The sequence below is a fragment of the Enterobacter sp. 241F3 genome, from assembly GCF_034106785.1.
GTDB classification, from domain to species: domain Bacteria; phylum Pseudomonadota; class Gammaproteobacteria; order Enterobacterales; family Enterobacteriaceae; genus Enterobacter; species Enterobacter vonholyi.
In genome coordinates, this window is sequence record NZ_JAWNDD010000003.1 from 286,365 (window position 1) to 344,035 (window position 57,671).

44 protein-coding genes (2 of these 44 cut by a window edge) are annotated in these 57,671 nt (G+C 58.1%); 32 read left to right on the top strand and 12 right to left on the bottom strand.

Going from position 1 to position 57,671, the window contains the following annotated elements:
* From tssE to UR504_RS11860, 12 genes are all read left to right on the top strand, one after another.
* Window positions 1-446 carry the 3' portion of a type VI secretion system baseplate subunit TssE gene (gene tssE / locus UR504_RS11805; protein ID WP_302235303.1) on the top strand. Its footprint begins 118 nt before the window's first position, so only the last 446 of its 564 coding nucleotides appear in the window; the start codon falls outside the window, past its left edge; its stop codon occupies window positions 444-446.
* Window positions 447-448: 2 nt separating this feature from the next.
* The gene (gene tssF, locus UR504_RS11810; protein ID WP_302235304.1) at window positions 449-2,320 is read left to right on the top strand and encodes a type VI secretion system baseplate subunit TssF; all 1,872 of its coding nucleotides are present in this window, start codon (window positions 449-451) and stop codon (window positions 2,318-2,320) included.
* Window positions 2,317-3,360 (top strand): type VI secretion system baseplate subunit TssG, encoded by a 1,044-nt coding sequence (gene tssG / locus UR504_RS11815; protein WP_302235305.1) that lies wholly within the window; start codon window positions 2,317-2,319, stop codon window positions 3,358-3,360. Before tssF ends, tssG begins: the two co-directional genes overlap by 4 nt.
* A 38-nt stretch (window positions 3,361-3,398) precedes the next feature.
* Window positions 3,399-6,014 carry a type VI secretion system ATPase TssH gene (gene tssH / locus UR504_RS11820; RefSeq protein WP_302235306.1) on the top strand — a complete coding sequence of 872 codons (2,616 nt, stop codon included), beginning with the start codon at window positions 3,399-3,401 and terminating at the stop codon, window positions 6,012-6,014.
* Between the two features lie 24 nt (window positions 6,015-6,038).
* Window positions 6,039-7,457, top strand: a complete 1,419-nt coding sequence (locus UR504_RS11825; protein WP_115875510.1) for a serine/threonine protein kinase — start codon at window positions 6,039-6,041, stop codon at window positions 7,455-7,457.
* Window positions 7,458-7,522: 65 nt separating this feature from the next.
* Window positions 7,523-10,228, top strand: a complete 2,706-nt coding sequence (gene tssI, locus UR504_RS11830) for a type VI secretion system tip protein TssI/VgrG (RefSeq protein ID WP_302235307.1) — start codon at window positions 7,523-7,525, stop codon at window positions 10,226-10,228.
* An 11-nt stretch (window positions 10,229-10,239) separates the two neighbouring features.
* Entirely contained in the window at window positions 10,240-10,815 is a 576-nt protein-coding gene (locus tag UR504_RS11835; RefSeq protein ID WP_302235308.1) for a hypothetical protein, read from the top strand.
* Window positions 10,816-10,818: 3 nt separating this feature from the next.
* Window positions 10,819-11,895 (top strand): hypothetical protein, encoded by a 1,077-nt coding sequence (locus UR504_RS11840; RefSeq protein WP_302235309.1) that lies wholly within the window; start codon window positions 10,819-10,821, stop codon window positions 11,893-11,895.
* A 75-nt stretch (window positions 11,896-11,970) separates the two neighbouring features.
* On the top strand, window positions 11,971-12,411 hold the full coding sequence (locus tag UR504_RS11845) for a DcrB-related protein (protein WP_302235310.1): 441 nt from the start codon (window positions 11,971-11,973) through the stop codon (window positions 12,409-12,411).
* Window positions 12,412-12,414: 3 nt separating this feature from the next.
* Complete coding sequence (locus tag UR504_RS11850) at window positions 12,415-16,839, top strand: RHS repeat-associated core domain-containing protein (RefSeq protein ID WP_302235311.1); 4,425 nt, start codon at window positions 12,415-12,417, stop codon at window positions 16,837-16,839.
* Between the two features lie 8 nt (window positions 16,840-16,847).
* A complete protein-coding gene (locus tag UR504_RS11855) occupies window positions 16,848-17,411 on the top strand; it encodes a hypothetical protein (RefSeq protein ID WP_302235312.1) in 564 nt (187 codons plus the stop codon).
* Between the two features lie 113 nt (window positions 17,412-17,524).
* Complete coding sequence (locus UR504_RS11860) at window positions 17,525-17,950, top strand: tetratricopeptide repeat protein (protein ID WP_045405000.1); 426 nt, start codon at window positions 17,525-17,527, stop codon at window positions 17,948-17,950.
* A 61-nt stretch (window positions 17,951-18,011) separates the two neighbouring features.
* Here UR504_RS11860 and ychF read toward each other — a convergent pair whose 3' ends face one another.
* Complete coding sequence (ychF, locus tag UR504_RS11865) at window positions 18,012-19,106, bottom strand: redox-regulated ATPase YchF (protein ID WP_003856650.1); 1,095 nt, start codon at window positions 19,104-19,106, stop codon at window positions 18,012-18,014.
* Between the two features lie 126 nt (window positions 19,107-19,232).
* Entirely contained in the window at window positions 19,233-19,817 is a 585-nt protein-coding gene (gene pth / locus UR504_RS11870; RefSeq protein ID WP_023336005.1) for an aminoacyl-tRNA hydrolase, read from the bottom strand.
* Between the two features lie 274 nt (window positions 19,818-20,091).
* Between pth and ychH the strand changes: the two genes are divergently transcribed.
* Both ychH and UR504_RS11880 read left to right on the top strand, forming a co-directional pair.
* Window positions 20,092-20,367: a stress-induced protein YchH gene (gene ychH / locus UR504_RS11875; protein ID WP_111965910.1), complete on the top strand. Its 276-nt coding sequence runs from the start codon at window positions 20,092-20,094 to the stop codon at window positions 20,365-20,367.
* A 121-nt stretch (window positions 20,368-20,488) separates the two neighbouring features.
* Entirely contained in the window at window positions 20,489-21,547 is a 1,059-nt protein-coding gene (locus UR504_RS11880; RefSeq protein ID WP_115875495.1) for a MerR family transcriptional regulator, read from the top strand.
* On the opposite strand, the gene dauA is transcribed toward UR504_RS11880, so the two are convergent.
* From dauA to lolB, 4 genes are all read right to left on the bottom strand, one after another.
* Window positions 21,533-23,212, bottom strand: a complete 1,680-nt coding sequence (dauA, locus tag UR504_RS11885) for a C4-dicarboxylic acid transporter DauA (RefSeq protein ID WP_115875494.1) — start codon at window positions 23,210-23,212, stop codon at window positions 21,533-21,535. The genes UR504_RS11880 and dauA overlap by 15 nt on opposite strands.
* A gap of 124 nt (window positions 23,213-23,336) precedes the next feature.
* A complete protein-coding gene (gene prs / locus UR504_RS11890) occupies window positions 23,337-24,284 on the bottom strand; it encodes a ribose-phosphate diphosphokinase (protein ID WP_003856663.1) in 948 nt (315 codons plus the stop codon).
* 125 nt (window positions 24,285-24,409) lie between these two features.
* Window positions 24,410-25,279, bottom strand: a complete 870-nt coding sequence (gene ispE / locus UR504_RS11895) for a 4-(cytidine 5'-diphospho)-2-C-methyl-D-erythritol kinase (RefSeq protein WP_111965913.1) — start codon at window positions 25,277-25,279, stop codon at window positions 24,410-24,412.
* Window positions 25,276-25,887 (bottom strand): lipoprotein insertase outer membrane protein LolB, encoded by a 612-nt coding sequence (gene lolB / locus UR504_RS11900; protein ID WP_047651182.1) that lies wholly within the window; start codon window positions 25,885-25,887, stop codon window positions 25,276-25,278. The genes ispE and lolB overlap by 4 nt, the downstream gene beginning before the upstream one ends.
* Window positions 25,888-26,088: 201 nt before the next feature.
* Here lolB and hemA point away from each other — a divergent pair, with 201 nt between their 5' ends.
* The 6 genes from hemA to kdsA are packed head-to-tail and all read left to right on the top strand — an operon-like array spanning window position 26,089 to window position 31,392.
* On the top strand, window positions 26,089-27,345 hold the full coding sequence (hemA, locus tag UR504_RS11905) for a glutamyl-tRNA reductase (protein ID WP_024907067.1): 1,257 nt from the start codon (window positions 26,089-26,091) through the stop codon (window positions 27,343-27,345).
* 41 nt (window positions 27,346-27,386) lie between these two features.
* On the top strand, window positions 27,387-28,469 hold the full coding sequence (prfA, locus tag UR504_RS11910) for a peptide chain release factor 1 (RefSeq protein ID WP_021240360.1): 1,083 nt from the start codon (window positions 27,387-27,389) through the stop codon (window positions 28,467-28,469).
* A complete protein-coding gene (prmC, locus tag UR504_RS11915; RefSeq protein ID WP_302235313.1) occupies window positions 28,469-29,299 on the top strand; it encodes a peptide chain release factor N(5)-glutamine methyltransferase in 831 nt (276 codons plus the stop codon). The genes prfA and prmC overlap by 1 nt, the downstream gene beginning before the upstream one ends.
* A complete protein-coding gene (sirB2, locus tag UR504_RS11920) occupies window positions 29,296-29,688 on the top strand; it encodes an invasion regulator SirB2 (protein ID WP_111965916.1) in 393 nt (130 codons plus the stop codon). Before prmC ends, sirB2 begins: the two co-directional genes overlap by 4 nt.
* A 3-nt stretch (window positions 29,689-29,691) precedes the next feature.
* Window positions 29,692-30,501: an invasion regulator SirB1 gene (gene sirB1 / locus UR504_RS11925; protein ID WP_024907069.1), complete on the top strand. Its 810-nt coding sequence runs from the start codon at window positions 29,692-29,694 to the stop codon at window positions 30,499-30,501.
* 36 nt (window positions 30,502-30,537) lie between these two features.
* Window positions 30,538-31,392, top strand: coding sequence for a 3-deoxy-8-phosphooctulonate synthase (gene kdsA, locus UR504_RS11930; protein ID WP_115875490.1), 855 nt, complete (start codon window positions 30,538-30,540; stop codon window positions 31,390-31,392).
* Between the two features lie 86 nt (window positions 31,393-31,478).
* On the opposite strand, the gene chaA is transcribed toward kdsA, so the two are convergent.
* Window positions 31,479-32,579 carry a sodium-potassium/proton antiporter ChaA gene (chaA, locus tag UR504_RS11935; protein WP_302235314.1) on the bottom strand — a complete coding sequence of 367 codons (1,101 nt, stop codon included), beginning with the start codon at window positions 32,577-32,579 and terminating at the stop codon, window positions 31,479-31,481.
* 270 nt (window positions 32,580-32,849) lie between these two features.
* Here chaA and chaB point away from each other — a divergent pair, with 270 nt between their 5' ends.
* Together chaB and UR504_RS11945 are read left to right on the top strand one after the other, a co-directional pair.
* A complete protein-coding gene (gene chaB, locus UR504_RS11940; protein ID WP_045908986.1) occupies window positions 32,850-33,080 on the top strand; it encodes a putative cation transport regulator ChaB in 231 nt (76 codons plus the stop codon).
* Window positions 33,081-33,257: 177 nt separating this feature from the next.
* A complete protein-coding gene (locus UR504_RS11945; RefSeq protein WP_061097960.1) occupies window positions 33,258-33,953 on the top strand; it encodes a gamma-glutamylcyclotransferase in 696 nt (231 codons plus the stop codon).
* Between the two features lie 30 nt (window positions 33,954-33,983).
* Here UR504_RS11945 and UR504_RS11950 read toward each other — a convergent pair whose 3' ends face one another.
* From UR504_RS11950 to UR504_RS11960, 3 genes are all read right to left on the bottom strand, one after another.
* Window positions 33,984-34,223 (bottom strand): DUF1883 domain-containing protein, encoded by a 240-nt coding sequence (locus tag UR504_RS11950; RefSeq protein WP_111965917.1) that lies wholly within the window; start codon window positions 34,221-34,223, stop codon window positions 33,984-33,986.
* Between the two features lie 211 nt (window positions 34,224-34,434).
* Window positions 34,435-36,219, bottom strand: coding sequence for a methyl-accepting chemotaxis protein (locus UR504_RS11955; RefSeq protein WP_271368189.1), 1,785 nt, complete (start codon window positions 36,217-36,219; stop codon window positions 34,435-34,437).
* Window positions 36,220-36,325: 106 nt separating this feature from the next.
* Entirely contained in the window at window positions 36,326-36,679 is a 354-nt protein-coding gene (locus UR504_RS11960; RefSeq protein WP_008499522.1) for a DsrE/DsrF/TusD sulfur relay family protein, read from the bottom strand.
* A 72-nt stretch (window positions 36,680-36,751) separates the two neighbouring features.
* Between UR504_RS11960 and nasR the strand changes: the two genes are divergently transcribed.
* The 7 genes from nasR to UR504_RS11995 all read left to right on the top strand — a co-directional run bounded on the left by nasR (window position 36,752) and on the right by UR504_RS11995 (window position 49,076).
* Window positions 36,752-37,936: a nitrate regulatory protein NasR gene (nasR, locus tag UR504_RS11965; protein WP_133294620.1), complete on the top strand. Its 1,185-nt coding sequence runs from the start codon at window positions 36,752-36,754 to the stop codon at window positions 37,934-37,936.
* A 237-nt stretch (window positions 37,937-38,173) separates the two neighbouring features.
* Window positions 38,174-39,421, top strand: coding sequence for a CmpA/NrtA family ABC transporter substrate-binding protein (locus UR504_RS11970; protein ID WP_302235315.1), 1,248 nt, complete (start codon window positions 38,174-38,176; stop codon window positions 39,419-39,421).
* A 2-nt stretch (window positions 39,422-39,423) separates the two neighbouring features.
* Window positions 39,424-40,302 (top strand): nitrate ABC transporter permease, encoded by an 879-nt coding sequence (gene ntrB / locus UR504_RS11975; protein WP_271368184.1) that lies wholly within the window; start codon window positions 39,424-39,426, stop codon window positions 40,300-40,302.
* 9 nt (window positions 40,303-40,311) lie between these two features.
* Window positions 40,312-41,100, top strand: coding sequence for an ABC transporter ATP-binding protein (locus tag UR504_RS11980; RefSeq protein ID WP_033145769.1), 789 nt, complete (start codon window positions 40,312-40,314; stop codon window positions 41,098-41,100).
* A gap of 13 nt (window positions 41,101-41,113) precedes the next feature.
* A complete protein-coding gene (nirB, locus tag UR504_RS11985; RefSeq protein ID WP_302235316.1) occupies window positions 41,114-45,100 on the top strand; it encodes a nitrite reductase large subunit NirB in 3,987 nt (1,328 codons plus the stop codon).
* The gene (locus UR504_RS11990; protein ID WP_302235317.1) at window positions 45,097-47,622 is read left to right on the top strand and encodes a nitrate reductase; all 2,526 of its coding nucleotides are present in this window, start codon (window positions 45,097-45,099) and stop codon (window positions 47,620-47,622) included. The genes nirB and UR504_RS11990 overlap by 4 nt, the downstream gene beginning before the upstream one ends.
* A gap of 47 nt (window positions 47,623-47,669) precedes the next feature.
* Window positions 47,670-49,076 carry a YchO/YchP family invasin gene (locus tag UR504_RS11995; RefSeq protein ID WP_302235318.1) on the top strand — a complete coding sequence of 469 codons (1,407 nt, stop codon included), beginning with the start codon at window positions 47,670-47,672 and terminating at the stop codon, window positions 49,074-49,076.
* A 3-nt stretch (window positions 49,077-49,079) separates the two neighbouring features.
* Here the strand turns inward: UR504_RS11995 and narL are convergent, their stop codons facing one another.
* Both narL and narX read right to left on the bottom strand, forming a co-directional pair.
* Window positions 49,080-49,730, bottom strand: a complete 651-nt coding sequence (gene narL, locus UR504_RS12000) for a two-component system response regulator NarL (RefSeq protein WP_008499531.1) — start codon at window positions 49,728-49,730, stop codon at window positions 49,080-49,082.
* Window positions 49,723-51,519: a nitrate/nitrite two-component system sensor histidine kinase NarX gene (gene narX, locus UR504_RS12005; RefSeq protein ID WP_111965926.1), complete on the bottom strand. Its 1,797-nt coding sequence runs from the start codon at window positions 51,517-51,519 to the stop codon at window positions 49,723-49,725. The genes narL and narX overlap by 8 nt, the downstream gene beginning before the upstream one ends.
* 309 nt (window positions 51,520-51,828) lie before the next feature.
* On the opposite strand from narX, the gene UR504_RS12010 reads away from it, so the two are divergent.
* The 3 genes from UR504_RS12010 to narH form a co-directional block, all read left to right on the top strand.
* Window positions 51,829-53,226, top strand: coding sequence for a NarK family nitrate/nitrite MFS transporter (locus UR504_RS12010; RefSeq protein ID WP_302235319.1), 1,398 nt, complete (start codon window positions 51,829-51,831; stop codon window positions 53,224-53,226).
* A gap of 380 nt (window positions 53,227-53,606) precedes the next feature.
* Window positions 53,607-57,350: a nitrate reductase subunit alpha gene (locus tag UR504_RS12015; protein ID WP_302235320.1), complete on the top strand. Its 3,744-nt coding sequence runs from the start codon at window positions 53,607-53,609 to the stop codon at window positions 57,348-57,350.
* Window positions 57,347-57,671: the beginning of a nitrate reductase subunit beta gene (gene narH / locus UR504_RS12020; protein WP_115875464.1), read on the top strand. The gene runs 1,211 nt beyond the window's last position; only the first 325 of its 1,536 coding nucleotides appear in the window; it begins with the start codon at window positions 57,347-57,349; the stop codon falls past the right edge of the window. Before UR504_RS12015 ends, narH begins: the two co-directional genes overlap by 4 nt.

Consider the following 57,671-nt stretch of genomic DNA (forward strand, 5'->3'; position numbering starts at 1 on the left):
ATGACGACCCGGAAAAAAAGCGCGAGTCGGCCAACAGCAATCTGATCACCCACGCCGCCCTGCGCCGCAACGTCCTGCGCGATCTGCAGTGGCTGTTTAACACCATCAACCACGATGCCTCCGGCGATTTGAGCGCCTTGCCGCACGTGAACCGCTCGGTGGTCAACTTCGGCGTCGCGCCGCTGGCCGGGAAAAGAATGTCGGACATCGAATGGCACGATATTCAGCGCAAGCTCACCGAGGCCATCATTAATTTTGAGCCGCGCATTTTGCCGCAGGGGCTGCAGGTTCGCTGCGTGTCGGATACCTCCTCGCTGGATCTGCACAACGTGCTCTCCATCGAGATCAAAGGGCGTTTATGGTGCGTGCCGTACCCGCTGGAGTTTCTGTTTCGTACCGATGTCGATCTGGAAAACGGCCATTTTGAACTGAATGATGCGGGGTAATCATGGAAAGTAAACTGCTCGAATATTACAACCGCGAGCTGGCCTATCTGCGCGAAATGGGGGCCGAGTTTGCCGAACGCTACCCAAAAGTCGCCGGACGGCTGGGCATGCGCGGCATCGAGGTGGCGGACCCGTATACCGAACGTCTGATGGAGGGCTTCGCCTTCCTGACTTCCCGCGTGCAGATGAAAATGGACGCGGAGTTTCCGCGCTTCTCCCAGCGTCTGCTGGAGATGATCGCGCCTAACTATCTCGCGCCCACGCCGTCGATGGCGATTGCGGAGATTGAGCCCGACAGCAGCCGGGGCGACCTGAGCAAAGGCTTTATTGTCCCGCGTGGCACCATGATGGACAGCCTGGCGCTGAAAAAAACCGGCGTGACCTGCAGCTATACCACGGCGCACGAGGTCAACCTGCTGCCGCTGAAAATCGACAAGGTCGAGCTGGGCGGCGTCCCCGCCGATCTGCCGCTGGCGCAGCTGGGGCTGAGCCAGCGGCAGATCGGCAGCGCCCTGCGGATCCGCATTGCCTGCGACGGCCCGCAAAACCTCGGGCACCTGGATTTCGACCGCCTGGAATTTTTCCTCGGCGGTCCGGATATTGAAGCGCTGAAGCTGCTGGAGCTGGTGATGGAGCACCACGCCGGGATCGTCTGTCAGACGGTCAGCCCGCAGCCGCAGCGGCAGCTGCTGGCGTCAGATGCGCTGCGCCAGGAGGGCTTTGATCCTGACCAGGCGCTGCTGCCGGACGATCTGCGCAACTTTGACGGCTATCGCCTGCTTCAGGAGTACTTTGCGTTTCCGGCCCGCTTCCGCTTCATCAGCCTGAGCGGTCTGAGCACGCTGATCCAGCGCTGTGAAGGCGAAAAAGCCTTCGACATCTTCATTCTGCTGGATAAGTCGGATGAACAGCTGGAGCGCGTGGTCGATGCCAGCCATCTGGCGCTGCACTGTACGCCGGTCATCAACCTGTTTCCAAAGGTCGCGGCGCGTCAGAAGCTGAATGAAGGCCAGCATGAATACCATCTGGTGGTCGATAACATTCGTCCGCTGGATTATGAAATTTACGCGGTCAAAAAAATCTATGGCAGCGCCGACGGCCAGCGCGATGACCAGACGTTTCGTCCATTCTGGAGCACCTGGAGCGGCGATGCGGGCAACTACGGGGCCTATTTTTCGCTGCGACGCGAGCAGCGCGTGCTGTCCGAGCACGCCCTGCGCTACGGCACCCGTACCGGCTATATCGGCTCGGAGGTGTTTGTTTCGCTGGTGGATGAACAGCATGCCCCCTGGCAGGATAACCTGCGCTATATCTCTGCCGAGGTGCTCTGCACCAGCCGCGACCTGCCGCTAATGCTGCAGCAGGAGCTCGGGCAGTTCATTGTGGCGGACTCCATGCCGGTGAAATCCCTCACCCTGCGTAAAGGACCGACGCCGCCGCGCCCGGCGCTGGCGGAAGGGTTCAGCACCTGGCGGCTTATCAGTCAGCTGCAGATGAACTACCTCAGCCTGATGGACAGCGAAAACGAAGAGGGGGCGGCCGCGCTGCGCCAGCTGTTAGGGCTTTATGCCAACCTGGCCGAAACGCCCGTTGCGCGTCAGGTGGAGGGCGTTCGCCACTGCGTGCTGGAGCCGGTTCACCGCCGCGTGCCTGAACCCGGTCCGGTCGTGTTCGCCCGCGGGATCGGCATTACGCTGACGGTGGATGAGCGAGCCTTTTCCGGCGCCAGCCCGTGGCTCTTCGGCAGCGTGATGGAGCGCCTCTTTGCCCGTCTGGTCTCTATCAACAGCTTCACCGAGTTCACCCTGAAAAGTCAGCAGCGCGGCGAGATTGGCTACTGGGCGCCGCGCATGGGTAAAAGGGCGCTGATATGAGTGACGCTGCCACTGCACCGCTGCGCGTGCATCGCCTGACCAGGCTGCCGGACGCGTTCTGGCACGGCGTCCGTGAGACGCCCTGGCGCTACGATCTGTTTCAGCTTTTAAGGCGCATTGATGCCCAGGGCGGCGAGCGCTACCCGCTGGGACGCGCGCCGCTGCCGAAATTTGAACCGCTGCGCATCGGCCAGCAGCCGTCGATGAGCTTTGCGCCGTCGACGCTGGCCCACGTACGTCAGCGGGAAGAGAGCGGGCTGCACGAGGTGTCTATCCTCAGCTTCGGCCTGTTTGGCCCGAACGGCCCGCTGCCGGTCCATATGACCGAGTACGCCCGCGAGCGTATTTATCATCATCAGGACACCAGCCTCAGCGCGTTTGCCGATCTGTTCCATCACCGTCTTGCGCTGCTGTTTTACCGCGCCTGGGCGGATGCGCAGCCTACCGTCTCCCTGGATCGCGCTGATAACAAGCGCTTTGAGGGCTATCTGGCGTCGCTGATTGGCATGGGCCAGCCGGGGCAGATGAACAAAGGCAGCCTGAGCTCGCATGCCCGCTTTACCCACGCCGGGCACCTGACCCGCCACGGGCGGGATCCCGAGGGGCTGGAGAAGATCCTGCGCAGCTATTTTAAGGCGCCGGTCAAACTGGTCAGCAACGTGCCGCAGTGGATGCCCCTCTCCACGCGCGAGCAGGCGCAGCTGGGAGCAGGACGCCGCATGCCGCGCATGGGTGAATCGGCCTTTCTCGGCGTCGCCGTCCGCGACGTGCAGCATAAGTTTCGCATCGAAATTGGCCCGCTGAGCGCGGAGGAGTACAACCGCTTTCTGCCGGGTGAAGCGTGGGTGACCGAGCTGCGCGACTGGGTGCGTCAGTACGCCGGGGTGGAGTTTGAATGGGAAACGCGGGTGATCCTGCGCGAAGACGCGGTGCAGGGCACCACGCTCGGCAGTCATGGGCGATTAGGTTATAACACCTGGCTGGGCATTCAGCCGCAGCCTGTCCCGCGCGGCGATCTGGTGTATCGCGCAGAGCGGTAATCCTTCCGTATACCGAATCATTGTTAATGGAAACTAACATGTCAGAAATTAGCCGTGCCGTGCTTTTCGGCAAACTGGATACGCTGTTATTTACCTCTCTGGAAAGCGCCACTGCGTTCTGCAAGCTGCGCGGCAACCCCTATGTTGAGCTGGTGCACTGGCTGCATCAGCTGATGCAGCAGCAGGATGGCGATCTGCAGCAGGTCATCCGCCACTTTGCCCTCGACGAACAGCAGCTGACGCGCGATATCGTGGCCGCGCTGGATGTCCTTCCGCGTGGCGCCAGTTCAGTTTCCGATCTCTCCGAGCATATCGACAGCGCCGTGGAGCGCGCCTGGGTCTTCGGCTCGCTGAAGTTTGGCGTCAGCCGCATTCGCGGCGGCCATTTGCTGATCGGCATGCTGAAAACCTGGAACCTGGCCAACGTGCTGAAAAGCATTTCGGCGCAGTTTACCCGCCTTAACGTCGAGGTGCTGATTGAGCAGTTCGATACCATCTGCGCCAACAGCAAAGAGACGCAGCAGGCCGCTGCCGCCGTCGACGCACCGGCGGGTGCGGTACCGGCTGCACAGGGGACGCTGGCCCAGTATGGCCAGGACCTGACCGCCCGCGCCCGGGAAGGGAAGATTGACCCGGTTGTCGGGCGCGATGAGGAGATCCGCCAGATGGTGGATATCCTGATGCGTCGCCGTCAGAACAACCCGCTGCTGACCGGGGAAGCCGGGGTCGGCAAAACCGCCGTTGTTGAAGGGCTGGCGCTGCGCATCGCCGACGGCGACGTCCCGGAGCCGCTGCAAAATATTCAGCTGTGGCTGCTGGATATCGGCATGCTGCAGGCCGGCGCAGGCATGAAAGGCGAGTTTGAAGCCCGTCTGCAGGCGCTCATTAACGAAGTCCAGTCCAGCGCCACGCCGATTATTCTGTTTATCGATGAGATCCACACCCTGATTGGCGCTGGCGGCCAGCAGGGGACCGGCGATGCGGCGAACCTGCTGAAGCCAGCCCTGGCGCGCGGTCAGCTGCGCACCATCGGGGCCACTACCTGGGCAGAATATAAAAAGTACATTGAGAAAGACCCGGCGCTGACCCGTCGTTTCCAGACGGTGCAGGTGCACGAGCCGGATGAAGCGAAAGCTATTCTGATGCTGCGCAGCACCGTGTCGCCGCTGGAGACGCACCATCAGGTCCTGCTGCTCGACGAGGCGGTCAGCGCGGCGGTGAAGCTGTCGCATCGCTACATTCCGGCGCGTCAGCTGCCGGACAAAGCCGTTGCGCTGCTCGACACCGCCTGCGCCCGCGTCGCGGTCAGCCAGAGCGCGCCACCTGCGCAGCTCGAAGACTGCCTGCGCCACCTTGCCGCGCTGGACGTGGAAATTGAGATTGCTGAACGCGAAGCGCGCGTGGGGGCCGGTGACGCCGAGCGCGTGACGACGTTACGCGCAGAACGCGGCGCGTATGAAACAAAACGCGAAGCCCTGGCCCTGCGCTGGGAAGAAGAACGCAGCCTGGTGCAGGAAATTATTCGCCTGCGCGCGGCGCTGTTCGCGGCGGGTGATGAAGATAGCGCCGATCTGCGCAGCCAGCTGGCGGAGCAGCAGCAGGCGCTGAACGCCCTTCAGGGCGATGAACCGCTGCTATTTGCGGCTGTAGATGAAAACGTGGTCGCCGCGGTGGTCTCCGACTGGACCGGGATCCCGCTGGGCCGGATGGTGAAAAACGAGATCGACGCGGTGCTAAACCTCGCCGACACGCTCAACCAGCGCGTTATCGGCCAGCGTCACGGTCTGGATCTCATTGCCCGCCGCGTGAAAACCTCGCGGGCGAAGCTGGACGATCCCAACAAACCGGTGGGCGTCTTTATGCTGTGCGGCCCGTCCGGGGTCGGTAAAACCGAAACCGCGCTGGCGCTCGCGGAATCCCTGTACGGGGGCGAGCAGAACGTTATCACCATCAACATGAGTGAGTTCCAGGAAGCGCACACCGTTTCCACCTTAAAAGGTGCGCCTCCGGGGTACGTAGGGTATGGTGAAGGCGGCGTGTTAACCGAGGCCGTGCGACGCCGTCCTTACAGCGTGGTGCTGCTGGACGAAATTGAAAAAGCGCACCCGGACGTCCACGAGATCTTTTTCCAGGTGTTTGATAAAGGCTGGATGGAAGACGGCGAGGGACGCCACATCGATTTCCGCAATACCATTATTATTCTGACCTCCAACGTCGGCACCGACCTGATTAGCGCCATGTGCGCCGATCCGGAGCTGATGCCGGAGCCTGAGGCGTTAAGCGGCGCGCTGCGCCAGCCGCTGCTGGAGGTCTTCCCTCCGGCGCTGCTGGGCCGCCTGCTGGTAGTGCCTTACTACCCGCTCAGCGACGAGATGCTGGGGCAGATTGTTCGCCTGCAGCTCAAGCGCATTCAGCGTCGTCTGGAAGAGAATCACAGCATAATTTCTGAGTTTGACGACAGCGTGGTGGAACAGATCGTTCAGCGCTGTACCGAGGTGGAGTCCGGGGGACGCATGGTGGACGCTATTCTGACCAACACCCTGCTGCCTCAGATGAGTCAGATCTTACTTACCGCCAGCCGCAGCGACGAGCAGTACCGACGTCTGCACGTCACCTGCGAGCAGGGCGAGTTTCACTGTCAGTTTGCCGCGTAATAATCATCAAGAGAACTGTAAAAGATGACGGATAATGATAACAATCGGACTGTCCCAAACGCGCTCCCGGTCGGGTACCGCTTCAACGAGTTTGAAATCAAAGAGGTGATCGGCGGCGGGGGTTTTGGCATCGTCTATCGCGCGTGGGATCACCAGCTCGAACGCACTATCGCTATCAAAGAATTTATGCCTTCCTCGCTCGCCGTGCGCGGCGACGACATGACCCTGGTGCTGCGCAGCGAGCGTTTTGGCAAAGCGTTTTCCGCAGGCCTGAACAGCTTCATTCAGGAAGCCCGTCTGCTGGCGCGCTTTAACCACCCGAACCTGCTGCACGTCCTGCGCTTCTGGGTGCAAAACGACACGGCCTACATGGGGACGCTGTTTTACAGCGGCACCACGCTTTCGCGCCTGCGCGAACAAAAGCCGGAGCTGATTAACGAAGCCTGGATCCGCCGCACGCTGCCGATGCTGTTTGGCGCGATCAAGACTATCCACAACGAAGGCTACCTGCACCGCGACATCTCTCTGGATAACATTCAGATCCAGGATAACGGCCTGCCGGTGCTGCTTGATTTCGGCTCCGCGCGCCGCACCATCGGTAATCTCTCCGACGAAACGGAAACCATGCTGCGCCCGGGCTTTGCCCCGATTGAGCAGTACACCGACGACAACGAAAGCGAGCAGGGCCCGTGGACGGATATTTACGCCCTCGGCGCCGTGCTGCGAACCCTGATTGTGGGTTCTCCGCCGCCGGTCAGCGTGGTGCGCTCTATTCAGGATACCTGCAAACCGCTGGTGGAAATCATGCCGCAGGGCTATTCCATTCCGCTGCTGCAGGCCATTGACCGTGCGCTGGCGCTGCACATGGAGGATCGTCCGCAGTCAATCGACGAGTTCGCCGCGCTGATAGAGATGCCGGTCGCCGGGATCAACGACGTGCTGACGGCGAAAAAGCCCGGCACGATGCTGGTTCCGGTTCAAGACGAGAAACCGGCTTCGCTGCTCGACTGGCGCCGCTACAAGATCCCGGGCATGGTTGCCGCAGGCGTGCTGGTAGGGGTTATCGCCGGGGCGATGCTGTTCAGCGGCGGTAACGATGCCCCTGAGCAGGCTGCACAGACACCGGGCGAGACGCGTCCAACCGAAACCGTCGCAAACGCGCCAGACGTGAAGCCGGAAACGGCGAAGGTGAGCGAGCAGGCGACGGCACAGCAGACGCCACCGCCTGTCGAGAGCCCGATTGCGTTGGTCTATATCCGCATCCTTGATGGCGAAACGCTAAAAGTGAACGGCGAGCAAAAAGCGCTCCGTCCAGCGACCAACGGTTATGCGTCGCTCAAGCTGCCGGCCGGTGAGGTGAAGATTGAACTGCAGGGCAACGGAAGAACGCGTGGCCAGACGCTGGATATCACCAGGCCGGGCACCTGGCTGGTGAATCCGTAGAATTACGCTCAGTCACAGATGCGAACCTCTTTTCTGAATCGCATAAGCTAGATGGAATAAAGATTATGCTCAACCGAATTACCGTTCAGCTCCCGGTGGAGGGGCTTCTGTTCTGGAAACTGACGGGCCGCGAGGCGATGTCCGAGTCGTTCGCGCTGACGCTGACCGTGCTCGGCACGGACGCGCGCATCGACCGCAGCAAGCTGCTGGGCCAACCGGTCACGGTGACCATCCCGACGCAGAACCTGCTGACGTCCCGCTATGTTAACGGCAAAATTACCCGCGTGGCGGTCAGTGCCGTCGAGCTGACGGGCACCCGCTATGCGGTGTACCAGCTGACGGTGGAGCCGGACCTGTGGCCGATGAAGCGCGACCGTAACCTGCGTATTTTCCAGGGCCAGACGGTGCCGCAGATTGTGAAAACCCTGCTGGGTGAGCATCAGGTCAACGTTGAGGATAAACTCACCGGCAGCTACCGGGTGTGGGACTACTGCGTGCAGTATCAGGAGTCGAGCCTGGACTTCATCAGCCGCCTGATGGAGCTGGAGGGGATTGCCTATCACTTCCGCCATGAGGCGGACAAACACACCCTGGTGCTGACCGATGCCGCCACGCAGCATCAGCCGTTCAGCGGCTATGAGGTTATTCCTTACCACCAGACGCCGTCAGGCGGCAGTACGGATGAAGAGGGCATCAGCCAGTGGGCGCTGGAGGACAGCGTGACGCCGGGGATTTACAGCCTCGACGACTATGACTTCCGCAAGCCGAACGCGTGGCTGTTCCAGGCCCAGCAGAACCCGGCGTCGCCGACGCCGGGCAGCATCGACGTGTACGACTGGCCGGGGCGCTTTGTGGACAAAGGGCACGGGGAGTTTTATGCCCGCATTCGTCAGGAGCGCTGGCAGGTGGAGCATCAGCAGATTCAGGCCACCGCCACGGCGGCGGGTATTGCGCCAGGGCACACCTTCACGTTAACCAACGCGCCGTTCTTCAGCGACAACGGTGAGTATCTGGTGACGGCGGCGGGCTACCACTTCGAGGAGAACCGCTACGCCAGCGGCGAGGGTGAAACTATTCACCGCACCGATTTCACGGTCATCCCGTCGGCGGTGGTCTACCGTCCGGCGCAGGCCACGGCGTGGCCGCGCACCTACGGTCCGCAGACCGCAAAAGTGGTGGGGCCGAAGGGCGAGAGCATCTGGACGGACAAATACGGTCGGGTGAAGGTGAAGTTCCACTGGGACCGCCTGGCGAAGGGCGATGACACCAGCTCCTGCTGGGTGCGCGTGTCGAGCGCGTGGGCGGGCCAGGGCTACGGCGGGGTGCAGATCCCGCGCGTCGGCGACGAGGTGGTGGTGGACTTCATCAACGGCGACCCGGACCGTCCGATCATTACCGGTCGCGTGTACAACGACGCGAGCATGCCGCCGTGGGCGCTACCGGCTGCGGCGACGCAGATGGGCTTTATGAGCCGCACGAAAGACGGTTCCGTGGACAACGCCAACGCCCTGCGGTTTGAGGATAAAGCGGGCGCAGAGCAGGTGTGGATCCAGGCCGAACGCAACATGGACACCAGCGTTAAAAATGATGAAACGCACAGCGTCGGCGGGGCGCGCAGCCATTACGTGAAGAAAAATGAACTGCATCGCGTGGAAGCGAACCAAACCCAGGCCGTGAAAGGCGGAACCGAAATCCTGACGGGGAAAGGCAAGCTGGATGCGGCGGTGGAGCAGTATGTTATCGCTTCCGGGACGAAGCTGCGGCTGGTCTCAGGTGAAAGCGCGATTGAGCTGAATGCTAACGGCAAGATTAACCTGATCGGTAAAGAGTTTAACTTCTTCGTGGAAGGGGATGGGTATATCACCACGGGCGGTAAGCTGCATCTGAATACCTCTGGTACAAAACCGGGCACCACGGCTCCGGGATCGGGGCATAAAGGGGATATTGATGCGGCGGTGCAGGCGTATTTCTCTCCGGATCAAGCTAAAAAATCTGCCGGTGTTGGAGTTGCCGGGGGATCAGGTAAAGCGGTACCTGCGCAAAACAATTCAGCTGCATCAACCGGCACAGACAAAACCAGTGAATATAATTATTCGTTGCAGGACATGGTGGATAAGCAAAAGAATTTAAAGGCTAAACCTCAAAAGTGGACGCGACGCGGCTTTGTTAACGCCTCTGAAGATGATATTAAGAAATATGCAAACCCGGATAATTTCAATACTGGAACTGATAAATATCAGTTCCTGGATCTCTCATCTTCATCAGGTGTTTCTGAAACTGATATGGCTTCCTTCCTGAAAGGGAAAGGCGTACTTGAAGGTCAAGAAAAAACATATCTTGATGCAGCAAAGAAATACAATGTCAGTGAAGTTTACCTCGCCTCGCATTCTGCTCTCGAAACAGGTAATGGAGCGAGTGAACTGGCAAAAGGTGTCGAGGTCAATGGTGTAAAAGTTTATAATATGTACGGTATTGGCGCTTTGGATGGTAATGCCGTTAAAACAGGTTCCAATTACGCATATAAAATGGGATGGACTTCGCCAGAAAAAGCGATAGACGGTGGTGCGAAATGGATTTCCGAAAAGTACATTAATAATGCGGATTATGCCCAAAACAATCTTTATAAGATGCGATGGAACCCAGCTTCGCCAGGGACGCATCAGTATGCAACTGATGTCAACTGGGCTGTAGCCCAAACATCAAACATGAAGAAAATGTTTGATAATTTCCCTGGTGCAAACCTATCATACGATATTCCAAAATTTAAGTAATGGAACAACTTATGAGTAAGAAAATTCTGAGTGTTTTCTGTTCTGTTCTGGTGCTCTGCAGTTTGAACAGTTATGCGGCGACTGCTCCAATCAATAAAGAAGTTGGAAATTCATCACGTACTCTTTTAGCAACTCCCGATTTTTCTGTACAAATAAATAAACAGTCTGTCGCATTGGGCGACAGATGGACTAATGACGTTGCAGGTAAAGTCGAGTTGCCGGTTGAAGGCCGTTTTGTCGGGGAGGTTCCTTTTGATGGAACAAATTATAAATTTTTCCAGCATCAAAAGTCTGGGTTAGAAATATTTAGTTCCAACCTTTGGTGGGATAAGGCCGAGAGAAGTGTTGATGATTATATTGTGTCACAGATTACGCTAACTGCTGCGGATGGCAAAACAGCTCGCGGAATCCATATTGGTTCAACAATAAATGAACTTAATAAAGCTTACGGTAGTGGCCAGGTCGAAAATGATTCTGGGGAACAGTGGGTTTCCTATGAATTGGGTAAGAAATTGCTCTCTTTTGAGGTTAAAGACAATAAGGTTGTAAAAATAACAATGAATTACGAAAATGGTACTTCAGAGTAATTTATGACCCAAAAATATCTGGCAGTCGTATTGTTCACGGCTTTATTGACAGGCGTCGTTGAAACGTCATCGGCACTTGAATTATCGCAATACAATAAGCTCGATACGGTAGGTCGCATCCTTAACGACAGTGAAGTGACAGACAATCTCAGGACGCTGTTGGGAAATCATTACCAGACCTTTATTGATAACTTTGACGTCTTCGGCGAACCGCATACCACCACAGGTGGAGGATTGTTTGTTGAGGGCTGGCTAAAGGATCTCTACCAGGAGAATGCATCAGCGCTGGTTATCAATCCTGGCGGCAAAATCTTCGCGGCCTGGGTGGTTCCGGAGTCGGACGTAATCCATTACCAATCCTCTGATAATAGCCCGGGTATTAATGCTGATATCCAGCAATGGGCCGCCAGGTTCAATACGATGCAGTTTGCAACGAACAGCCAGTCGAGACCTGCGTTTGACGGGGGTTGGGCAGGCGGAGCTGGCGACGACTCGACGTTAACCCTGCGGTTAGCTGAATCAGGCAACCGCATCACCGGGTCTTATTGCTATATATCCCGGAGAGGCAACCGCATAGATTGCCCGGAAAATGATGAGCGTAATCTTAGCGGTACCATCGCTGGCAATCGTGCCAGCGTAGCGTTTAACTCATCGTTTGGCGGCGCAGGCGGACGGGCTGTTCTGGAAATAAAGGGGAGTGAAATGGAATGGCGTCTGGTAACGCCTCCTCAAAAAGGAAATGATTATGCTCCACAGCGCTATACGTTACGTAAAGCCGCTTCGGTTCATCACGCTGAAACCAGAAAACTGGATACCGAAAAGTTCGCTATTTCTTTGATAAACAGGTGCGGTCATTTTGAGAGCGAATGTGACGAGATGGTCTATCTCGGCGTGCGAAAAAGCGATAACAGTACGATCTCCTTAAAGGGAAAAACGTTACGCGACTCCGCAGGTAAAATAATCGGCTCAACGTACAAGAATGGCGAGGTCGCTTATACCGTGACGTACGCCCCCGTGAATCTGGTTGTCAGCAAAGGCAACCATATTTTAGTCGAGCAGTCAGGCCAGTGGCTTAAATAACTATACAGCCAGCCAAAAGGCCAGCATGGATTGGCCTTCTTGTTTCTCTCAATATCAATCATCCCGAGTTCACTTATGAAATACACCCTCCAGGAAGGTTCGTTTTCCCTTTTTCCTGCTGCCTGGCAGGATAACAGCATGAACATTATTCGCGATGACGAAAGCGGGCTGTCCGTGGTGGTCAGCCGCGGCGTGATCCCCGATGGCAGCGACTATGAACAAGAGTTTCACCGCCAGTGGGATGTACTGCGACCTCAGATGGGTGAGATCGCCCAGAGCGAATTTAGGAACGTAAAGGCCGGGCCTGACGGCAACATTAACGGGCTGGAAGTTGAGACCACGTTTGACCGTAACGGGCAGCGCCTGTGGCAAAAACAGCTGGCCGTTCAGACGCCGGGCAAACCGGTATTGATGATTTTTACCCTCTCGGCACTCAGAGCCTTTACCGAAGAGGACGAGGTGCGCTGGAGCACGCTTAAGCAGAGTCTGACGCTAAACGACAACCGGAATGTGTAAGGCATGAGCGATAACAACGCGGCCCGTAAGGGCGACGAGATTATTCACTCCAGCATTTTTGCTGACATCACCAGCATTGTGGCGGAAGGTGCCGCCTATGCGGTGATCGGCGCGGCGGTAGGCGCAGCAGCAACCGTAGCGGCGCCATTGCTGGGGGCCGGGGCAGCAGCTGCAGGCGTGGCAGCAATTGGATCCAGCTGTCTGTTAAGCGGCATCATTGGCGGCGTGCTGGCGAACGTCGCGGGGATCACCGACGATATCAGCAACGCCGCTGAGGGGTTAGGTAATGCGCTTTTCCCGCCGTCGCCTGCGGGTAAAATCACGACCGGTTCCAGTAACGTTCTCACCAACGCAATCCCCGCCGCACGCGCGGCGGGCACGCTGACGCCCGCAGATACTCCTTCACCTGAGCCGCAGTCGCCGGGCAGCTTTGCCGATTACGCGGGTATGCTGCTTTCTGCCGCCGGACAGTTTGGCAGCGAAATGTGGCAGCCGAGTGTCGCCTCTGCCGCTGCCGGAACCTCGCCGCTGGAAGAAGACAAGGTGGCGTGCGAAAAGCACTCCGGGCCGCAGTATCTGGCGGAAGGCTCTAAAAGCGTCTTCATCAACGGGCAGCCCGCGGTGCGTGCGAAAGATCGCACCACCTGCGAAGGTACCGTGTCCGACGATGTTTCCCCGAACGTAATCATCGGCGGGGATACGCTCACGGTTCGCGATATCAAAAGCGGTAAAACGCCGGGTCTGGCGCTGGGGATGATTGCGCTCTCCCTGCTGCGCGGGCGTCCGGGCAAGATCCTGAAAAACATGCCCTGCGCGCTGGCCGCGGCCGGCGGCGGGATGCTGGCCGATATGGCGGTCAACGCCGTGTTCGGCTCCTCGCACCCGGTTCACGCCGCTACCGGCGTGAAGGTGCTGAACGACGACGATGAGCTCGACTTCTCGCTGCCGGGGCGCTTCCCGCTTCGCTGGCAGCGCAGCTACAACAGCCTGACCACCCGCGAAGGGCTGTTTGGTCTGGGCTGGGCAACCACCTTTGACAGCTACCTGACGCTGGAAGAAAACAACGCCACCTGGTTTGACGAAACCGGGCGCGAGCTGAGCTTCGAGCTGCCGCCGGTCGACCGGGCATTTTACAGTATCAGCGAAGGCATTATTATCCGCCGCAACGAGAGCGGCGACGTGGCGATTGCCGACGATGACGGCGCGGTGTGGCGTCTGTATAAACCAACCCGGGCGAACCCCTCCATCCTGCGTCTGGCCTCCCTCAGCGACGAATACGGCAACGCGCTGCTGACGGAGTGGGACGAGCACGGCAGGCTGACTGGTATTCACGACGAGCCGCGGGCAATCGACGTCACCCTGCGCTATGACGATGAACGTTTCCCGCAGCGCGTGACCGCAGCCAGCCATTTCGACGGCAACCAGACCTGGCCGCTGATGCAGTGGGGCTACGACGCGCGCGGCCAGCTGGCGAGCGCGACGGATGCCTCAGGCGTGGTGACGCGTGAATACCGCTACAACGACCACGGCCTGATGGTCTGGCACCGGATGCCGGGCGGTCTGGAGAGCGAATACCGGTGGCAAAAATTCGACCACTGGCGCGTGGTGGAAAACCGTACCAGCACCGGCGACGGGTGCCGCTTTAGCTACGATTTAGCCGCCGGGCTGACGACCGTCGAGCACTACGATGGTCAGACGCGCCGTCACTACTGGAACGCGCAGAATCTTATTGTCCGCTACGTTGACGAGCGCGGTGAAAACTGGCGCTACGAGTGGGACGAAAACGAGCTTCTCACGCGTCGCATCGATCCGCTCGGCAACGCCGTCACCTTTGTCTACGACGAGATGGGCAACCGGGTGCAGGAGACCGATGCCGACGGCAACACCCGCACCACCACCTGGCTGGAGCACCGCGCGCTTCCTGCGGCCATTATTGAAGCCGACGGCAGCGCCACCCGGTTCTGGTACGACGAACATCACGGGCTCAAGCGCGTGGTAGACCCGATGGGGCAGACGACGCAGCTGCGCCGGGACGAGTTCGGTCAGGTCGTTGAAGAGGTCGATGCCGCCGGAAACAGCCGCTACCAGGAGTACAACGAGGCCGGGCAGATCGTACGTTCGACCGACTGTTCCGGGCGTATTACCCGCTATCGCTATCATCCGCTGGGCTGGCTGGAGGCTGAGACTGGCGCCGACGGTGAAGAGACGCGCTACCGCTACGACGCCGCAGGGCGTCCGGTGCAGCTCGATCGCCCGGAAGGCTGGACGGAATCGCTCAAATGGAACGAACGCGGTCTGCCGGTGAAGCATGCGGGCGCCGACGGGAAAGAAAGTGAGTTCAGATACGACGAGGCGGGGCGCTTAACCGCCACCCGTAATACGCAGGGTGAAGAAGTGCGACGCCGCTGGGACAGCCGCGGGCGTCTGATTGCCCTGGAAAACGAGAACGGCGAAGCGTATCAGTTCCGCTGGGGGCCAGATTCGCTGCTGCTGGAAGAGGTGGGGCTCGATGGCGTGGCCTCGCAGTATCGCTATGATGCCTGCGGGCGCACGATTGCGCGCACCTTTGCCGCCGGTCATCTGGAGGCCATCACCCACGCCTTCGCCTGGAGCGCGAGCGGCCAGCTGGTCGCCCGCACCACGCCGGAAGGCCAGACCCGCTTTCACTACACGCCGTCCGGGCTATTAAGCCGGATTGGGCTGCATCCTGCACTTGCAGCCGACGTGTGGACCACCGAGGCAGAGCAGGAGCTTGCCTTTGAGTATGACGCGCTCGGTCGCGTGACGCGCGAAGCGGGCGAGCACGGCGAGCTGGCGTGGGAGTATGACGCGCTGGGCAACCGCACCTCCGTCACGCTGCCCGATGGCCGCGAGCTGAAGCAGTTCTACTACGGCAGCGGGCATCTGCTCAGCATTGCGCTCGATAAGCTGTCGGTCTCCGACTTTACCCGCGACGAACTCCACCGGGAGACCAGCCGCACCCAGGGGCTGCTGACCACCCGCAGCGAATACGATCGTCTTGGCCGACTGCATCGCCGGGACGTCTTTACCGGCAATGCCCAGCGTCCGTCGCCGCGCCGCTGGTCCCGCCGCTGGGACTACGACTACCGCAATAACCTGGTGCGCGAAGAGCGGGACGATAACCCGTTCAGCTGGTACCGCTGGCAGTACGACAGCGCCGGGCGCCTGCTCGTTCAGGACGGCACGCTGCCCGGACAGGAGCAGTGGCGCTGGGATGCAGCCGGTAACCCGCTGGAAGGGTCTGCTGAGAAGGTCACGCACAACCGCCTGACGCAGCTAAACGGCATTCGCTGGCGCTATGACATCCACGGCCGCACCGTGGAGAAAGATAACGGCCAGACCCGCTGGTACTACCGCTACGACGGTGAACATCGCCTGACGGAAGTCATCAGCCAGCCGCGGGACCGCAACAAGCCGCAGACGCAGGTCAGCTTCCGCTACGATCCGCTCGGGCGACGCATCAGCAAAACGCGCCGCCAGATGCTGGGCGGGCAGCCAACCGGCAAGCCGGTCACCACCCGGTTTGTCTGGGAAGGGTTCCGTCTGCTGCAGGAGCTGCACGGGGATGTGCCGCTGACCTACGTCTACAGCGACCAGGACAGCTACGACCCTCTGGCGCGTATTGACGGTGTGGAAGCGCCGGAGATTTTCTGGTTCCACTGCCAGCCGAACGGCACGCCGGAGCGTATGACGGATGTCGAAGGGCAGTTGCGCTGGGAAGGGGTCAACAGCGCCTGGGGCAAGCTGCTGCGGGAAAGCGAGACGCAGGTTTCAGGATATTCCCAGAACCTGCGCATGCAGGGGCAATACCTGGACCGTGAGACAGGGCTGCACTACAATCTGTTCCGGTATTACGACCCGGACTGCGGAAGGTTTACGCAGCAGGACCCGATAGGGCTGGCGGGGGGGATAAACCTTTACCAGTATGCGCCGAATGCGCTGGGGTGGGTGGATCCGTGGGGGTTAACTCCTGAAGATCTGATTCGCTACCGCCCACACGATTCTCTTTCTGCTCAAAACGGAGCTAGAAGCTCTGCTATCTCTAGGGCATGGGTACAAGAAAAAGCCTTATTGCAGGATGGTGGGGCTGGCACCAGGAATTGGACAGCGCAAGAGAGAGATTTAATATTGAAGACTCCGAACAAGAGTCTTACCTCCGTGATGTCACGGGCAGGCTATACTGGGCATCATATCAACTCGGTAGAAGGCAATGGTACACTTGGTTCTAAATGGCAAGGTGATCCGAGGAATATTGTTTTCTTGAAAAATCATAACCATCCCGACAAGTTCAATGAGCATGTCCATGGTGATCAAGGACATAGAGGGAATACTAAAAACTCGACGCGCGGGCGCTTAATTGATAGAGAAAGAACACTAAAATCCAGACAACGATGTAAGCAATTATAGGGGGAAATATGAACATAAAAAATGCAGTCCAAGACTTTGTTAGCAAATTCAAAATGAATGATTTAAATATGGGAGAGATAGACTATACAGACGATGAAAATGAAACTTCTTTTCCAGTGAGTTTAAATGGCGAAATTCGTTTTTTTTATAGCCATTTGATTTTAAATGACCACCCAACATTTGATGGTACTTTCTTTATACAGATTGTTGAGCCCCAAGAGCTTAATGAAATGTTATCAGGCTGGCGAGTTCAAAATGACACGACCTGGCGCGATGAATATATAATCTTTGCTGAAAGAAATGGAGATGTTCTTTTTTGTGATACCCAAAATATTACATCTCCTGTTTATGGTAGTATTCAAAAAAGAAATTTCATTATTTCTAATTCGTTAGCCGACTTTTTGGATGCTTTTTGTTCTGCCATTGAGATAGAACAAAGTAAATATGATGGTGATGCTACAGATGATGATTTTAATTTCAGAGAGGACTTTCTGGAAGATATCGATTTAATGCTAAAAAGCAAGCTTAAGGATGTTGAGGCAGAAGCTTTTAAATATTTCTTTTTTGGTTAGTAACAATAAAAACTTACTCTTTTAGAGACCTCCATGCTTCTGAAGGCATTTATTGCTTATATCCCTTTTATATAGGCAAGGAGGTCTCTTTTCGAATGATAATGAATAAATATATGAAAAACGTATGCTATAAATTCGATGAAAAAAGAGTTACATCTCTTGTAGAAAAAGGAAACGAGTTTCACGACAACCAAAAATACGCCGAAGCTTTAGAGCAATACCAAAAAGCCTGGCAAGCTCTTCCTGAGCCAAAGTTTGAATCGGAATTTGCTAACTGGATCGCTGCGTGCATGTACAGCGCTTACTTTGATCTTGAGGATTACGATGAGGCGAAGAAATGGGGAGAGACGACTTTGCGCACACGTGGATCGGATATAGACACCGCACCATCAATCGACCTCGGCATGGTCTGTTACGAGTTGAATCAATTCGATGAAGCATATAAATATTTCAACGATGCTTATAACTACGGCAAAGAGCGTGCGTTTCAGGATAGACCTAAAAAATACCTTGAGTTCTATCTGCGCAAGAAGGCGTAAAATCGGTAATTTATGAAAAAAAATCCACGCCAAAGCGTGGATTTTTTTCATTCAAAACAACTCAAACGTTAAACAAGAAGTTCATCACATCGCCATCTTTAACGATGTAATCTTTCCCTTCTGCACGCATCTTGCCTGCTTCTTTCGCGCCTTGCTCACCCTTGTAGGTGATAAAGTCTTCAAACGCGATAGTCTGCGCACGAATAAAGCCTTTCTCGAAGTCGGTATGGATTTTACCGGCCGCCTGAGGCGCAGTCGCACCCACAGGGATGGTCCAGGCACGCACTTCCTTCACGCCAGCGGTGAAGTAGGTCTGCAGGTTCAGCAGCTCATAGCCTGCGCGGATCACGCGGTTCAGGCCCGGCTCTTCCAGACCCAGCTCGGCCATGAACTCTTCACGGTCGGCATCGTCCAGCTCGGCGATGTCGGATTCAACGGCAGCGCACACGGCAACAACCACAGAACCTTCCGCCGCGGCGATTTCACGCACTTTGTCGAGGTAAGGGTTGTTCTCGAAACCGTCTTCGTTAACGTTGGCGATGTACATGGTTGGCTTCAGTGTCAGGAAGCTCAGGTATTTGATCGCCGCCTTGTCTTCGTCAGTCAGGTTTTTCAGCGCGCGCAGCATGCCGGCGTTTTCCAGCTGTGGCAGGCATTTTTCCAGCGCAGCCAGTTCCGCTTTCGCGTCCTTGTCGCCGCCTTTGGCTTTCTTCTGCACGCGGTGAATCGCGCGTTCGCAGGTGTCGAGGTCAGAGAGCGCCAGCTCGGTGTTGATAACGTCGATGTCGTCAGCCGGATCCACTTTGTTGTTAACGTGGATGATGTTGTCGTTCTCGAAGCAGCGCACAACGTGGCCGATCGCTTCGGTTTCACGGATGTTGGTCAGGAACTGGTTGCCCAGGCCTTCACCTTTGGATGCGCCTTTTACCAGACCCGCGATGTCCACGAATTCCATGGTGGTTGGCAGAATGCGCTGCGGCTTAACGATTTCCGCGAGCTGGTCCAGACGCGGGTCCGGCATTGGCACAACGCCGGTGTTAGGTTCGATGGTACAGAACGGGAAGTTCGCCGCTTCGATACCCGCTTTGGTAAGCGCGTTAAACAGGGTGGATTTGCCCACGTTTGGCAGACCGACGATACCGCATTTGAATCCCATTTCTAAATCACCTTAATATCTTGATAATCAATCCGTTAGTCATAACCGATTGATGAAAAGTAAATAACTACGCCTATTATACACGTAACCCGCATGACGCGCGGTAAAAAAGCCGTATCGGGCGGATTATTGCGCTTTAAAAGCGTGCAAGCGGTTTGTCGCTTTGGTTAAGCCGTCTTTCAGCCAGATTTCAGTGCAGCGCGCCGCTTCGTCTACCGCCTCGTCAATCAGTTTCTGTTCGGAAACCGGGGGCTTACCGAGCACGAAACCGACAACTTTGTTTTTATCGCCCGGATGGCCGATTCCCACGCGCAAACGGTGGAAATTCGGGTTATTGCCCAGCTTGCTGATGATGTCTTTAAGACCGTTGTGGCCGCCGTGGCCGCCGCCAAGCTTGAATTTCGCCACACCAGGGGGGAGATCCAGCTCATCGTGGGCGACCAGAATTTCATCCGGATTGATGCGATAAAACGTTGCCATCGCCGCCACGGCTTTACCGCTCAGGTTCATAAACGTGGTGGGTACCAACAGGCGAACGTCCGCGCCTGCAAGGTTGATACGTGAGGTATACCCGAAGAATTTAGGTTCTTCACGCAGGGGAGCACGTAACCGCTCGGCCAGCAGATCGACGTACCATGCACCGGCATTATGGCGGGTAGCCGCATATTCTGCGCCCGGGTTGGCGAGGCCGACAATCAGTTTAATCGTCACGATTCAATTCCTAATGGGTTCCAGATCTGGCGCGTAGTTTACTGTCTGGCGCGCCGCTTGACAAAATTCTGCGATCGTCGCAGCGAAACACGAATAATTACTTGTTTGAACAATTAGAATTTCAAGCTGTTCAAAGTCTTATTTGTAAACTTTTGTTTGGGAGTTATCTGTAATTGTGATCATTCACGCAACTCATAAAAGGGGCGTTGTCTATACTTTACACACAAGGATTAGGGGCTTTTCCCCTGACAACCCAAAGTTCCGGAGGTGACACATGAAACGCAAAAACGCTTCGTTACTCGGTAACGTGCTGATGGGGTTGGGGCTGTTCGTGATGGTAGGCGGCGTGGGTTATTCCATTTTGAACCAATTGCCGCAGCTTGATCTCCCGCAATACTTCGCCCATGGCGCGATACTGAGCATCTTCCTCGGTGCGGTATTGTGGCTCGCCGGGGCGCGCATGAGCGGACATGAGGAAGTGTGCGATAAATACTGGTGGGTGCGCCACTACGACAAACGCTGTCGTCGCGACCAGCATAAGCACAGCTAGTGCTGCGATAAAGAACACCGAAACGGCTCCCGAGGGAGTCGTTTTTTTTTGCATCAGGGGTTGACCCTCACGTAACGTAAGGCTCCAGAGTGGCGCCACTGGCAAAGAAAAAGGAGCAGTTATGTTGATTCAGGTGGGTGAGCTGGCGAAACGTGCCGGGATCACCGTGCGGACATTGCACCACTATGAGCAAACAGGGTTGTTGCTGCCTTCTGCCAGAAGCGCGGCAGGTTACCGGCTTTACAACCTGGCGGATGTCCAGCGTCTGCACATGATCCAGGCGCTGGCAAAAGCGGGGCTGGAACTTGCTGAAATCAGGGATTTCCTGGAGCAGGAGTCGCTGTCGTTAACTGAGTTACTCGATGCGCAAATCACGCTGCTGGATAAACAGCTGCGCAGCATACATACGCTGCGCGACCGGCTGGTGGAGCTGCGAGCCGGGCTTCTCGACGATGCGACGCCTGATCTGGAATCCTGGCTACAGACTCTGGAGTTAATGAATATGTACGATCGCTGGTTTAGCAAAGAAGAGTTACAGCAGCTGCCGTTTGCGGTGCAGAAGGATGCGCTGGCGGCTATCTGGTCAGGGCTGGTTGCAGAGGCCAACACGCTGCTGGAGCAGCGCATACCCGCTACGGACGCGCGGGCGATGGATCTGGCGACGCGCTGGATGGAACGCCTGGAGCAGGACACGGCGGGCAAGCCGGAGTTTCTCACCCGGCTGAACGAGATGCACAGCGTTGAACCGCAGATGCAGGCGCAGACCGGCATCACGCCGGAGATGACCGATTACATTACGCGGGCGTTTGCCGAGTCGAAGCTGATTATCTGGGAGAAATATCTTTCTGCCGAGGAGATGGCCTTTACCCGGAAGCACTATTTTGACCGTATGATGGAGTGGCCGCCGCTGGTGGCGAAACTGCATCAGGCGCAGCGGGAAAATATCGATCCTGCCTCGGAGGAGGCGCAAAAGCTGGCTGAAAACTGGCTGGCATTGTTCCAGTCTTACGCGGGCACCAGCCCGGAAACTCAGCAAAAGTTTCGCGCTGCCATGCAGCAGGAGCCGCACCTGATGAAAGGAACCTGGATGACGCCTGCCGTGCTTGCATGGCTCCAGCAGGCGATCGGAGTGATGATGCAGAGACGTTTCTCTGCATCAGATAACTCACATATCCGCTAGCGCGGCTTCACGGTTAGGATAGAAGGAGAGTCGGCCAGGGATAGGCTGGACACCCGCACGGGCCATGGTGCGCAGGGGCTGGAATTCCAGATTACTCACCCGCAGCTCGCAGCCTTCCGGCAGACGTGTCACAAAGCGCTGGAAGGCATCCAGACCGCCGGCATCCAGCACCGGTACGGCATCCCATTTCAGCACCACAACCCGTTTGCCCGCGATGCGGGACTCAAGATCGCTGAACAGACCTTCCGCTGCGGCGAAGAACAGCGGGCCAATCACGCGCAGCACCAGCACGTCGTCAGGCACCTCGACGTTAACCGGGGAAAGGCGCGTCATCTGCGCGATACGGCGCATAAACAGCAGGGAAGCCAGCACGATCCCGACGCTGATGGCGATAACCATATCGAACAGCACGGTCAGCGACATGCAGATCAGCATCACGATGATGTCGTCTTTCGGCGCGCGGCGCAGCAGGTTCACGACCTTATGCGCCTCGCTCATGTTCCATGCCACCATCAGCAGCAGGGCGGCCATGGCGGACAGCGGTAGCCAGGAGAGCAGCGGGGCGAGGATCAGCAGGGCAAGGATCACCAGCACGGAGTGGATAACCGCCGAAACAGGTGACGTTGCACCCGCGCGCACGTTGGCCGCAGAGCGGGCGATGGCTGCCGTTGCGGTAATACCGCCAAAGAACGGCGCGACGAGGTTCCCCAAACCCTGACCGACCAGTTCGCTGTTAGCTTTGTGCTTGGTGCCGGTCATGCCGTCCAGAACGACGGCGCAGAGCAGGGATTCAATCGCTCCCAGCATCGCCATCGAGAACGCGGCGGGAAGCAGGGCGCGCAGGGAATCCCAGCTTAGGGTAAAGCTGGAGCCGGGCATGTCCCACGGCAGCACCAGCTGCGGTAGCAGTTGCGGAATGCCGCTACCCTGTGAACCGTCCGCCAGAACATAGTGGAACTGCGAGCCGATAGTCGCGACGTGAACACCGAACATATTGACGATGGCCATCACCGCGCAGCCCAGCAGCAGCGCGGGCAGGTGACCCGGCAGACGGATCCCCAGACGAGGCCAGACGATCAGCGTGCCCAGCGTCACAATCCCGATGGCGGCGTCGCCCAGGTTAGCAGTCGGCAGCGCCATAAACAGCGCCCCCACTTTTTGCAGGTAGTGCTCCGGTACGTGGGGCATCTGCAGGCCGAGGAAATCCTTAATCTGCATGGTTCCGATGGTGATACCAATCCCCGAGGTAAACCCCAGCGTCACGGAAAGGGGAATGTACTCTATCAGGCGACCAAAGCGAGCCAGGCCAAACAGAATCAAAAAGACGCCGGACATCAGGGTGGCGACCAGCAGGCCTGCCAGACCAAACTGCTGCGAAACCGGGTAGAGGATCACCACAAAGGCGGCAGTCGGGCCGGAGACGCTGAAGCGCGAGCCGCCCGTCAGGGCAATGACGATCCCGGCAACGGCCGAGGTGTACAGACCGTACTGCGGCGCAACGCCGCTGCCAATTGCCAGCGCCATCGCCAGCGGGATGGCGATAATGCCGACGGTGATCCCGGCAATCAGGTCACGGACAAAGCGTGACGAGGTGTACTTCTCTTTCCAGCAGGCGTCGATGAGGGCGCGAAAGGGCAGAACATGTGAGGAGGCTACGTTTTTCACAATTATCTATCATCCGTATGCGCATCATCTGTCATATGAATGGCAGGTGAAGGAGGCATTAATCATACAAATAAAACCCGGAGACAAAAAAACCCGCCGCAGCGGGTTTTTCGGCCGTGTTCGATTAGTGTTCGAACATTGCAGAGATGGATTCTTCGTTGCTGATACGACGAATCGCTTCGGCCAGCATCCCGGACAGGGTCAGGGTACGCACGTTTGGCAGTGCCTTGATCTCGTCGCTCAGTGGGATGGTATCGCATACTACAACTTCGTCAATGACGGAGTTGCGCAGGTTGTTTACCGCATTACCGGAGAAGATCGGGTGAGTCGCGTAAGCGAACACGCGTTTGGCACCACGCTCTTTCAGCGCTTCAGCTGCTTTACACAGCGTACCGCCGGTATCGATCATGTCGTCGACCAGCACGCAGTCGCGGCCAGCCACGTCACCGATGATGTGCATCACCTGAGAAACGTTAGCGCGCGGACGACGTTTGTCGATGATCGCCATGTCGGTATCATTCAGCAGCTTAGCGATAGCACGGGCACGTACCACGCCGCCGATGTCCGGAGAAACCACGATTGGGTTATCCAGGTTCAGCTGCAGCATGTCTTCCAGCAGGATTGGGCTGCCGAATACGTTATCAACCGGGACGTCGAAGAAGCCCTGGATCTGCTCAGCGTGCAGGTCAACGGTCAGTACGCGGTCAACGCCGACGCTTGACAGGAAGTCAGCGACAACTTTAGCGGTAATTGGCACACGCGCGGAACGGACGCGACGGTCCTGACGTGCATAGCCGAAGTAAGGGATTACAGCAGTGATACGGCCTGCGGAAGCGCGACGCAGAGCGTCGACCATAACAACCAGTTCCATCAGGTTGTCGTTCGTTGGAGCACAGGTGGACTGGATGATGAAAATATCACCACCGCGTACATTTTCGTTAATTTGTACGCTGACTTCGCCGTCGCTAAAGCGACCTACGGCGGCGTCGCCGAGGGAAGTGTACAGGCGGTTGGCAATACGTTGTGCTAGTTCCGGGGTGGCGTTACCAGCAAAAAGCTTCATATCAGGCACGAGAAGAACCTCAGGCATGCGTCCAGTGGTGGATAGCGTTCGCCGTAAACTGTGCGGGCCAGGCAAAGGCTATCCAGGCGGTGTATTAAAGAGCGCGATGCAACGTCTGGAACAGGGTGACGTTGTCACCGAAACTCAGTCTGCGCCAGAATGGCCTGCTGTAGGGGGGAGGTGTTCATCCCACGTGCTACAAAACCATGCAGCCAAACCGGCGCTTGCTCAAGCACCTGACGAGCGGCGGATTCGGTGTCAAATTCAGCAAAGACACAGGCTCCTGTACCAGTCAGGCGCGACGGCGCGTATTCTAACAGCCAGGAAAGCACCGCATCAACCTCGCGAAAACGTTTTCTTGCGATATCCTCGCAATCGTTGCTGAATTCACAATTTAATAACGTTTCTATTGACCGAACCGGGGTATTCCTTTTCAGGTCAGGATCTTTAAAGATGACCGGGGTCGGAATGCTTACGCCAGGATGGGCAACCAGGTACCATTTTTCCGGCGGTTCTACAGGGGAGAGGATTTCCCCCACGCCTTCGGCAAAAGCCGCATGACCGCGCACAAATACCGGGACATCAGCCCCCAGCGTCAAGCCCAGTGCTGCCAGTTCATCCTTCGACAGCCCGCAGCCCCAGAGATGGTTCAGCGCAACCAGCACGGTTGCAGCGTTGGATGAGCCACCGCCCAGACCACCGCCCATCGGCAGCCGCTTCTCGATACGGATTTCCGCGCCGCTTCCCGCGGGTAGACGGCCCGATTCCGCTGCGGCTTTCATCAGCAGACGCGCGGCGCGCACGATCAGGTTCTCCTCATGCGCCACGCCCTCGACCGGGGTCAGGAGGCAAATCTGCCCGTCCTGGCGCTGTTCAATGGAGATCGTGTCGCCATAGTCAATAAACTGAAACAGCGTCTGCAGCGTGTGATAGCCATCAGCGCGCTGGCCGGTAATGTATAAAAACAGGTTTAGCTTTGCCGGAGAGGGCCAGTGGGTCATCATTTAACGATCCAGTTGTCCATTTTCAGCTTGATGCGCTGGCTTCCCTGAGTCAGTTCCATATTCGATGGCAGCGACGGTTTACTCTTACTGTCATAGGCGCTGTACACCACTTTCCAGGTTTTGCCGTTCTGGGTGTAGTTCACCTGGCTCAGACGGTACTGGTCGTCCAGGGTGTAGTCGGTGGCGTCACCCGGCAGGCCCAGGATCCACTGGCGCAGGCTGTTGAGCGGGATAGGCATCCCGGTCAGCTTGCCAATCATCTCTTCGGCATCGGTCGCGGTATAGTGCTGGCCTTTGTTATCGGTGATCTGCGCTTCGCCAGGTTTGGCGATAAGCTCCAGCTCGGTGCTGCCCAGCGGGTTCAGCAGCAGCAGGCGGTAGTTGTCCTGCCCCGTCTGCTGCCAGAAGAAGCGGGCATAAACCTTTTGTTCGTCAGAGAGATAAGCGAAAGCGCCGCGGGTCTGGTACTGGTTCAAATTACGGACGTCCTGCTGGTGCTGACGCCACTGCGGTGAATCAGGGCTTTTGCCCGGGCCTTTTGGTTGGGTGACGGTACAGGCGGTCAGAACCAGTGCTGCCAGCGGCAGCAGGCGAATCAGTCGGGTCATAATGAGGACAAATCCTTGAGATACGTTGCAGTTATGACTGTTAATGCTAGCGTCGAAGGGGGCTACCGTCTACGTTCAAATTATCTCAAAGCGCTGTGTAACCTATTACTCCGAAAGGGGGCTGTCTCTTTTATTGATCTCGCGCATCCTGTATGATGCGTTCTGCTAACCTTATTAACGCTGGTACTACTCCCGCTCAACATGACCCTATTAGCACTCGGTATCAACCACAAAACAGCCCCGGTTTCGCTGCGAGAACGCGTAACGTTTTCGCCGGATACGCTTGACCTGGCGCTGGACAGCCTGCTTGCACAGCCGATGGTGCAGGGTGGCGTGGTGCTCTCGACGTGCAACCGTACCGAGCTCTATTTAAGCGTGGAAGAGCAGGACAACCTGCACGAAGCGCTGATCCGCTGGCTATGCGACTACCACAATCTCAACGAAGACGAGCTGCGTAACAGCCTGTACTGGCATCAGGACAACGATGCCGTCAGCCATCTGATGCGCGTGGCCAGCGGTCTGGATTCGCTGGTGCTGGGCGAGCCGCAAATTCTCGGTCAGGTGAAAAAAGCGTTTGCCGATTCACAAAAAGGGCATCTGAAGGCCAGCGAACTGGAGCGCATGTTCCAGAAGTCGTTCTCCGTGGCGAAGCGTGTGCGAACCGAAACCGACATTGGTGCCAGTGCGGTTTCCGTTGCTTTCGCGGCCTGCACCCTTGCGCGCCAAATCTTTGAATCCCTTTCTACCGTCACCGTGATGCTGGTGGGCGCGGGCGAAACCATCGAACTTGTGGCGCGCCATCTGCGCGAGCATAAAGTGAAAAAGATGATCATCGCTAACCGCACCCGCGAACGCGCGCAGGTGCTGGCGGATGAAGTGGGGGCAGAGGTGGTTGCCCTGAGCGACATCGATGAACGCCTGAAAGAGGCGGACATTATCATCAGCTCTACCGCCAGCCCGCTGCCGATTATCGGAAAAGGGATGGTGGAGCGTGCGCTGAAGTCCCGTCGCAATCAGCCAATGCTGCTGGTGGATATCGCCGTCCCGCGCGATGTTGAACCGGAAGTGGGCAAGCTGCCTAACGCCTACCTCTACAGCGTGGATGACCTGCAAAGCATCATTTCGCACAACCTTGCCCAGCGTAAAGCGGCGGCGGTTCAGGCGGAAACCATCGTTGAGCAGGAAACCAGTGAGTTTATGGCCTGGCTGCGCGCGCAAAGCGTCAGCGAGACCATCCGCGAGTATCGCGGACAGGCGGAGCAGGTGCGTGACGACCTGACTGCCAAAGCGTTAGCGGCCCTTGAACAGGGCGGTGACGCGCACGCAATTATGCAGGATCTGGCGTGGAAACTGACCAACCGCCTTATCCATGCACCAACCAAATCTCTTCAGCAGGCCGCCCGTGACGGGGATGATGAACGCCTGACTATTCTGCGCAACAGCCTCGGGCTGGAATAGCGCCCTATACCCATTTTCTAAGACAAGGTGCACTTACGCCTATGAAGCCTTCTATCGTCGCTAAACTGGAAGCTCTGCACGAGCGCCATGAAGAAGTACAGGCGCTGCTCGGGGATGCCGGGACCATTGCGGACCAGGAACGTTTTCGCGCGCTTTCACGTGAATACGCGCAGTTAAGTGATGTTTCTAAATGCTTTACCGACTGGCGACAGGTTCAGGAAGATATCGAAACCGCGCAGATGATGCTCGACGATCCTGAAATGCGCGAGATGGCGCAGGAAGAGCTGCAGGATGCTAAAGCGCGTTCTGAAGAGATGGAGCAGCAGCTTCAGGTGCTTCTGCTGCCGAAAGATCCGGACGATGAGCGTAACGCCTTTGTGGAAGTTCGCGCCGGTACCGGCGGTGACGAAGCGGCGCTGTTTGCCGGGGATCTGTTCCGTATGTACAGCCGCTACGCCGAGTCGCGTCGCTGGCGCGTGGAGATCATGAGCGCCAACGAAGGCGAACACGGTGGCTATAAAGAGGTTATCGCCAAGATCAGCGGCGACGGCGTGTATGGACGTCTCAAGTTTGAATCCGGCGGTCACCGCGTGCAGCGCGTACCGGCCACTGAATCTCAGGGCCGCATTCACACCTCCGCCTGCACGGTGGCGGTGATGCCGGAGCTGCCGGAAGCGGAACTGCCGGACATCAATCCGGCGGACCTGCGTATTGATACTTTCCGCTCCTCTGGCGCGGGCGGTCAGCACGTTAACACCACCGATTCCGCCATTCGTATTACCCACCTGCCAACCGGTATAGTTGTCGAATGTCAGGACGAGCGTTCCCAGCATAAAAACAAAGCCAAAGCGTTGTCGGTGCTGGGCGCGCGTATCCACGCGGCCGAAATGGCGAAACGCCAGCAGGCGGAAGCATCCACGCGTCGTAACCTGCTGGGCAGCGGCGATCGCAGCGACCGAAACCGCACCTACAACTTCCCGCAGGGGCGCGTAACCGACCACCGCATCAACCTGACGCTGTACCGTCTGGACGAGGTGATGGAAGGCAAGCTGGACATGCTGATTGAGCCTATCGTGCAGGAATACCAGGCCGACCAGCTGGCGGCACTGTCCGAGCAGGAATAATGGATTTTCAGCGCTGGTTACGTGAGGCTGCCGGTGAGCTTTCCGAAAGTGAAAGCCCTAAACGCGATGCCGAAATTTTGCTTGAGCATGTGACGGGTAAAGCCCGCACGTACCTGCTGGCCTTCGGCGAAACTGAACTGACCGCGGAACAGGAAGCACAGCTCGCCGCGCTGCTTGCCCGCCGTAAAACCGGCGAGCCGGTGGCGCACCTTGTCGGCGAGCGCGAGTTCTGGTCGTTACCGCTGTACGTTTCGGCGGCAACGCTGATCCCGCGTCCGGACACCGAGTGTCTGGTTGAGCAGGCGCTGGCGCGTTTATCTGCGGAGGCCTGCAGCATTCTCGATCTCGGTACCGGTACCGGGGCCATCGCGCTGGCGCTCGCCAGCGAGCGGCCGGACTGCACCGTTACGGCGGTGGACGTGATGCCTGATGCGGTCACGCTGGCGCAGCGTAACGTGGAACGTCTCGGGCTCAGCAACGTGACGGTGCGGCAAAGCAGCTGGTTTGCCGCGCTTGAGAATCGTTCATTTGCGATGATTGTCAGCAATCCACCTTACATCGACGAACATGATCCGCACCTTGCGCAGGGAGATGTTCGCTTTGAACCGCTCACGGCGCTGGTTGCTGCCAACGCGGGATTAGCCGATCTTGATCACATTGTGACAACGTCACGACAACATTTACTTCCCGGTGGCTGGCTGCTGGTGGAGCATGGCTGGACGCAGGGGGAAGCCGTGCGAGCGCTGTTTATGCAAGCAGGCTACGCCGCTGTCGAAACCTGCCGCGACTACGGCGGCAACGAGCGCCTGACGCTGGGGCAGTGGTTATGAGCCTTTTTACCGTACTTATTACCGTCCACTTGATTTCCGTTGCGCTGACCATCACCTTTTTCATCGTCCGTTACTGGTGGCGCTACAGCAACAATCCGCTGATGGATGCCCGCTGGGTGCGTATCGCGCCACACTGTATTGACACGGTGTTGCTCCTCTCCGGTGCCGGGCTTATGTGGAAGACCGGCTATCTGCCATTTACTGATAAAGGCGCATGGCTGACTGAAAAGCTGTTTGGCGTTATCATCTACATCGTTTTGGGTTTTATCGCGCTTGGGCGTCGTCGTCCGCGCAGCCAGCAGGTCGGGTTTATCGCCTTTCTGCTGGGTCTGGTGGTGCTGTACATCATCATTAAACTCGCCACCACAAGAATACCGTTACTGGGGTAAGTCATGAGGTCCTTAGCCGATTTCGAATTTAATAAAGTGCCGCTTTGCGATGGCATGATCCTGATTTCAGAGATGATTCGCGACGATTTTACGTCGCAGTTTGTCTACGATGAGCTGGAGAATCTGGTCAGCCTGGCGCGTGAAGAGATTAATCAGGCTCGCCCGCAAGACTGGCAATTAGAGAAGCTGCTGGAGCTTTTCTACGGCGAATGGGGTTTCTGCGACACGCGGGGCGTGTATCGCCTGTCTGACGCATTATGGCTGGACCAGGTCTTAAAAAATCGTCAGGGCAGCGCCGTGGCGCTGGGTTCTATTTTGCTGTGGGTCGCGCACCGTCTGGATATTCCGCTGGTCCCGGTCATTTTCCCGACGCAGATGATCCTGCGTGCTGAGTGGCTGGACGGCGAAATGTGGCTCATTAATCCTTTCAACGGCGACACGCTGGATGAACATACGCTGGACGTATGGCTGAAAGGCAATATTAGCCCGGTGGCTGAACTCTTCAACGAAGATCTCGACGAGGCGGATAACGCAGAGGTCATTCGTAAGCTGCTGGACACGCTAAAGTCCGCGTTAATGGAAGAGCGTCAGATGGAGCTGGCGTTGCGCGCCAGTGAAGTACTGCTGCAGTTCAACCCGGAAGATCCGTACGAAATCCGCGACCGAGGGCTGATTTATGCCCAGCTCGACTGCGAGCACGTGGCGCTGAACGATCTGAGCTATTTCGTCGAGCAGTGCCCGGAAGACCCTATTAGCGAAATGATTCGTGCGCAGATCAACGCGATCTCGCACAAACAAATTACACTGCATTAATCTTAATTCCGATTCATACCTGAATAAGGCGATCCTATGAAACAAAAAGTGGTTAGCATTGGTGATATCAAGGTAGCAAACGACCTGCCGTTCGTACTGTTTGGCGGCATGAACGTGCTGGAATCCCGCGATCTCGCCATGCGTATCTGCGAACACTACGTTACCGTGACCCAGAAGCTGGGCATCCCGTACGTGTTTAAAGCCTCTTTTGACAAAGCCAACCGCTCCTCCATCAACTCTTACCGTGGCCCGGGCCTGGAAGAGGGTATGAAAATTTTCCAGGAGCTGAAGCAGACCTTTGGCGTGAAAGTGATCACCGACGTGCATGAAGCCTCCCAGGCGCAGCCGGTGGCAGACGTGGTGGACGTGATTCAGCTCCCGGCATTCCTGGCTCGCCAGACCGACCTGGTGGCCGCGATGGCGAAAACCGGTGCCGTGATCAACGTGAAAAAACCACAGTTCGTCAGCCCGGGCCAGATGGGTAACATCGTCGATAAGTTTATCGAAGGTGGTAACGATCAGGTCATCCTGTGCGACCGTGGTGCAAACTTCGGTTACGACAACCTGGTCGTGGATATGCTGGGCTTCAGCGTAATGAAGAACGTCTCTAACCAGTCTCCGGTGATTTTCGACGTGACCCATGCCCTGCAGTGCCGCGACCCGTTTGGCGCCGCGTCCGGCGGCCGCCGTGCTCAGGTGACCGAACTGGCGCGCGCCGGTATGGCAACCGGTCTGGCTGGCCTGTTCATTGAAGCGCACCCGGATCCTGATAACGCAAAATGCGACGGTCCATCCGCGCTGCCGCTGGATAAGCTTGAGCCGTTCCTGAAACAGGTCAAAGCGATTGACGATCTGGTGAAGAGCTTCGACGAGCTGGACACCAGCAAATAATAAAAAAAACCCGCTTCGGCGGGTTTTTTATGCCTCCCTCTCCCTGGCGGAGAGGGGTGGGGGCATCAGCCCGCACCGTCCCACTCTTACGCAAATATCGTCATCAGATACGCAACAAACAACGCCATATGCGCCGCTCCGTTCAGCACGTTGGTGCGCCCGGTGGAGAACGAAATCTGGCACAGCAGCAATGATGCTACCATCACGATCATCTCCGGCGCACCCAGCGCAAACTGCAGCTCGTTACCGGTCATAAAGGCAATCAGCGTCACCACCGGTACGGTAAGTGAGATCGTCGCCAGCACGGAGCCGAAGAACAGGTTCATTGCGCGCTGCACCTGATTATTCAACACCGCTTTCAGCGCGCCCAGCCCTTCAGGGGAAAGGATCAGCAGCGCCACCAGGAAGCCGGTAAACGCCACCGGCGCGTTCAGCTCGGTTAACAGCGTCTCCAGCGGGTTAGCGTTCATCTTGGTAACGGCAATCACCGCAATCAGATGTACGATCAGCCAAACCGTATGCCACGCGCTGCTGTGGGCCGACGGCTTACCGTGGTGCGGATTATCGTCGTCGCCGTCGTCTTCATGCTCATACACAAACAGGCTCTGGTGCGTTTTGGTCTGAATCAACAGGAACACGCCGTACATGGCGGCGGAAATCAGCGCGACCAGCAGTGCCTGACCGGTGGAGAAGTTTGCACCCGGCAGCGCCATCGGGAAGACCAGCACGATAATGGCAAGCGGGAAGAGGGCAATCAGATACTGTTTGATGCCAAACAGGTTCATATACTGGGTCGCGAATTTACGCCCACCCAACAGCAGAGAGAAGCCCACCAGACCACCCGTCACAATCATAATGATCGAGTAAAGCGTATCGCGCATCAGCGTCGGCGCGGCATCGCCGGTCGCCATGAGCGCGGAAATCAGGCTAACTTCGAGAATAACAACGGAAAGGCTGAGAATTAAAGAACCATACGGCTCGCCCAGACGGTGGGCCAGGACGTCCGCATGGCGAACGACGCTAAATGCGCTGGTTAAGATGCCGACCAGGGCAAGAATATTGATACCAACCACCACTGGCAGTGACTGACTGCTTCCCCAGAAGAGCAGCACAGCCAGTGCCAGAACCGGGAAAATGAGTGACGTCTCCTTGTGGCGGGTCTTTACCGCCTCGTGTGTTGCTGTCATGTGCTTCTCCATCAATGCAGGTGCTTGTAATTATAGATAGATTTTTAAGGGCATTAAACTAACAGATCTCTGTTAAATACCCTTTATTTTTTACTTAATTTTACCCTTTTCTTTGAAATTTGCGCCTGACCCATATAATTTACTTTATCTCTAAAATAGATTTTAAATAACAATAAATTAGAGTTTTAATCAATGCATAAATTAAGTCCGGGTGGCACCATGCTATATCGTCGTCCACACTTATCTCTTTAAGCAAAAGAGAGGTGAGTGATGCCATATAAAACGAAACGCGAATTACCCGATAACGTGCAAAACGTGCTGCCCGCTCACGCGCAGGATATCTATAAAGAGGCGTTTAACAGCGCCTGGGATCAATACAAAGACAAGGAAGATCGCCGGGATGATGCCAGCCGTGAAGAGACGGCCCACAAAGTCGCCTGGGCCGCCGTAAAACATGAATATGAAAAAGGAGACGACGATAAATGGCATAAAAAGAAATAGCCGTGAAATAATTCGCTGCCTTCATTTTGACTTTTCAGGCGGTTGAACTGCCGTTGTATTGCAACTGGTCCGCTAATTGCTTATCGTTATTTAACTGCTGGCAAAATGACCAGCACCTAAGGCCGGGAAGGCGAATTACAGATGTCGCAAGGAAGCATGCAGTGGCGGAGGTGGAAAGTGTTAACGCGTGATTTCTTAATGAAGGCAGATTGTAAGACGGCATTTGGTGCTATTGAGGAATCGCTTCTCTGGTCAGCTGAACAACGTGCGGCGTCGCTCGCTGCCACGCTTGCCTGCCGCCCGGATGATGGCCCGGTATGGATTTTTGGCTACGGCTCCCTGATGTGGAACCCGGCGCTCGAATTTGTCGAATCGGCAACGGGAACGCTGCCTGGCTGGCACCGCGCATTTTGCCTGCGTCTGACGGCCGGACGCGGCAGCGCGTGCCAGCCCGGGCGCATGCTTGCACTGAAAGAGGGCGGGCGCACCACTGGCGTGGCGTATCGCCTGCCGGATGCCACGCTGGAAGAGGAGCTTACGCTGCTCTGGAAGCGCGAGATGATCACCGGCTGCTACATGCCAAGCTGGTGCAAGCTGGAACTGGACGACGGACGCACCGTCAATGCGCTGGTGTTTATCATGGACCCCCGCCATCCGCTGTATGAAGCGGATACCCGCACGCAGGTGATTGCTCCGTTAATTGCCGCCGCCAGCGGACCGCTGGGTACCAACGCGCAGTATCTCTTCTCCCTCGATCAGGAGTTGACCCGCCTCGGCATGCAGGACGATTGTCTGAATGAACTGGTGGTGAAGGTGAAGGCGTTGCTGGAAGGGAACCCGCTCAACGGCACGCTGCGACCGGGTTTTGCCTGATATTACGCCCGGCTTGCCGGGCGTTTAATATTATGCTGCCACGTAGCTGATGGAATGCTCCAGAGACTGACTGTGGCTGTCAATCAGCACATCCCATGTGCCGGTGTAGGGCACTGTAAGCCAGGCCTTATCATCCTGTACGGTGAGAATATCCGCCTGGGACTGTTTTTGTGCTTTCGAACTCATCAAATGAATACGACAGCGTTCTGAGCAACGCACCACCACCGTATCCCCGCCAAACAGCTTCAAACTTGTTTTTACCAGTGCCATTTTTTACCCCGTAGTCTTAAACAACGCTCTCCCTGCAGCCATATCCGAGCGTGATGTTGTTCACAATTCACTCATGGCATAACACCAAAGGGGAGGGGGTGAGATGCTGATTTTGATCAAAAAATGGCATAACGATTAAACAAAAATGACAAAATTCCTCAAAATTTCAGCTGGCGCGCGTTTTACCCGCTAAACGCGCGCCGCCAGAAAATTAAATGCGGAAATGACCGGCTGTTTCAGCAAGGTCGCCCGCCTGGCTCTGCAGGGCACCCGCAGCGGCGGCGGATTGCACGACCAGCTCGGCGTTCTGCTGAACCATTCTGTCGAGATGGGTCACCGCGTGGTTGATCTCATGAATCCCTTTCATCTGCTCGCTGGTGGCGATGGAAATTTCGCGCATAATGCCGGAGACGCTGCCGATGCTGGAGCGGATCTCATCCATGCTTTCCCCGGCCAGATGCACGTAGCGGGAGCCGGTCGCCACGCTGTCGGTGGTGGAGTCAATCAGGGATTTGATCTCTTTCGCCGCCTGGGCGCTGCGGCTCGCCAGATTACGCACTTCGCCCGCCACCACGGCAAACCCGCGCCCCTGCTCGCCGGCACGGGCCGCCTCGACGGAGGCGTTCAGCGCCAGAATGTTGGTCTGGAACGCGATGCCGTCAATCACGCTGGTGATATCGCCAATTTTAGCCGACGCGACTTCGATGGACTGCATGGTGCTGATCGCCTGGGATACCACCTCGCCGCCGCGCGCCGCGGCCGCGGAGGCCTTGCTCGCCTGGTCATTCGCTTCTGCCGCCGATTCGTTCGACTGGGTCACGGAGGCGGTGATCTGCTCCACGGCGCTGGCCGTCTCGCGCAGGCTGGATGCGGCCTGCTCGGTACGTCCGGAAAGATCCTGGTTACCCGCCGCAATCTCCTGCGCGGCGTTTTTCACCGACTCGCTGGCATCACGGAGCTGCACCATCACCACCGACAGCTTATCGCTGAAGGCGTTAAAGGCCTGCGCAATCTGCGCAACCTCGTCCTCGCCGTTGTCCGGCAGGCGCTGGGACAGATCGTTAGTCCCGTTAGCAATGTTGTGCATCGCGTCGCGAATGTCTGACAAACGCTTGAGCAGGCGGGCAATCAGGAAATGCACAATGGCCGCGCTTAGCAGTGCTAGGATCACCAGCGAAATCGCCGAGGCTTTAAGCAGGGAACGCATGCCGGAGGTGGCATCACCGTTGTCGAGCGCGACGACTAACAGCCAGTTTGTGCCCGGCACGGCTGTCGCCACGAAGGTTTTTTCAGCGTCGTTCAGCGTTCCGTCGACGAGGTTACCGCTTTTCAGCGCAGCAAAATCAATGCCTTTGATCGTCTCAGCGAATGGTTTAAGCGTGAGCGCCGGATCGTTAGCGGCAATCACGCTGCCGTCACTGTTCAGAAGCAACCCGCTGCTGGCCGGTGTTGGATGGATCCCGCGCACGTTAGCCACCACGCTGTCCATCGCCACATCGCCCGCCACCACCGCTTTCAGCGTACCATTCTCTTTTACCGGCACGGCGAAGGTTACCACCAGTTTGCCGGTCCCCGCGTCAACGTAGGGCGCGGTGACGACCGGACCGTCCGTGCTGACCACCTGCTGATACCACGGGCGGATAGTCGGGTCATAGTCCGCCGGGACACCCGCCGGTTCAGAGAATTTCGCCGTTTTGCTGGCGTAGCCAACATAAACGTTGGTGAAGCCACCCGCCTGCGCAAGCTGTTTAAACACCGGAACCGGATCGTCACTCAGCGCAACGGTCTGCGCTGAGGCGATCACCGCCATCTTGCTTTTTACCCAGTCGGCAATCGCCATGTTATGGCTGGCGCTGGTGCTGGTCAGAATATCGCGCTGGGACTGCTGGTTATCCTGGCGCGTGACCTGGAAGTTAATAACGGTATTAAGGAGAAGTGCGACGACCAGACAGCCTGCCGTCGTCGCGATGATGCGTGCACGAATCGATCTGAACATAAGTGAAATACCTGCTGTGTTGTTTCCATGCCTATCGGCATCCCCGCAGGTAAACTTGATGCTGAAACCGCGTCCATAAGAAAATAATATTTTTACGGGTTTATTATTAAAAAGTTAATACTTTATCCGCGGACAGCGTCCACTCGGCCAGCTCAACCAGCGTACCAATCTCTACGCCATCAATCAGCGGCAGACCGGTAATACCGCGGCCGTCGGTACAGGTCTTGCACAGCTTCACCGGCACGTTTTGCGCGGTCAGGATCTCCAGCATCTGCTGAATGTTATAGCCCTCGGCCGGTTTTTGTCCCTTCAGCCCCGCGGTGACCGCGTCCGACATTAAAAAGAGTCGTAACGCGAGGTCACTCTCTTTTTCACGCAGCGCAATCGCCAGGCGCAGGCTATTAAAAAGGGATTCGCTGCCGTAGGCCGCACCGTTGGCGACGATCACAATCTTTTGCATGTTGACTCCTGTTCTTATAAAGGCACGAATATTGCTTAGCTTTCCCGAGTTTCGCTGTTCCGGAGAGAAAGCATGACATTAATGGCTGGCATTTCGCCAGGCGCTGCCGAATGGCTCGAGCGCGCAAAGATGATGCGCCGGGAGCAGCTCAGCAAGCTGGCACAGCTTGGCGAGCTTGTGCACGGCATTAGCCAACTGGTGCACATGTTACAGTGCGAGCGTGGGGCGTCCAACGTCTGGCTCTGCTCACAGGGTAAGCTTTACGCCCCCGAATGCAAAGCCAGCCGGGCGCTGGTGGATGAAAACCTCGCTGCACTTTATGTGATTCTTGAAAAACAGTCGCCGATCCCGGGAAGTACGGTCTGTGAACGCATCGGCGGCGCGCTCCTGAGCCTGGATATGCTTCCTGCGCTGCGCGAAGGAGTTATTCAGCAAACGGTAACGGCACCGCAGGCGATGGAACACTACTCCCGCATGCTTCGCCATCTGCTCAGTATCGTACCGCAGCTTAATGACAGCATTGACGATCCGCAAATAGCCGGGCGTTTTGTCGCCCTGTATAGCCTGATGCAGGGGAAAGAGCTGGCGGGACAGGAGCGGGCGCTGGGGGCGATTGGCTTCACGCAGGGTTTTTTCGATGATGTGACTCGCCAGAGGCTGGTTGACCGCATCGACGGGCAGCAGGCCTGCTTTGAAATCTTTCTCTCGCACAGCCACGCTGAGGTACAGGCCACCTTTGCCTTAAACTGCCAGCCCGATCGTGAAACGGAGCAGCTACGAAGGGTGGCCTGCACCCGCCAGCCCGCCGCCGATAACGGCCATACCGCACTGGCCTGGTTTGCTCTGCAAACCGCGCGCCTTGAGCATCTGCGCGCGCTGGAGGAGACGCTCATCGCCGATCTGATGACGGCGGTGGACGAGCGTATTTACCGTAACGATGAGTACGTGCCTCCCGCCGATGAGCAGGACGATCCGCTGATACAGTACCCGGAAAAACCGTTGCTCACCCTGGTGCGCCAGCAGGCGCGCGAGATAGAACAGCTCTCGCGCCAGCTGGCGTCGCTGCGCGATACGCTTGAAGAGCGCAAAGTCATAGATAAAGCGAAAAGCGTTTTGATGACCCACCAGAATATGAGTGAGGAACAGGCCTGGACGGCGCTGCGCAAAATGGCGATGGATAAGAACCAAAGGATGGTGGATATCGCCCGCGCGCTGCTCATGGTGAAGAATTTGTGGCAGGTAATACCAAAGGAGTAGCTGCACGGTCAGCGGGCATTTTGTGCCTGATTGAGGTGCGTAAAACTGAGGGTAAAGCGGGATACACCGCGATACACCGCGAAAACCGCGTGTTAAAACCTGGCATTCGCTTTGCATTATCAGATTAACCATTTTTGACGATGCGCCAACGGCGGTGCATTCGTCTTCGGGATAAAGGCGTCCACTGGTGCTTCGGCATCGTGGGCGCTTTTTTTTGGTTTTTATTCAGGAGTGGTCATGGCGGATTTGTCGAGACGGCGTTTTTTGCAGGCCAGCATGCTGGCGAGTGGTGCAATGCTGTTACCGGGTATCATGCAGGCCGCATGGGCGGCAGGCTCGGATAAACCGGAGCAGGAAACAGTGCGCATCGGGTTTATCCCGCTGACCGACTGCGCGCCCGTGGTTATCGCGGCGCTGAAAGGCTTTGATAAAAAATACGGCATTACCATCGTGCCCACCAAAGAGGCGAGCTGGGCGGCGGTGCGCGACAAGCTGGTGGCGGGCGAGCTTGATGCCGCGCACATTCTCTACGGCCTGCTGTACGGCCTGGAGCTGGGCATTGCCGGCAAGCCGCAGCAGATGGCGAACCTGATGACGCTTAATCAGAACGGCCAGGCGATTACGCTTTCCAGCGATCTGGCGGAGAAGGGCGTTCGAGACCTTGACGGGCTGAAAAAGCTAATTGGTCAGCAGGCGCCCGGCACCTATACCTTCGCGCACACCTTCCCGACCGGGACGCACGCCATGTGGCTCTACTACTGGCTGGCCAGCGCGGGCATTAACCCCTTTGACGACGTGCGCACGGTGGTGGTGCCGCCGCCGCAGATGGTGATGAACATGCGCATTGGCAACATGGTCGGCTTTTGCGTCGGCGAGCCGTGGAACGCGCGGGCGATTAACGACCGCATCGGCTTTACCGCCGCGACGTCACAGTCTGTCTGGGCCGACCATCCGGAAAAAATCCTCGGCACGCGTCGCGACTGGGTGGAGAAAAACCCGCACACCGCGCGGGCGCTGGTCAGCGCGGTGCTGGAGGCCGCACGCTGGATCGAAGCCTCCGCGGAAAACAAGCGCGAGACCGCGCGGATCCTCTCCCGCCGGGCGTGGCTCAACTGCAAGGAACAGTTTCTCACCGGGCGAATGCTCGGCGAGTACGACAACGGCCTGGGCCAGCGCTGGCAGGACGCGCACCCGATCCGTTTCTTCAACGAGGGGGCCGTCAGCTACCCATATCTCTCCGACGGTATGTGGTTCTTAACCCAGTTCCGCCGCTGGGGCTTGCTCAAATCCGCGCCGGACTACGCGGGTATTGCACAGCGCATTAACCAGACCGCTGTCTGGCAGGATGCCGCCACGGCGGTGGGGGGCATCACCACACCGACTTCACCATTACGCAGCAGCACATTGATGGACGGCACCGTCTGGAACGGTACCGACCCGGAAGGATACGCCAGCCGTTTCGCCATTCATCGTAAAGGGGCCTGATTATGCAGCATCTACAAAAGACGAAATCACCAGATACGCCAGAGAGTGGGGAGGTGATTGTCCTCCCTCCGGTGCAGGTTCGCCGCCGTACGCCGACGTTTGCGCGTCGGATTAACGCGATCATTCAACGCATCATTCCGGCGTTACTCGGTCTGGGACTGCTGGTCGTGCTGTGGCAGCTGGCGGCGATTAACAGCAAAGGTTTCCCGACGCCGCTCAGCACGCTCGATTCCGCCATTACTCTTTTTGCCGATCCGTTTTATCGCGACGGGCCTAACGATATGGGCATTGGCTGGAACGTACTCGCCTCATTACAGCGCGTGGCGGTTGGCTTTGGCCTGGCCGCGTTCGCCGGGATCCCGCTCGGCTTCCTGATTGGCCGCTTCACCTTTTTTTCGCGCATGTTCGGCCCGCTGATCGCGCTGTTACGCCCGGTTAGCCCGCTGGCCTGGCTGCCCATCGGCCTGCTGCTGTTCCAGAAAGCGGAGCCCGCGTCGAGCTGGACCATTTTTATCTGCTCTATCTGGCCGATGGTGATCAACACCGCCGAAGGCGTGCGCCGCATTCCGCAGGACTACCTCAACGTTGCCCGGGTGCTGCAGCTTTCCGAGTGGACCATCCTGCGCCGCATTCTCTTCCCGGCGGTGCTGCCCGCGGTGCTGACCGGGGTGCGCCTCTCCATCGGCATCGCCTGGCTGGTGATTGTCGCCGCCGAGATGCTGACCGGAGGGCTGGGGATCGGCTTCTGGATCTGGAACGAGTGGAACAACCTCAACGTCGAAAACATTCTCATCGCCATCGTCATCATTGGCGTGGTCGGGCTGCTGCTGGAGCAGGGGCTGATGCTGATCGCCCGGCGCTTTAGCTGGCAGGAAAAATAAGGAGCGAACATGAAACCATTAATTCAGGTCCAGGCCGTGAGCCAGCGTTTTTCCACCGCCAGCGGCGAGTTTCTGGCGCTGCAGAACGTCTCTTTTGATATCCACGAGGGCGAAACCGTGAGCCTGATTGGGCACTCTGGCTGCGGCAAATCGACGCTGCTGAACCTCATCGCCGGTATTACCCTGCCGACCGAAGGTGGGCTGATTTGTGACAACCGCGAAATCGCCGGGCCGGGGCCGGAGCGCGCGGTGGTGTTCCAGAACCACTCGCTGCTGCCGTGGCTCACCTGCTTCGACAACGTGGCCCTGGCGGTAGATCACGTGTTTCGCCACAGCATGAGCAAGGCTGAGCGCCGGGAGTGGATTGAACACAATCTCGACCGCGTGCAGATGGGGCACGCTCTGCACAAGCGTCCGGGGGAGATCTCCGGCGGCATGAAGCAGCGCGTCGGTATTGCCCGCGCGCTGGCGATGAAGCCGAAAGTGCTGCTGATGGATGAACCCTTCGGCGCGCTCGATGCGCTGACGCGCGCTCATCTGCAGGACTCGGTAATGCAGATCCAGCAGGCGCTGAACACCACCATCGTGCTCATTACCCACGACGTGGACGAGGCGGTGCTGCTCTCCGATCGCGTGCTGATGATGACCAACGGCCCGGCGGCGACCGTCGGGGAGATCCTGCGCGTCGATCTGCCGCGCCCGCGCAACCGGGTGCAGCTGGCGGACGACAGCCGCTATCACCACATGCGCCAGCAGATCCTTCATTTCCTCTATGAAAAGCAGCCAAAAGCGGCGTAGCGAGGGGGCTTTGATGCGACTGGTCATTATCGGAAATGGCATGGCGGCCACGCGGCTGATTGCCTCGCTCACCGGGCGTGCTGCCGGTCGTTTCGCTATCACCGTCATCGGTGACGAGCCGGAACATGCCTATAACCGCATCCAGCTTTCGCCGGTGCTGGGCGGTGAAAAGCAGGCTGCAGACATCTGTCTTCAGGATGACGACTGGTACCAGGCGCGCGGCGTGACGGTGCTGCGGGGCGAAAAGGCGATCGCCGTGAACGTGGACACGCGGGAAGTGCAAACCGCCGCCCGCACGCTGAACTGGGATGCGCTGGTATTTGCCACCGGATCAACGCCCTTTATTCCGCCAATCCCCGGCTGCGATGCGCCGCATGTGTTCACGTTCCGTACCCTGGAAGATACCCGGGCCATTCAGGCGATCGTCGGTCCGGCGGTGGTGCTGGGCGGCGGCGTGCTCGGGGTTGAGGCGGCGGCAGCGCTGGCGCGTTCAGGTGACGAGGTCACGCTTGTTCATCGCGGTCCGTGGCTGATGGAGCAGCAGCTGGATCGGCAGGCGGGAATGCTGCTGGAAGAGGCGCTGGCGGCGCGGGGCGTGCGCTGTGAGCTCGTCTCTGGCATCGCAGCGGTGAACGGAAATAGCGTGACGCTGATAAACGGACGCAGTATCGCCGCCGCGCGCGTGGTGCTGGCGACGGGCGTGCAGCCCAGCGTCGCGCTGGCGCAGGCCAGCGGCATACGCTGCGCGCGCGGCATCGTGGTGGATCACCAGATGCAAACCTCCGAGCCGGACGTCTACGCCATTGGCGAGTGCTGCGAAATTGACGGCCAGACGTTTGGCCTGGTCCCCCCCTGTCTGGCGCAGGCGGATATTCTTGCCGCGCGGCTGGCCGGGGACGTCACCGCGCCGTTTGTCCTGACTGACAGCGGCGTACGCCTCAAGGTGACCGGCGTGGAGCTGTTCAGTCTCGGTCGCGCGGCAGAGCAGGAGGGCGACGTGGTCTGGAGCGCATGGGATCCGCTGACCCGTCACTATCGCCGTTTACTGATCAATCAGGGGGCGCTGGCTGGCGTACTGCTGATGGGCGACTGCCGCAGCGCGGCAACATTTACCGATTTACTGGCAACGGCTGCGCCCGCCCACGCGGACTGGCTGTTCGATCGTTTCACTACGCAACCGCAGGTTGCAGGACACAATGCTATGACAAAACCTACTCTGGTGGTGGTTGGGCACGGTATGGTCGGCCATCATTTTCTCGAAGACTGCGTTAACCGCAATCTGCATCAGCAGTATCAGATCGTTGTCTTTGGCGAGGAGCGCTATGCCGCCTATGACCGCGTGCATCTGTCGGAATATTTTGGCGGCCGCAGCGCGGCGTCGCTTTCGCTGGTGGAGGGGGATTTCTTTGCCGACAACGGCATTGAGCTGCGCCTGTCGCAGCAGATTGTCGCTATCGATCGCGACGCGCGCGTGGTGCGTACCGCCAGCGGGCATGAGACCCACTGGGATAAACTGGTGCTGGCGACCGGCTCATACCCGTTCGTGCCGCCCGTGCCGGGCAACGATTTGCCGGGCTGTTTTGTCTACCGCACCCTTGACGACCTGGACAACATTGCTGCGCACGCGGCGGGCTCGCGCCGCGGCGTGGTGATTGGCGGCGGCCTGCTCGGGCTGGAGGCGGCGAATGCCCTGAAGCAGCTCGGGCTGGAAACCCACGTGGTGGAATTTGCGCCTAACCTGATGGCGGTCCAGCTCGACAACGACGGCGCGATGATGCTGCGCAAGAAAATTGAGGCGCTGGGCGTCGGCGTTCACACCAGTAAAGCGACAACGGAGATCGCCACGGCGGACGGCGGGCTGGTGCTGCGCTTTGCCGATGGCGAACAGCTTGAAACGGACATGGTGGTCTTTTCTGCCGGCATTCGTCCCCAGGACGCGCTGGCGCGCAGCAGCGGGCTGGCTATCGGCGAACGCGGCGGGATTTGCATTGACGACGGTTGCCAGACCTCCGATCCGGACGTGCTGGCCATCGGCGAATGCGCGCTGTGGGAAGGGAAAATCTTCGGTCTGGTCGCGCCCGGCTACCAGATGGCGAGGGTGGCCGCCGCCGCGCTGGCGGGAGAGGAGAAAATCTTCGCCGGCGCGGATATGAGCACCAAACTCAAGCTGCTGGGCGTGGACGTCGCCTCGTTCGGTGATGCTCACGGCCGCACCCCAGGGGCGCTGAGCTACCAGTGGACGCACGGCCCGCAGCAAATCTACAAGAAAATCGTGGTCAGCCACGACGGCAAAACGCTGCTCGGCGGCGTGCTGGTGGGTGATGCCAGCGAATACGCCACGCTGGTGCAGATGATGCTTAACGGGATAGCCCTGCCAAAAGAGCCGGAAACGCTGATATTACCCGCGTCGTCAGGCAGCGCGCCGAAAGCGCTCGGCGTGGCGGCGCTGCCGGAAAGCGCGCAAATCTGTTCGTGTCATAACGTCAGCAAGGGCGATATCTGTCAGGCGGTAAGTGCGGGCGCAACGGATATCGGCGCAATTAAGCAGTGCACCAAAGCGGCGACCGGCTGCGGAGGATGTAGCGCGCTGGTGAAGCAGGTGATGGAGTTCCAGCTGGCGGAGCAGGGCGTGGAGGTGAAAAAGGACATCTGCGAGCACTTCCCTTACTCGCGCCAGGAGATTTACCACCTCGTGCGCGTCAACCATATTCGCACCTTTGACCAGCTTATCAGCCGCTACGGACAGGGACACGGATGCGAAATTTGTAAGCCGCTGGTGGGGTCAGTGCTTGCCTCGTGCTGGAACGAGTATCTGCTGAAACCGGCACACCTGCCGCTGCAGGACACCAACGACCGCTACTTCGCCAATATCCAGAAGGACGGTACCTACTCCATCGTGCCGCGCATGCCGGCGGGAGAAGTGACCGCCGACGGGCTGATCGCCATCGGGCAGATTGCGAAACGCTACAGCCTGTACAGCAAAATTACCGGCGGACAGCGTATCGACCTTTTCGGCGCCACTCTGGAACAGCTGCCGGAGATCTGGCAGGCGCTGGTGGAGGCCGGGTTTGAAACCGGGCACGCTTACGGGAAATCCCTGCGCACGGTGAAATCCTGCGTCGGTTCAACCTGGTGCCGCTACGGGGTGCAGGACTCCACCGGCCTCGCGGTCAGGCTTGAGCACCGCTACAAGGGGCTGCGCGCGCCGCACAAAATCAAAATGGCGGTCTCCGGCTGCACCCGCGAGTGCGCGGAGGCGCAGAGCAAAGATGTGGGGGTCATTGCTACCGATAAAGGCTGGAACCTCTATCTGTGCGGCAACGGCGGGATGAAGCCGCGCCATGCGGATCTCTTTGCCAGCGATCTGGATGACGAAACGTTAATCCGCACCGTCGACCGCTTCCTGATGTTCTACATCCGCACGGCGGATCGCCTGCAGCGCACCAGCACCTGGATGGATAACCTGGAAGGCGGTCTCGACTACCTGCGGGAGGTGATCCTCAACGACAGCCTGGGTATCGCCCACGAGCTGGAGCAGGAGATGGCCCGGGTGGTGGAAACCTATCAGTGCGAATGGCAAACCACGCTTAACGATCCCAACCGGCTGGCGCTGTTCCGCACGACGGTGAACGACACCGCGCCGGATGAAAGCAAGCGCTGGCAGGAAATTTGCGGCATCGACGATATCCCCGAGCAGGCGGGCATCGGCGCGCGGCTTGGACGTAAGCCGATTGCGCTCTTCCGTTTTGGCAAAACCGTTTACGCCCTCGACGATCGGGAACCGGGCGGTAATGCGAACGTGCTTTCACGCGGCATTCTTGGCGATGCGGCGGGCGAGCCGGTGGTGATTTCACCGCTGTATAAGCAGCGCATTCGCCTGCGCGACGGCTGTCAGGTAGAGAACGGCGAACCCGCGGTGCGCGCCTGGCCGGTGAAAATTGAAAACGGCAAGGTATGGGTTGGCAGCGACGCCCTGGTAATGCGTGCGGAGGCTTCATGACGGAAACCCGAACAACGTGCCCCTACTGCGGGGTCGGCTGCGGCGTAGTTGCCAGCGTGGAAGGTGAAGCGGTCAGCGTTCGGGGAGATGAAACCCATCCTGCGAACCTGGGGCGCCTGTGCGTGAAAGGATCGGCCCTGGGGGAAACGACGGGGTTACAGGGGCGATTGCTGCGCCCCGTTGTTGACGGACTTGAGGTGGACTGGGCGCAGGCGCTGAACGCGGCAGGGGAGCGTCTGCGGGAGATTATCGACACATGGGGACCGCAGGCGGTGGCGTTTTACGCCTCCGGACAATTGCTTACCGAGGACTACTACGCCGCCAACAAGCTGATGAAAGGGTTTATCGGTGCGGCAAACATCGATACCAACTCCCGGCTCTGCATGTCTTCGGCGGTGGTTGGCTACAAGCGCGCCTTCGGCGAAGACGTGGTGCCGTGCAGCTACGAGGACGTCGAAAACAGCGATCTGGTGGTGCTGGTGGGTTCAAACGCGGCCTGGACGCATCCGGTGCTCTATCAGCGGCTGGTGCAGGCGAAGCGCAACAACCCGCAGATGAAGGTGGTGGTAATCGATCCGCGCAGAACCGCCACCTGTGATATTGCTGACCTGCATCTGGCGCTCGCCCCCGGCAGCGACGCCGGTCTGTTTGTAGGATTGCTCAATCTGATTCAGGGGACCGAGGCGTGGCCGATTGCCCGCGTGGCGGCGTTTTGCGATCTTCCGTCAGAAGACATTGGTACCTTTTACGACTGGTTTATCACCGCGCCTCGCGCAATTACGCTCTACACCATGGGTATCAACCAGTCCGCCAGCGGCAGCGACAAGTGTAACGCTATTATTAACGTTCATCTTGCCAGCGGGAAGTTCAACCGTCCGGGCTGCGGCCCGTTTTCGCTGACCGGACAGCCAAACGCGATGGGAGGAAGGGAGGTGGGCGGACTGGCGAACCAGCTGGCGGCACACATGAACTTTGAGCCGGACGATCTTTCGCGGGTGGCGCGTTTCTGGGGAACGGAACGGCTGGCGCAGACGCCGGGCCTGATGGCGGTGGAGCTGTTTGACGCCATTGCCCGCGGCGAGGTGAAGGCGGTGTGGATCATGGGCACCAACCCTGCCGTGTCGCTGCCGGACAGCCACGCGGTGTGTCAGGCGCTGGCGAGCTGCCCGCTGGTGATGGTCTCTGAAGTGATGAACGATACCGACACCAGCCGGTTCGCCCATATCCGTTTTCCGGCTTTGGGCTGGGGAGAAAAGGACGGGACGGTGACCAATTCCGAGCGGCGCATTTCACGCCAGCGCGCGTTTCTGCCTGCGCCGGGCGAGGCGAAGCCGGACTGGTGGATCGTCGCGCAGATGGCGAAGCGGCTGGGCTACGGCGAGGCCTTTGCCTGGCAACATCCGCACGAGATTTTTTGCGAACATGCGGCGCTGACGGCCTTTGAAAATGACGGCGCGCGTGCGTTAAACCTTCATGACCTGGCTGCGCTAACCCGTGAGGAGTGGGAGCAGCTTGAGCCTTATCAGTGGCCGACAGGGGATTTCCCGCGCCGAAACATTGTTCCCGTTAACCCTCTGTCGCACGGTGCGACGGTCAGCGCGTTGTACCCGCTGATTCTTAACTCGGGGCGCATCCGCGATCAGTGGCATACCATGACCCGAACGGGATACGTAGCCAGACTGATGCAGCATATCGCCGAACCGTTTGTTGAGGTTTGCCCCGCAGACGCCGTTCGGCTTTCCCTGTGCGACGGCCAGCTGGCGCGAATTAGCTCGCCGCGCGGCGTGATGGTCGTCAGAGTACGAATCAATGACGGGATACGGGAAGGCGAGGCGTTTGCCCCGATGCACTGGAACGCTGAGTTTGCCCGCCAGGGAAAGGTGAATGCGCTGGTGGAAGGGCGCTGCGATCCGGTTTCGGGCCAGCCGGAGAGTAAACAAACTGCGGTCAGAATTCTGCCGTGGCAGCCTGCCTGGCAGGGGGAATTCTATGCCAGGGAATGGCCGGAAATGCCTTCTTCGGTTTACTGGTGGCGCAAAGCCTCACGTCTGACGGTGGCGTGCGATAAACCTTTGCTGTCGTGGGTAATGGAATACGCCGGCGTCCGGGGCTGGCAGCTGCAGGTTGCCCAAACCGGCGAACGCAGCAGCGTGCTGGCCTGGCATGAAGGCCAGCTGATGCTGGGCTTCTGGGAGGGCACCGCGTTACCGGCGCTGGCGCATACGGTGATTGAAGCCGCTTTTCAATCACCACCCGTGCTGGCCTCAGAACGTCACGCCTTGCTGAACGGACAGAGCGTCGGGAAGGAAGCGGATCCGGGACGCATCATCTGCAGCTGTTTCAGCGTCGGGGAGAATGCGATACGGGAGGCGATCGTCGGAGGGTGTGATTCCGTCAACGCGCTGGGGGCGAAGCTGCGCTGTGGTACGAACTGTGGTTCCTGCGTGCCGGAGCTGAAAGGGCTGTTTCAGGATAATCCTGAAATGTCCGCCAGGACTGCATTTCAGGGCTTATCGCGTTAACATAATAAGAGTTTATTCATAAACACAGGTTCTTATTGACGACGTTGATGGCTGTATCGTCCCGCATTCGTTTGCTGTTTTTACTCCCCCTTCTTACGGTCGGAGCCGTTCACGGTGCGCCGAATTCCTTTATCCAGCAGGCACAAAATCCCTTTGATAACGACGGGGATAACCTGCCCGACCTCGGCATGGCGGCGCCAACCGGCGAGGGGGAGAAGCATCTGGCCGAAATGGCGAAAGCCTTTGGTGAAGCCAGCATGACCGACAATGGACTGACGACCGGCGAGCAGGCGCGTCAGTTCGCGTTTGGCCAGGTGCGCGACGCGGTAAGCGGCGAAGTGAACCAGCAGATTGAGTCCTGGCTTTCGCCCTGGGGGAACGCCAGCGTGAACTTACTGGTGGATAACGATGGCAAATTTAACGGCAGCAGCGGGAGCTGGTTTATCCCCTGGAACGATAACAACCGTTACCTGAGCTGGAGCCAGCTTGGCCTGACCCAGCAGACGGATGGCCTGGTCAGTAACGCCGGTATAGGCCAGCGCTGGGTCGCCGGGAAATGGCTGCTGGGTTACAACACCTTTTACGATAACCTGCTGGATGAAAACCTGCAGCGTGCCGGGCTGGGCGCGGAAGCGTGGGGGGAAAATCTGCGCCTGTCAGCCAACTATTATCAGCCCTTTGCCGGCTGGCGCGATCGCTCTGACGTCCAGGAGCAGCGCATGGCGCGCGGCTATGACGTCACCGCTAAAGCCTGGCTGCCGTGGTTCCATCACCTGAACACCAGCGTCAGCTTCGAGCAATACTTTGGCGATAACGTCGATCTCTTCAACAGCGGAACCGGCTACCACAATCCGGTAGCGGTGAATCTGGGGCTTAACTACACCCCCGTTCCGCTGGTCACGTTGACTGCCGGGCATAAGCAGGGTGAAAGCGGCGCGAGCCAGAATAACCTCGGGCTGAAGCTCAACTATCGCTTTGGCGTGCCGCTGGTGAAACAGCTTTCCGCCGGTGAAGTCGCCGCCACGCGATCCCTGCGCGGAAGCCGCTACGACTCGCCGGAGCGCAATAGCCTGCCGGTGATGGAGTTCCGTCAGCGCAAAACGCTGTCCGTGTGGCTGGCAACGCCTCCGTGGGATCTGAAAGGGGGCGAGACCGTCATGCTGAAGCTCCAGGTCCGCAGCACGCACGGCATTCGTCAGATCCACTGGCAGGGGGATACGCAGGCATTGAGCCTGACGTCACCGGCGAAAAGCAACAGCATAGACGGCTGGAGCGTGATTATGCCTGCCTGGGATGACAGCGAAGGGGCGACAAACCGCTGGCACCTGTCGGCGGTGGTGGAAGATGAGAAAGGCCAGCGCGTCTCGTCCAATGAGATCGCGCTTGCTGTGGTGCAGCCGCTGGTCGCATTGCCTGACGACGATCCGCGCTGGAAGCTGCTGCCGGATGAGTAGCCCTTAAAAAATGCGTTCCTGATGCACCCACACCGCGGCTTCGACGCGGGATTTAAGCTTCATTTTCTTCAGCATATGCTTCACGTGCACTTTGACCGTACTTTCCGTGATGTCCAGGCGCCGGGCGATCATTTTGTTCGGCAGCCCCTGGGCAATGAGCTTGAGAATGTCGCGCTCGCGCGGCGTTAGCTGGCTGACGTCGCGGTCAGAGGTGGCGCGGTTGGCGCGCAGGCTGGCGGCCAGCACCGGCGTTAAGGCTTCGCTGAGAACCATCTCGCCTGCCGCAGCCTGCTGCAGCGCCTTAAGCAAGTCTTCCGGCTCCATGTCTTTGAGCAGATAACCATCCGCCCCGCGCTTCAGCGCCGTGACCACATCCTCTTCATGGTTCGAGACGCTAAAGACGACGATGCGCCCGGAAAGCGATTTTTCCCGCAGCTTGTCGAGGGTCTCCAGACCGTTCATGCCCGGCATATTCAGATCGAGCAGGATCAGATCGGGATCGAGGGATTCGGCAAGCTCAATGCCCTGTTCGCCGTTGCTGGCTTCGCCAACCACCGTGATATCGGGCGCCATGCTGACCAGCTGTTTCACGCCAGTACGCAGCATCGGATGGTCGTCGATCAACAGGATGGATGCCGGTTCCTGATTAGTCATGGGTTTCTCCTTGAGCAGTTGTAAGCGGTTTCTCGGGAATAAAGGTGACGACAACTTCCGTGCCGCCCGTCTCTCTCCGGCGAACCTGGCAATCACCGCGCAGGCTTTGGGCGCGGTCTCGCATAATAATTAAACCATAGTGGTTAGTGCGTTCGGCATTTTCCGGCACGCCGCGGCCGTTGTCGTGAACCGTAAGCTTCACCTGGTTGTTGTGCTGGCTGACGGTGACCGTTACCGCCGTCGCGCCGGAGTGCTTGAGCACGTTGCTCAGCGCTTCACGGGCGATCTGCAGTAAATGTATGGCCTGATGGGAGGGGACAAACCGCGGCGGCAGCTGGTAGTCAAGCTTCACCGGGAACCCCAGCCGGGCGCTAAATTCGTGACAGCTGGCTTCCAGCGCCGGGCGCAGGCCCGGCTCGGTCAGCTGCAGGCGGAAGGTGGTCAGCAGCTCGCGAAGCTGTACCCAGGAGGTGTTCAGCTCGTTGCGGATCTGGCTAAGCAGCTGCTTATTGCTTTCCGGCATCTCTGCATCCTGCATCTGCAGGCAGCTCACCTGCATTTTCATACAGGAGAGCGACTGGGCGATAGAGTCGTGAAGCTCGCGGGCGATGGTTGCGCGCTCCTCCATGACGATAAGCTGCTGCTGCTTTTCCTGATGTCTGTCGAGCGCCAGCGTGGCCGTTAGCTGTTCGACCAGCGTATCGACCAGCTGCTGCTGGTCGTGGCTCAGGTGACGCCCGGCTGGCAGCGTTGCCAGCAGAATACCGTACTGAGTGTGGCTGTCGGTCAGGCGCCACTTCAGGGTGGTGCCGCCGGACGTCAGCGGCGGCAGGCCACGAGGGCAAAGATGGCAGCCTTTGTCATCGCACGACATATCCGACTGGCAGGTAAATTCCTGATGGTTATCTTCGTCTTCCACGTCGTAGACGCGCAGCTCAAGGTCGTGCAGCAGGGTCAGATTTTGCAGGCCGTTCAGCACCGGAGAGAGGCGCTCGCATAGCGGCACCTGCATGTGCAGACGGCGGTTGGCTTGCCACAGGAAGGAGAGGATCTCGTTTTTCTGCTCCAGTCCCGCCGTTTTTTCCTGAACGCGCTGTTCCAGTACCGCGTAGCTCTCGGAGAGCTCTGCCGACATGGTGTTGAGCGCCTGGCCAAGCATGGCCATCTCGTTGCGCCCGCTGATGTGCGTGCGCTGGGTAAAATCGCGTGCGGTCACCGCGCGGGCCATCGCCAGCAGCTGTTTCCACGGGTTCAGCAGCCGCGCGCGGAGCCAGACGATGGTGAAGATCAGCAGCAGCCCCATAAACAGCGCCATTGCGCGGTGCACCATCACCACCCGGTCGATGCGTAATTCGGTCGTCTGGTCAAAAGCGGAGACCAGCGCATCAATACGTGAGACGAACCCCGCAACGTCCTGCGCAACGGTTTCCGTGCTGCGAGCCTGTTTCAGCCCGGGCTGCAGCTGGGTGTGCCAGTAACCCTGAAGGGCGTTAAGCTGGGACTGCTGACCGGCGCGGATGGCGGCGTTTTCCAGCTCGGGGCTGAAGACCGTGCGCTCCATTTCATCAATCAGAGGCCGATCGTCCTGCGTCAGGGGGACCGACGCCAGCAGGCGATAACTCTGCATGCGTAGCGAGCCTGCCTCGTTGATGGCATGCGCATTACCCTGTACTCCCTGTACCAGCCAGCCGGAGATCGCCATGCCGGTCACGCCGATGGCGGTGGACAGCAAAACAATCAGGGCTAGCTGATTCACGAGCGTCAGCGGAGATAAACATCTTTTTAACATAGAGGTGGCGTGCTCCTGACGTGGCCTGCTTGCAGGAATGGCGCTATTCTGGTGCATACCCTGGAGTATACCCATACCAATAAAGGATTACCCCTAAATTGCCAACGGAGTAGGGGGAAGGAGGTGGGAGTAGCCAGGAACCGTCAGTGCCGTGAAAAACCACGTCTTTTTTACCGAATTAGCCTACTCACTAAGGGTGAGACCTTATTTTGCGCCGCAAATCCTCCCACTTTTCCTTTGATTTATATCAACTTACCGCCGCCTTAAAACCCTAATGTTTGCAGCATCATTCGAGAATCAGAGGTGTCTATGAGTCACTCATCCGCTCCCGAAAGGGAAAATGGTGCCGTTATTACAGACTGGCGTCCAGAGGATCCGGCGTTCTGGCAACAGCGCGGCCATCGTGTAGCAAGCCGGAATCTTTGGATTTCCGTGCCGTGTTTGTTATTGGCGTTTTGCGTATGGATGTTGTTTAGTGCGGTGGCGGTAAACCTGCCGAAAGTGGGTTTTACGTTTACGACCGATCAGCTGTTTATGCTGACCGCGCTGCCGTCGCTGTCAGGCGCGCTGCTGCGTGTGCCTTACGCGTTTATGGTGCCGGTCTTTGGCGGCCGTCGCTGGACGGCATTCAGTACGGGCATCATGATCGTTCCCTGCGTCTGGCTCGGCTTCGCGGTGCAGGATACCTCTACGCCGTTCAGCGTGTTCGTGATTATCTCCCTGCTGTGCGGTTTTGCGGGTGCGAACTTCGCCTCCAGCATGGCAAACATCAGCTTCTTCTTCCCGAAAGCGAAGCAGGGCGGCGCGCTGGGTATTAACGGCGGTCTGGGCAATATGGGCGTGAGCGTGATGCAGCTGATTGCCCCGCTGGCGATCTCTGTTTCTATTTTTGCGGCCTTTGGCGGCGGTGGCGTTGAGCAGGCGGATGGTTCTTCCCTCTATCTGCAGAACGCCGCCTGGATCTGGGTACCTTTCCTGGTGGTCTTCACCCTCGCAGCCTGGTTCTTTATGAACGACCTGTCCGCGTCGAAGGCGTCGCTGAGCGAACAGCTGCCGGTGCTGAAGCGTGGACACCTCTGGGTGATGGCGCTGCTGTATCTGGCCACCTTCGGTTCGTTTATCGGCTTCTCGGCGGGCTTCGCGATGCTGTCGAAAACGCAGTTCCCGGACGTGCAGATACTGCACTTTGCCTTCTTCGGCCCATTTATTGGCGCCCTTGCTCGCTCGCTGGGCGGCATGGTGTCTGACCGCCTGGGCGGTACCCGCGTGACGCTGGTTAACTTCATCGTGATGGCGGTCTTCTGCGCGCTGCTGTTCCTCACGCTGCCGGCCGACGGGCAGGGCGGTAACTTCATCGCCTTCTTCGGCGTGTTTATGGTGCTGTTCCTGACGGCGGGGCTGGGGAGTGCGTCCACCTTCCAGATGATCTCCGTGATCTTCCGTAAGCTGACGATGGATCGCGTGAAAGCGCAGGGCGGGAGCGAAGAGCAGGCAATGCGCGAAGCGGCGACGGATACGGCTGCGGCGCTGGGCTTTATCTCAGCCATCGGCGCGATTGGCGGCTTCTTTATCCCGAAAGCGTTCGGTATCTCTCTGGATCTGACCGGCTCTCCGGCTGGCGCCATGAAAGTTTTCCTCGTCTTCTATATCGCCTGCGTCGTGATTACGTGGCTGGTATATGGCCGTAATACCAAAAAAAATAAGTAAGTGTGATTATCCGTTTACGCGGCCTTCGGGCCGCGTTTTTTTATCCTGAGTAATAGTTACAACATACTCACGACTTTTTCGACAGACGCCTGCGGGGGCACTGCGATCGCCATCGCTTTGCAGGTGGGTCTACCCCTTAATACCTGAGATGTTAAATTCCGACTGGCTTTTTGTACGATGAAATAAAATTAGCCTTATTTTTCATATTGATATGGATTTTTTGGAGATACCGCTTTGGTGGTATTCGGTGTAACCCCTCGCCTGAGAGTCCCTCCTCGTCTTGATCGTTATCAATTCTCCCCCTCTTTCAGGGCGTTACCTTCGCTGCAAATCAGCAATGTCGATTTAGAGAGCCACAGGCTCCATACAGGAGATACCCGATGAGCAAATTTTTGGACCGGTTTCGCTACTTCAAACAGAAGGGGGAAACTTTTGCCGATGGGCACGGCCAGGTTCTGGATACCAACCGGGACTGGGAAGACGGTTACCGTCAGCGCTGGCAGCATGACAAAGTCGTCCGTTCGACCCACGGCGTGAACTGTACTGGCTCATGCAGCTGGAAGATTTTCGTTAAAAATGGTCTGGTGACCTGGGAAATGCAGCAGACCGACTACCCGCGCACCCGCCCGGATATGCCAAACCATGAACCGCGCGGCTGCCCGCGTGGCGCCAGCTACTCCTGGTATCTCTACAGCGCTAACCGTCTGAAATATCCGCTGATGCGCAAGCGTCTGATGAAAATGTGGCGTGAAGCGAAAGCGCAGCACAGCGATCCGGTTGATGCCTGGGCCTCCATCATTGAAGACGCGGATAAAGCGAAAAGCTTCAAGCAGGCTCGCGGCCGCGGCGGCTTTGTGCGTTCCTCATGGAAAGAAGTGAACGAGCTGATTGCCGCCTCCAACGTCTATACCGTTAAAACCTACGGTCCTGACCGCGTGGCGGGCTTTTCGCCGATCCCGGCGATGTCGATGGTTTCTTACGCTTCCGGCGCGCGCTATCTGTCACTTATCGGCGGTACCTGCCTGAGCTTCTACGATTGGTACTGCGACCTGCCGCCGGCGTCTCCGCAGACCTGGGGCGAACAGACCGACGTGCCGGAGTCCGCCGACTGGTACAACTCCAGCTACATTATCGCCTGGGGCTCAAACGTGCCTCAGACCCGTACGCCGGACGCGCACTTCTTTACTGAAGTCCGTTACAAAGGCACTAAAACCGTGGCGGTAACCCCTGACTACGCGGAAATCGCCAAGCTCTGCGATCTGTGGCTGGCACCGAAACAGGGTACCGATGCCGCGATGGCGATGGCGATGGGCCACGTCATGCTGCGCGAGTTCCATCTTGATAAGCCAAGCCAGTACTTCACCGACTACGTCCGCCGCTACACCGACATGCCAATGCTGGTCATGCTGGAAGAGCGTGACGGCTACTATGCCGCAGGGCGTACGCTGCGTGCTGCCGATCTGGTGGACGCGCTGGGTCAGGAAAATAACCCAGAGTGGAAAACCGTTGCCTATAACAGCAACGGCGAGCTGGTGGCGCCAAACGGCTCTATCGGCTTCCGCTGGGGCGAGAAGGGCAAGTGGAACCTTGAGCAACGTAACGGCACCACCGGCGAAGAGACTGAGCTGCGCCTCAGCATGCTGGGTAGCCAGGACGAGATCGCCGAGGTCGGGTTCCCGTACTTCGGCGGCGAAGGTTCCGAGCACTTCAACAAGGTTGAACTGAAAAACGTACTGATGCACAAGCTGCCGGTGAAACGCCTGCAGCTTGCCGACGGCTCTACCGCGCTGGTCACCACCGTCTATGACCTGACCATGGCGAACTACGGTCTGGAGCGCGGCCTGGGCGATGAAAACTGTGCAACCGGCTATGACGACGTGAAGGCCTACACTCCGGCCTGGGCGGAACAGATTACCGGCGTGCCACGCGCGCACATTACCCGTATCGCACGTGAGTTCGCAGAAAACGCGGACAAAACGCACGGCCGTTCGATGATCATCGTCGGTGCCGGTCTGAACCACTGGTATCACCTCGACATGAACTACCGTGGCCTGATCAACATGCTGATCTTCTGCGGCTGCGTCGGTCAGAGCGGCGGCGGCTGGGCGCACTACGTTGGCCAGGAGAAACTGCGTCCGCAGACCGGCTGGCAGCCGCTGGCGTTTGCCCTCGACTGGCAGCGTCCTGCACGCCACATGAACAGCACCTCTTACTTCTATAACCACTCCAGCCAGTGGCGCTACGAGACGGTCACCGCGCAGGAGCTGCTGTCGCCGATGGCGGATAAATCCCGCTACAGCGGCCACCTTATTGACTTCAACGTGCGCGCCGAGCGCATGGGCTGGCTGCCGTCGGCACCGCAGCTGGGCACTAACCCGCTGCGCATTGCACAAGAGGCGAAGCAGGCGGGTATGTCACCGGTGGATTACACCGTGAAATCGCTGAAGGATGGCTCAATCCGCTTCGCGGCGGAACAGCCGGAAAACGGTAAAAACCACCCGCGCAACCTGTTCATCTGGCGCTCCAACCTGCTGGGCTCGTCCGGTAAAGGCCACGAGTACATGCTGAAGTACCTGCTCGGTACTGAAAACGGTATCCAGGGGAAAGATCTCGGCAAGCAGGGCGGCGTGAAGCCGGAAGAGGTGGAGTGGAAAGACAACGGTCTCGACGGCAAGCTGGATCTGGTGGTGACCCTCGACTTCCGTCTGTCCAGCACCTGCCTGTACTCCGACATCGTGCTGCCAACCGCGACCTGGTACGAAAAAGACGACATGAATACCTCGGATATGCATCCGTTTATTCATCCGCTGTCTGCCGCCGTTGACCCGGCGTGGGAATCGAAAAGCGACTGGGATATCTACAAAGACATCGCGAAGAAATTCTCCGAAGTCTGCGTAGGTCACCTGGGCAAAGAGACCGACGTGGTGACGCTGCCAATCCAGCACGACTCTGCCGCCGAACTGGCGCAGCCGCTGGACGTGAAGGACTGGAAAAAAGGCGAATGCGACCTGATCCCGGGCGTGACCGCGCCGCACATCATTCCGGTTGAACGTGACTACCCGGCAACGTACGAGCGCTTTACTTCTATCGGTCCGCTGATGGAGAAAATCGGTAACGGCGGGAAAGGCATCGCCTGGAACACCCAGAGCGAAATGGACCTGCTGCGCAAGCTCAACTACACCAAAGCGGACGGTCCGGCGAAAGGCCAGCCAATGCTGAATACGGCAATTGATGCGGCGGAGATGATCCTGACCCTGGCCCCGGAAACCAACGGCCACGTTGCGGTGAAGGCCTGGGCGGCCCTGAGCGAGTTCACCGGTCGCGACCATACGCACCTGGCGAAGAATAAAGAGGAAGAGAAAATCCGCTTCCGCGATATTCAGGCCCAGCCGCGCAAGATTATCTCCAGCCCGACCTGGTCAGGCCTGGAAGACGAGCATGTGTCCTACAACGCGGGCTACACCAACGTTCACGAGCTGATCCCGTGGCGCACCCTGTCAGGCCGACAGTCGCTGTATCAGGATCACCAGTGGATGCGCGACTTCGGTGAAAGCCTGCTGGTTTACCGTCCGCCAATCGACACCCGCTCCGTGAAAGCGGTGATGGGCGCGAAATCGAACGGTAACCCGGAGAAGGCGCTGAACTTCCTGACGCCGCATCAGAAGTGGGGTATCCACTCCACCTACAGCGACAACCTGCTGATGCTGACCCTGTCGCGCGGCGGTCCGATTGTCTGGATGAGCGAAACGGACGCCAAAGACCTGGGTATTGAAGATAACGACTGGATCGAAGTGTTCAACAGCAACGGTGCCCTGACGGCGCGTGCGGTGGTGAGCCAGCGCGTACCGGCCGGGATGACCATGATGTACCACGCGCAGGAACGTATCGTTAACCTGCCGGGGTCAGAAATTACCGAGCAGCGCGGCGGGATCCACAACTCCGTGACCCGCATTACGCCTAAGCCGACCCACATGATCGGTGGTTATGCACAGCTGGCCTACGGCTTTAACTACTACGGCACCGTAGGATCGAACCGCGATGAGTTCGTGGTGGTACGTAAGATGAAGAACATTAACTGGTTAGACGGCGAAGGTAATGACCAGGTACAGGAGAGCGTAAAATGAAAATTCGTTCACAAGTCGGCATGGTGCTGAATCTGGATAAATGCATCGGCTGCCATACCTGCTCGGTCACCTGTAAAAACGTCTGGACCAGCCGCGAAGGTATGGAATACGCCTGGTTCAACAACGTGGAAAGCAAGCCGGGCACCGGCTTCCCGACCGACTGGGAAAACCAGGAGAAGTGGAAGGGCGGCTGGATCCGTAAAATCAACGGCAAGCTGCAGCCGCGCATGGGCAACCGCGCTTGGCTTCTGGGAAAAATCTTCGCCAACCCGCACCTGCCGGGCATCGACGATTACTACGAGCCGTTTGATTACGACTACC

What these genes read in the sequence shown, in the direction of transcription:
- tssF (WP_302235304.1), top strand. Translation starts at nt 449, where the DNA reads ATGGAAAGTAAACTGCTCGAATATTACAACCGCGAGCTGGCCTATCTG.
- tssG (WP_302235305.1), top strand. Translation starts at nt 2,317, where the DNA reads ATGAGTGACGCTGCCACTGCACCGCTGCGCGTGCATCGCCTGACCAGG.
- tssH (WP_302235306.1), top strand. Translation starts at nt 3,399, where the DNA reads ATGTCAGAAATTAGCCGTGCCGTGCTTTTCGGCAAACTGGATACGCTG.
- UR504_RS11825 (WP_115875510.1), top strand. Translation starts at nt 6,039, where the DNA reads ATGACGGATAATGATAACAATCGGACTGTCCCAAACGCGCTCCCGGTC.
- tssI (WP_302235307.1), top strand. Translation starts at nt 7,523, where the DNA reads ATGCTCAACCGAATTACCGTTCAGCTCCCGGTGGAGGGGCTTCTGTTC.
- UR504_RS11835 (WP_302235308.1), top strand. Translation starts at nt 10,240, where the DNA reads ATGAGTAAGAAAATTCTGAGTGTTTTCTGTTCTGTTCTGGTGCTCTGC.
- UR504_RS11840 (WP_302235309.1), top strand. Translation starts at nt 10,819, where the DNA reads ATGACCCAAAAATATCTGGCAGTCGTATTGTTCACGGCTTTATTGACA.
- UR504_RS11845 (WP_302235310.1), top strand. Translation starts at nt 11,971, where the DNA reads ATGAAATACACCCTCCAGGAAGGTTCGTTTTCCCTTTTTCCTGCTGCC.
- UR504_RS11850 (WP_302235311.1), top strand. Translation starts at nt 12,415, where the DNA reads ATGAGCGATAACAACGCGGCCCGTAAGGGCGACGAGATTATTCACTCC.
- UR504_RS11855 (WP_302235312.1), top strand. Translation starts at nt 16,848, where the DNA reads ATGAACATAAAAAATGCAGTCCAAGACTTTGTTAGCAAATTCAAAATG.
- UR504_RS11860 (WP_045405000.1), top strand. Translation starts at nt 17,525, where the DNA reads ATGAAAAACGTATGCTATAAATTCGATGAAAAAAGAGTTACATCTCTT.
- ychF (WP_003856650.1), bottom strand. Translation starts at nt 19,106, where the DNA reads ATGGGATTCAAATGCGGTATCGTCGGTCTGCCAAACGTGGGCAAATCC.
- ychH (WP_111965910.1), top strand. Translation starts at nt 20,092, where the DNA reads ATGAAACGCAAAAACGCTTCGTTACTCGGTAACGTGCTGATGGGGTTG.
- UR504_RS11880 (WP_115875495.1), top strand. Translation starts at nt 20,489, where the DNA reads ATGTTGATTCAGGTGGGTGAGCTGGCGAAACGTGCCGGGATCACCGTG.
- ispE (WP_111965913.1), bottom strand. Translation starts at nt 25,279, where the DNA reads ATGATGACCCACTGGCCCTCTCCGGCAAAGCTAAACCTGTTTTTATAC.
- lolB (WP_047651182.1), bottom strand. Translation starts at nt 25,887, where the DNA reads ATGACCCGACTGATTCGCCTGCTGCCGCTGGCAGCACTGGTTCTGACC.
- hemA (WP_024907067.1), top strand. Translation starts at nt 26,089, where the DNA reads ATGACCCTATTAGCACTCGGTATCAACCACAAAACAGCCCCGGTTTCG.
- prfA (WP_021240360.1), top strand. Translation starts at nt 27,387, where the DNA reads ATGAAGCCTTCTATCGTCGCTAAACTGGAAGCTCTGCACGAGCGCCAT.
- prmC (WP_302235313.1), top strand. Translation starts at nt 28,469, where the DNA reads ATGGATTTTCAGCGCTGGTTACGTGAGGCTGCCGGTGAGCTTTCCGAA.
- sirB2 (WP_111965916.1), top strand. Translation starts at nt 29,296, where the DNA reads ATGAGCCTTTTTACCGTACTTATTACCGTCCACTTGATTTCCGTTGCG.
- sirB1 (WP_024907069.1), top strand. Translation starts at nt 29,692, where the DNA reads ATGAGGTCCTTAGCCGATTTCGAATTTAATAAAGTGCCGCTTTGCGAT.
- kdsA (WP_115875490.1), top strand. Translation starts at nt 30,538, where the DNA reads ATGAAACAAAAAGTGGTTAGCATTGGTGATATCAAGGTAGCAAACGAC.
- chaA (WP_302235314.1), bottom strand. Translation starts at nt 32,579, where the DNA reads ATGACAGCAACACACGAGGCGGTAAAGACCCGCCACAAGGAGACGTCA.
- chaB (WP_045908986.1), top strand. Translation starts at nt 32,850, where the DNA reads ATGCCATATAAAACGAAACGCGAATTACCCGATAACGTGCAAAACGTG.
- UR504_RS11950 (WP_111965917.1), bottom strand. Translation starts at nt 34,223, where the DNA reads ATGGCACTGGTAAAAACAAGTTTGAAGCTGTTTGGCGGGGATACGGTG.
- UR504_RS11955 (WP_271368189.1), bottom strand. Translation starts at nt 36,219, where the DNA reads ATGTTCAGATCGATTCGTGCACGCATCATCGCGACGACGGCAGGCTGT.
- UR504_RS11960 (WP_008499522.1), bottom strand. Translation starts at nt 36,679, where the DNA reads ATGCAAAAGATTGTGATCGTCGCCAACGGTGCGGCCTACGGCAGCGAA.
- nasR (WP_133294620.1), top strand. Translation starts at nt 36,752, where the DNA reads ATGACATTAATGGCTGGCATTTCGCCAGGCGCTGCCGAATGGCTCGAG.
- UR504_RS11970 (WP_302235315.1), top strand. Translation starts at nt 38,174, where the DNA reads ATGGCGGATTTGTCGAGACGGCGTTTTTTGCAGGCCAGCATGCTGGCG.
- ntrB (WP_271368184.1), top strand. Translation starts at nt 39,424, where the DNA reads ATGCAGCATCTACAAAAGACGAAATCACCAGATACGCCAGAGAGTGGG.
- UR504_RS11980 (WP_033145769.1), top strand. Translation starts at nt 40,312, where the DNA reads ATGAAACCATTAATTCAGGTCCAGGCCGTGAGCCAGCGTTTTTCCACC.
- nirB (WP_302235316.1), top strand. Translation starts at nt 41,114, where the DNA reads ATGCGACTGGTCATTATCGGAAATGGCATGGCGGCCACGCGGCTGATT.
- UR504_RS11990 (WP_302235317.1), top strand. Translation starts at nt 45,097, where the DNA reads ATGACGGAAACCCGAACAACGTGCCCCTACTGCGGGGTCGGCTGCGGC.
- UR504_RS11995 (WP_302235318.1), top strand. Translation starts at nt 47,670, where the DNA reads ATGGCTGTATCGTCCCGCATTCGTTTGCTGTTTTTACTCCCCCTTCTT.
- narL (WP_008499531.1), bottom strand. Translation starts at nt 49,730, where the DNA reads ATGACTAATCAGGAACCGGCATCCATCCTGTTGATCGACGACCATCCG.
- narX (WP_111965926.1), bottom strand. Translation starts at nt 51,519, where the DNA reads ATGTTAAAAAGATGTTTATCTCCGCTGACGCTCGTGAATCAGCTAGCC.
- UR504_RS12010 (WP_302235319.1), top strand. Translation starts at nt 51,829, where the DNA reads ATGAGTCACTCATCCGCTCCCGAAAGGGAAAATGGTGCCGTTATTACA.
- UR504_RS12015 (WP_302235320.1), top strand. Translation starts at nt 53,607, where the DNA reads ATGAGCAAATTTTTGGACCGGTTTCGCTACTTCAAACAGAAGGGGGAA.